Below are 56,518 nucleotides of genomic sequence, written 5' to 3' on the forward strand. Positions count from 1 at the left end.
GACGACGCCGAGAAACAAATGATCAGCACTGAAATCGGCCGCCATACCGATGACCCGGAACTGCAGCAATGGCTGGATGATGAAGTCGCCCGGCCGCTGGATCCCGCGGATGTGGCGCAATCGGCGACGGACCCGGCGATTGCGGCGGAAATGTACCTGGCCAGCGTGATGTTGGTGGACGATCAGCAAGACGCCGAGCGCAACTATCTGGATGAACTGGCGGCGGCGTTGCAGATAGATCCGGATTTGCAGGTGCATCTGGAGCAGCAGGCCAAGGGTGGCGCGGTTTGACTGATAGCTTTTTGTAGGAGCCAGGCTTGCCGGCGAAGGCGTACTCACAGGCCCCTTCGCCGGAAAGCCTGGCTCCTACAGGGGCTGCGGTGATTTCGGAATCAGAAACGTAACCCCGTGCGCTTCGGCAATTTCCAGGATTCGCGGCAAATCCTCCGGAACCCTCAGCCGGTCCACCGCCGTAAAAAACTGACCGCCGCGTGGATCGGACACCACGCCAATCATCCTCGCGGTCGCGCTGATGTTCTTGTAGGCATGGATCGACCCACCAGGAATATGCACGTAGCCGCCGGCAGAAACGGTGGTGGACTTGCCCTCGACCGTCACTTCGACCTGCCCGTCGGTAACGTAGAAAGCCTCGTCCCACGGATGGAAATGCAGCGGCGGCCCGCCCCCTTGCACGCCTTCCTGAATGTGCATTTCAAAGGGTTTGCTCAGATCGCCGCCGGCGAGAACCGTGATCGCCTCACCCACCACATTGACCGGCCCCGGGGTTTTTTCGGGGGTGATGACGTGAACCGTTCGCATGATTGCTCTCCGGAGGATGTGTCCACTCCCGCTGAGTATATTCACTTGCCGGCGTGCCCAGTGCCCGGCCATCTGTCCGTCTGTCAGGGCAGTTTCAACCCCGATTGAATTTTTCTCCCGGGGTATCGCTCTGCTGCTCAGGCAATCACTGCCGAGATGCGGCGGCGGGTGGGAATCAAGACGTAGCAGGATCTAAAGCCTGACGCTGACAGAGCGCCTGCGTCGTGGCGGCGAGCAAGACTCGCCGCCACGACGATTATTACTTGCTGACAGCCGCCGCCAGCAGCGGCCCAGCCTGCTCATCGGTGAGTGCCGCATGAACCTCCATGCTCATCAGGTCACTCCATTGCAGCACCCATTTTTGAATCTGTACGGCATCGTCGGTTTCCGCGATGCCAAAACCGCTCGAGCCACCGACGGCATGCCAGCGCCCGAGCATCTTGACGCCGGGGGGCGGGGCACCTTGGGTCTCGAGAAAGCGCTTGATCGCGCTGTTGCGGTTTTGCGGACTGATTGACCAACTGACCATGAATAACATCTGCCACCTCCTGATAGGGATTGGCACCTGTTGCTCTTCGCGCACCTGGCTGGCGCCGGGACCACGGTCACGCCTGTTTCCCGCTTCGTCCTGACGGGCTTGAATGTCTTTCTCCCTTTGAGAAGGCATAGCAGCGCGCCGGGATTTGCGTACGACCGCTGATCCTCTTTCGTGGCATTCGGGAGTGTTGGGGGGCATTCAGCCGTCAAGCGTCGCGCAGCAGGTCGTTGGCGTTGAGCAGTTCGTAGGCGATTTCCGGCCGTTTTTCCAGCCCGCGACGAATCGCGGCCGGGATAGCCTGGCGGGTTTTGCGGCACAGCCCCGGCAATTCGCCGATGGAGATGGCGATGCCGCGCATGGTGCGGACTTCGTTGAAGCCGGGGGCGATTTCGACCCGGATGCCCAGTTGTTCGAACATCCGCTGTTGCAGCCGTTCGAGGTCGCTCAGGCTCTGGAGGTTTTCCAGGCGGTCGAGCAGGCGTTTTTCCTCGGTGCGGGTCAGGAACAGGATGCGCAGGTCCGCGCCCGCTTTTTCCAGCAGCGGTTCACGCTCGCAGTTGCAGGCACCGGGCGGGCAGGGTTGGCGGATCGGCATCGACGTGGTCATAGGGGTCAATCATAGAGCGCCCTTTGTGTGTTTGCCCATATGCCCCGACTCTTGCGGATGTACCCGGTCCCTGTAGGAGCTGGCTTGCCGGCGATAGCGGTCTATCCGGCGACTATTTTCTTTCAGGTGTACATATCCATTTCTGCGGTTATGGCCGCTATTGGTTTCGCCCTTACGGCGAGTCACTTGGAAAAGCCCCAAGTAACCAAGGGCTCTTGCCCCTTTCGTTCGGTGCCTCGCTAATGCTCGGCATGCCCTCGCTCCGGTCCTGCTCCGTGGGCCCGCCGCCATCGGCCATCCATGGCCGGGGGCGGCTTACCCGGCATCCATGCCGGGTTGCCCACTGCGCAGAACCTGCGCTCGGCCTCTCGAGGGGGCGCTTAGATCAAAAGCTGAAGGCGAGCTAACGCTCGACCTGATGAGTGGTGAAAATCAAAAGCGTACGTGCCCCCTGTAGGAGCCGGCTTGCTGGCGATGGCGTCTGCCCAGCCAATACATACGTTGACTGATCCACCGCTATCGCCAGCAAGCCGGCTCCTACAGGGGAAATGCGTGTGTATTCGGAACGCATACATTCAACAGTGGGAGCGAGCTTGCTTGCGAAAATCGTCTGGGCGACGCGTTCCTTCAGACAGCCCGCGTTATCGTTGACGTCCATCGCCGGCAAGCCGGCTCCTACAGGGGAATGCGTACGAACAAAGAAACAGGTCGGCTGGCAGGCCGCCTCGCTTTTGCTTTTGATCTTGATCTGCCTCGTCGGGAGGCCGAGTGGAGGTTCTGCGTAGTGGGCAACCCGGCATGGATGCCGGGTTAGCCGCCCCCGGCCAGGGATGGCCGATGGCGGCGGGCCCACGGAGCAGGACCGGAGCGAGGGCATGGCGAGCCTTAGCGAGCCACCGTACGTCAGGGGCGCAGGCGCTTGGTTACTTGGCGCTTTTCCAAGTAACCCGCTGTAAAAGCGGAACCAATAGCGGCCGTTACCACAACAACGGATATGTACACCCCCCCCCCAAAAAAAAGTCACCGGCCTCAAGCAAGCATCGACATCAACCCCCCCTGACGATCAAGTTTGGCCAGCTCGTCAAACCCTCCAACATGCACATCACCGATAAAAATCTGCGGCACGCTACGGCGACCACTGCGGCCGAGCATCTCCTCAAATTTCCCAGGTTCCGATTGAACGTTTATTTCCTGTGCCGCAATGCCACGGCTCGCCAGCAAAATCTTGGCGTTGTGGCAATAAGGGCAAGTGTCAGTGGTATAGAGCGTCACGGTGTTCATCAGCGGTTCTCCCGAATAGACAGTCGTTCAAGCATCGATGGCCGGAAAATCAATCTCGGTCAGGGCGACGTTGTTGAGGTAATTGGTCAAGGTCTGCGAGGCCACGTGAGCGATCACTTCGACGATCTTGCTGTCGTTGATCCCGGCTGCCCGTGCCGCTGCGATCTGCTCGCTGCCCAGGTGGCCACGGCTTTCGGTGATCTGCCGGGCAAGGGTGGCAAAGGCATTGAGCTGGCCGCTGCGTGCGCTGAGGATGTCTTGCGCCGATAACCCGGCCTTGCCGGCAAACAATGTGTGGGCCGCGAGGCAGTAGTCGCACCCATTCACCTGGGACGTGGCGAGGAAGATCGCTTCTTTCTCGGTAGCGCTCAGTGACGTTTTACCGAGGGTCGCAGACTGTTGCAGATAAGAGGACAGCACGGCAGGTGCATGCGCCAGCGTCTTGAAGACATTGGGCAAAAAACCGATTTTTTTCTGCACGCCTTCCAGCAGCGGGCGAGTGGTGTCGGTGGCGTGTTCGAGGCTCAGGGTGTTGATGCGGCTCATGGTGGATCTCCGTAGATGACGGCGCGGTGTGCGCTGGGTACGGGGTCCATGCTAATGACGAGTGCTGGTCTATTGGCTGCAAATCGTCGAGGATATGCGACTGATCGTCCAAATATGCCGCCAGGAGCCTGTCCATGGATCGCTTGTCCACCTTGCTCAGCCATTTCGGCGTCAGCGCCGGTACCTTCCACAGCGGGACCTTTTGCGGCACCACCGGTTTTGACGGTGATCAGGCCTGCGGGCACCTCCATCTGCTGCAATCCGGCGAGCTGACCCTGAAACTGGCCGATGAGCGCGCGATTGAGCTCAATACACCCACCTTGATTTTCTTCCCTCGGCCTTACCGTCACCGATTGATTGCCGCTGACACGTCCGACACACAACTGGTGTGCGCCTCGCTGACGTTCGATGGCGGTGCGGGGAATGCGCTCGCGGCGGCGTTGCCCGATTACCTGGTGCTTGATCTCGATGAAGTGCCGACCATGGCCGGTACGCTGGATTGGCTGTTCAACGAAGCCTTCGGTGGCATTTGCGGTCGCGAAGCGATGATGGACCGCTTGTTCGAAGTGCTGGTGATCCAGTTGCTGCGGCACATTCTGACCAATCGCGAACAAAGCCCCGGCATGATGGCCGGTCTCGCCGACCCACGCCTGGCACGCTCGTTAAGCCTGATGCACGACACGCCCGGCAAGTCCTGGACTGTGGCTGAGTTGTCGACGGCGGCCAACATGTCCCGGGCCAGTTTTGCCGAACACTTTCGTCAGGTGGTGGGGCAGACCCCGGTGGATTACCTGGTGAGCTGGCGCATCAGCCTGGCCCAGAAACGCTTGCGTGAAGGCAAGTCCATTGCCCTGATTGCCGATGAAGTGGGGTATGAAAGCCCTTCGGCGCTCGCCCGGGCATTTCGGCGCAAGACCGGCGTCAGTCCACGAGAGTGGATGCACGGCGGCCAGCGTCGATAGTTTTTTGTCGCCGGTGTTTCGGCAGGGGAAAAGCAAAGCATTCAGGCCCGTTTTCGGCAGGGCTGATGCCCATGTTTGAGTCGTTTCAAGGAGATAGAGCCCCTTGTTATGATGAGGACTAATTGTCGATTTATTGACGCCATTCTGCCTTGATTTTTATTTTAATTTATTGTTGTGACAGACCATTGACGTGCTGGCTATGTGCTTATAGGCTCCAATCAGCTGGGTAACTAATCCTTCATTCGATATCAGGAAAACCCTGTGTGCAGGGAGGCGGGCTTCAATGCGTTCATCACTGGTTCTCAAATCCGTTTTGTTCTGCGTGCTCTTTAATGGTGCGGCCATTGCCACCGCACAAACGGCCAATTTGACCCGTGAAATTAACCGCATGGGCGATGCTTGCCAAGCGTATGGTCCAAAAGCGGGCATGACCGCCGCCGAGCAGGGTGGTGCCCCTTCAACCGTTGCAAACGGTCCTGGTGCGGCAGCTTCGGCCAGCGATACCAGCTTCGCTGATACAGCAAAAAATCAACTCAACAGCCTTATAGAGTCCGCCACCAAGGTGGGCGCTACCGTCAATAGTTCTTCCTGTGACGGATTAATGGCGCAACTTGCCGTTGACAAGTTAACGGCAGATTCAGGTACGCAAAGTAAAGTTTTGAGTGGCGGGGATGATGCCCTCAGCAATCAATCGAATGCAGTTCCGTTAGCAGCTGCCGCCTGGTTGTTTTCATCCGCGTTATTCGGTTTTGTCATGGTTGCCAACCGGCGGAAGGTGTAGCTAGCTTTTTGTTTTTGCTGGCGATTGTGTGGCGCATTGACACTAGTGATTGATATCAATTTGATCTGCTAGTGGGTTTGGCGATGTATTAGCTGAATGACGGGCTCTATTAAACAGAGTGCTATTAATTTGGCAGGCAGACATCGAGGTCGATATGTTTAACGACAACTTATTGTTAAATAAAAAACTTCCTTCGCCAGCTGTTTCCCGGCAGGCAATAGAGGCGTCAGGCCGACGAAAACCGGACGGCGTCGAACGCAAAAAACAGCCCCTTGATCGTTTCCTTGACCTAAAAATGAGCAAGAGTGATTTACCCCGGATTTTATGCAAGACTCTTGGCAAGGCTACTTAGGCGGAGGGATCCCGATGTCGCGTTTCTGGTTACCTTTGGTCTGCGCGCTGGCAGTTATGCCCAGCATTTCCAATGCCGTCGCAAACGATGCTGCATACCGGTTGAGTCCGGGTGACAAGCTTGCCGTTTCCGTTTGGGGCGAAGACAAGCTCAAGCAGGACGTGATCGTTCTTCCCAACGGAAGCATTACCTTCCCGCTGGCAGGGCAAGTCGATGTGGCAGGTCTCGATACCACCGCAGTCGAAGAGAAAATTGCTGCCAAGCTTGTAAAGTACATACCCGATCCGCAGGTGAGCGTTGTCGTCACCAGCACGGATGGCAATCTCGTGTACGTGCAGGGCAAAGTGTTGAAGCCAGGCAGTGTCCATTTATCAGGTCAAACGTCAGTGCTGCAGGTGTTGAGCGTGGCGGGCGGGCTCGACAAGTTTGCCGACAAGGATGAAATCAAGGTCGTGCGACTCAACGGGACCAAGCAACAGATCCTGCCAGTCAATTACAGCGATCTGATGTCCGGGCGTGACATGTCCACCAATATTCTCCTCCAGGCCGGCGATACGCTGGTCGTGCCTTAGACTTGCGCGATGCATTAAGGATTAACTTGCTTGCTCTTCGAACTACCGGGGTTGCCACTGCAACCCTGATTCTGTCGTGTTCCGGTGTGGCCCATGCGGCGACCTGGCAATCATCAATCGCGGTGCCTTCGACTGTCGAGTACGACAGCAATCCACTGTTGCTCACGAGTGGCGAGCAGGGTGTGACCCGCACCATCATCGCTCCCGAGTACGGCCTTGTCGGTACTTCCGGTCGGGATGAGTTTCAATTCGGTCTCGGTGTATACGTCGTGCGTTCTTCCGATACCGACATCGTGACGGATCGTGAAGACCCCCGATTGAAACTGGGGTGGCAGCGGGAAACCGAAACGGGCGGTTTTGGACTCACGGCCAAGTATGAAGAGAGTTCAACGCTCTCTACTGCCGTACAGGAAACCGGCGTGGTAGCAACCGACGGCACGCAAAAGCTGTATACCCTGGGCGGCAACTGGCATACGGCTCTCAGCGAGCGAAGTACGTTGCTCAACGAGACTGACTACACTCATGTCACTTACGACATTCCGACCCTGATCAACTACGACGAACTGGCCACCCGCTTGACGTGGAGCTACGCGTGGAGCGAGCAGACCGAGGTGTTCACCCGTTTGGGCGTCAGGCGCTATGAGCCTGAGAAGGGCTCTGCAGTGGCGTCCTCCTCAAACAGCTATACACCCACGGTCGGCGTGAACTTCCAGCTCTCCGAGCAGTTCAAGGGGACGGTATACGCGGGCGTCAATCAGGTTTCCGGCTCGGGTGACGGCCCCAAGGGGCAGGGCGGATTGACCTTGCAATACACCGGCGAGCGGTTTGATGCAATCGTCGACGCCGGTCGCAGTACGGTCGCCAGCGGTGACGGCGGGTTCGTCGAGGCGGATAACCTGAAGGGAACATTCAGTTACGCCATCGATGAGATCCGACGCACCGGTTTTGATGCCTCCTGGCAGGACACCAAAGGCCAGACGCCGAACACTTTGCTTAATTACAGTGCCTGGATCAGTCAAGAACTCTCGCCTTTTTGGATTGCGCGCCTATCCTTCACGTACAAGGAGCGTCAGCAGGACGGCTTGCCGGATGCCAGCGCAAATATTGTCGGGATGACACTGATTTACAGTTACCCCGGTCTCTGAAATTCAGTTGTGTGAGAAATATGGCCTCTGAATACGAAATGTCGGTCAACGACTACATCGCCATCGTCAAACACCACGCCGTGCTGTTGATCGTGAGTTGCGCAGCCATACTTGGCGTGAGCATCGCGGTCGCGATGTCGCTGCCGCCCACGTTCGAGTCCTCTGGCACGATCCTGATCGAGTCGCAGCAGATCTCGCCTGAACTGGTCGCGACAAACAACGGCACCTTTGCCGATGAGCGCATCGAAGTCATTCGCCAGCGTGTGATGACCCGGGAGAATCTTTTAGCGATCATCGACAAATACAACTTGTTCTCTTCTCAAGGCCGGCAGTTGAGCGTTTCCGAGAAAATCGATGAAATGCGCAATACGATCGGGGTCACCCTGGTCAGCGCCGCGGTCAAGGGTCGCGGGGAAGTGACGATTGCGTTTCGTCTTTCCTTTGAGCACCGCCAACCAGAGATTGCCAACAAAGTGGCCAACGAGCTGGTGACGCTGTTCCTGAATGAAAACATCCGGCAGCGCACCGAGCGCGCCAATGAAAACACAGAGTTCGCAAAGCAGGAGGCGGACAAGCTCGAGGTTGCCCTGAATGCCCAGGACAGTCGCGTGGCGAAATACAAGGAGGAGCACAGCAAATCGCTGCCCGAGAATCGGGAATTGCTCACGAACATGTTGACCCGCGCCGAAAACGACCTCAAGGAAGTCGATCGTGACTACAAGGCTGCCCGTGAGGATTTGCGCTTCAATGAGTTGGAGCTTGTCGCCGCCAATGCCGGCGTAGCGACCAAGCCTGGCGTGGCGGGTGCAGCCGCTGACAAACCGCAGGATCTGGGCAGCCTCAAGGCGGAATACGTCCGTTTGCTGACGCTGTATACCGAAGCCCACCCCGATGTGCGTGCCGTGAAACGCAAGATTGCGGCACTTGAGGCGAACAAGTCGGTGGCGGGGAGTTCGGTAGTGTCCGTCAGTATGGATGTAGCGAAGGCTCAGGCGCGGATCGCGGCCACCGACGCACGTATCAAGTCGCTGGCCGATCAGAAGCAGCAGACGCAGCAGAAAATAGCCGAATACGAAGCGCAGATTATTGAAATGCCACAAGTCGAGCGCGGCCTGATCACGCTGATGCGTGACCATGACAACGCGAAAAAGAAATACGAGGAAATGCGCGCCAAGGAGATGAATGCGAGAATTTCCGAAAGCCTGGAACAGGAAAACAAAGCCGAGCGTTTTGTTCTCCTGGAGTCGCCGCTGATGCCTGAAAAACCGGTACGGCCGAACCGCAAGAAAGTGGTTGCCATGGGCTTCGTGCTTGCCCCTGTGGGCGCTGGCGCATTGGTGATGCTCCTGGAAATGCTGACTCAGCGTGTGCGCGGAGCTGAAGCCCTGGGTAGCGTGTTGGGGCGGCGTGTACTGGTTGCCATTCCCTACATTCACACCAAGGCGGAGCTGGCGAATCGCAAGAGGTGGCGAACGCGCTTGATCATCTGTGGGATAGTGGCATTCGTGATCTTTCTGGTGCTCGTGCACTTCCTCTACATGCCACTGGATCTTTTGATTTTTAAAGCTTTGGGCCGGTTTGCATAAGGAATACAGCCATGGAATTTAACAAGACCGATACCGAAGATGATGAAAAACAGTCGTCCTCGGCCCTCGTGGCCACGCCAAAAGCCATGACCGCAACCGGGCACTCTGCAGGTCTGAATGCGCTCAGTTATGTGCAAACCAAAGTTGTGCCTTTGCGCCCGGATCATCTCGAGCGTAACCGCATTGTGGCGTACAACAAGAACTCGAACATGGGCGGGGCGTTCGATCTGCTGCGCACGCAAGTTCTGAAAATCATGGAAGAAAACGGCTGGCGTACGCTTGCCATCACCTCGCCGACGCCGGAGGCAGGCAAGACGGTCCTGGCGATCAACCTGGCAATGAGCATCGCCCATCACACCACCAAGACTGCATTGCTGGTGGATTTTGACCTGCGCCGTCCGACAGTGGGTGCCTGCCTGGGTCTGCCGATGGATAAATCGCTCAATGAGTACCTGGCCGACGAAGCGGAACTGCAAGAGGTTCTGGTCAACCCGACCTTGCCGCGTTTTGTCGTCCTGCCGACCCGTAAGCCGATTCCTCTCTCCACCGAGGTGTTGTCATCGCCCGCAGTGACCCATTTGATCAGTGATCTGCGTGAACGCTACAACTCGCGTATCGTGATTTTCGACTTGCCGCCAATCCTCAGCTCGGACGATGTCATTACCGTCCTGCCGAAATTCGACTGCGTCCTGCTCGTGGTCGCCAACGGCATGAACAGCAAGAAAGAGATCGAGGAAAGCCTGCATCACCTGGGCTCAGCCAATCTGATTGGCACGGTGCTGAACAAAGCCGAACCACAAAACCGCTCTTACTACTAGCGCGTCACCCTTCGGCGCGTGGCGCGTTATGCGCCAGCGCCGACTGTCAGTGCCAAGGGTGCTTCTGCTCCCACTTCCAGGCGTGCGTCACGATCTCTTCAAGCGAGGCAAATTGAGTTTGCCAGCCCAGTATTGCGTTGGCCTTTCGAGGGTCGGCCACCAGCCGTGGCGGGTCGCCGGCACGGCGGGGCGCGTCACTGATGCAGAAGTCCTGGCCGGTGACGCGACGCACAGTGTCTATCACTTCCTGTACTGAAAACCCTTGGCCGTTACCGAGGTTGAACGCCGTGCTTGCGCCACCGGCCAGCAGATAATCCACGGCAAGTGCGTGAGCGGCAACGAGATCGACCACGTGGACGTAGTCGCGAATACAGGTGCCGTCCGGCGTGTCGTAATCCCGACCAAACACGGTGATGGATTCGCGTCGGCCCGAGGCCGCTTGCAGGATCAGTGGCAGCAGGTGGGTTTCCGGTTCATGGCGTTCACCCAGCTGTCCTTCAGGGTCGGCGCCGGCGGCATTGAAGTAGCGCAGGCACACCGATTTAAGACCGTAGGCGCGGTCGAAGTCTTCCAGTATCTGCTCCACCATCCACTTGCTGCGGCCATAAGGGTTGATGGCGGCCTTGGGATGTTCTTCGTCGATGGGCACGTATACCGGGTCACCATAGACGGCGGCGGTCGAGGAAAAAACCAAGTGTTTGACCTTCGCGCGCACCATGGCTTGTAGCAGCGTCAGCGTAGCGGCGAGGTTGTTCCGGTAATACTTGGCTGGCTCGGTGACGGATTCGCCGACCTGGATAAATGAAGCGAAGTGGAACACCGCATCAAAATGTTCAGCAGCAAAAACATCGTCCAGGGCTTGCGCGTCGGCGATGTCCAGTTCGACCAGCTTTCCGCCCGGCAAGGCGCTGCGGTAGCCGGTGGAAAAATTGTCTGCCACCACCAGCTCGTGACCCGCACGCAGCAATTGTTTCACCATGTGCGAGCCGATGTAGCCTGCGCCGCCAATCACCAAAAACTTCATCCTGACCTCCTGGAAACTGTTCCTGTGCAAGCGGATTGCAGCGTCAGCGAGTGGCGTTTTTTCTCAAAAACAACCAATTGGACGCCTGCAGGTCGTGGAACTTGATCGTATAGCGTCCATCCACATAGGTTGCGGGCAGTTTCTTCATTTGTGCGAGCGTGCCGTTAGTAAAGAGCGTCAGGCCAGGCGGCGCCTGGAGGCTCAGCGTGCCCTCCAGAGGCTCCACATAAAACGGTGTTTTGTCGTCTTCCTTGGGGATGGCGCGGGTGCCCAATGAAATCAGCAAATCCTTCGATTGTGCGACGGGTGCGTTGTCCAGACTCTGCACCACCACACTGGCATTCGCCGTTTTCACTTGCACCTTGATGTTGCCCAGGCTGATCGATTCGCCGCCGATCCAGCCGGTGACAGCCTGGGTACGGGGTGTATCGATGGTGTAGATGCCTTGTTTCCAGTTGCGCTTGAGCTCGCCCGTATCCGTCGTGGACTCGCTGGCATTGGCGTCCAGCAACGACTGGTCAGGGTCATGAAACACCTTGGCAGTGCTCGGGATAATGCTCGGCTGCAACCAGGCCAGTTCCGGCGTTTGTGGCATGGCGATTTGCAGCTTGCCTATCTCCATCGCCGTGCGCAGCAGTACAGAATTGGCCGGTGACACGGGTTTGTTGAACAGGGTGTCGGGCGTCGGTGCGAAGACGTACGTCGTGTTGGCTTCGCTGACGTCACCGCGACGATAGAGCAAGGCGGCGGCGGGCAGGGTGGCCAGCATGGCGGGGTCGTTGTAGGCGTGCCAGTTATCGGCCGTTACCCAGTCGCCGTCGAATGATTGCTGGCTGTAGGCATATTGCATCAGCGCGTCCCAGCCTTGGTGGCTGGCGGTGCCGGCGACATAGAGTGGCAACGAGTGGCGGTCGGGTGTCGGGAATGGTTCGTTGTTCCACTCGGTGACGGTCAGGGGTTTGCCTGTCACCTGGCCGGCGGCGATCCAGTCGATGATGCCGGCGGAGGTGAGCGGGTTTTTCTCCAGCTGGCCCGCGCCGCCGTAGCTGTGAACGTCGATGACATCACCGCTGGTCAAGGCCGGCAATGAGCTCAGGCCGTCACCTCCCCAACTGCTGGTGGTGGCAATGGGCACCTTCACGCCGAGGTCGCGCAGATGCTGAATCATCTCTACGTTGAAACGCTGTTCCAGATCGTTAAGGAACAGTTTGGAGGGGCCATGCTCCCACGAACGCCAGGTCAGTCCTTGCGATAGATTGTGCTGGCTGGCAAAGACATCGGCCTGGTTTTTGTAGAGCTTCCAGTGCTTGGGAACTCCCTTGTCTCGCAACAGGGCATTGCCGAAGTGTTGAGTGACGTCGTTTTCGTTGGTGATCAGGACGGCGGCGATTGCCGGCTCGTCTTTGTAGGCGAGGCCGGTAAAGGGATTTACGTGGGTCATGTAGGCTTCGGTGAAGCGTTTCATGGCCTGCTGAATGGTGATGTTTACATACGCGTAACCCTTGAGGCTGGCGTTGTTCTGCTCATTTTTTGGCAGCTCATCGAAGGCAAAAATGTTGTCCTTCGGCATAAGGGCTCGCTCGACGTGCATGTCGAGCCAGACATAAATGCCTTCGTCTTTCAGACACTTGATCCACCAGTCGATTTTTTTCAGCGACTGCGCGCTGAGTTGCTGAGTGTCATGCGTGAGGTCGCGCTCGCCAAAAATGTTCGGGTTGACCCAGGGTGAGTCATGGTGGTGCAGTCGCACGAGGTTGAAACCGAGTGCCGACAGGCGTTTGGCTTGCTGCTTGATTGCATCGTCGGACGTTTGGAACAGCGCGTAGGACGTGATGTTGGTGCCCCAGAAACGCGCCGGGGTGTTGTCGGCGAACATCAGCTGCTCGCCGGACGCTTTGACGAAACCGCGCTTGCCCGCAGGTTTTTCGCCAGCATTGAGAAACGACAGATCGACCGGTGAGGTTTTTATGTCGATGTTGTCGTTCGGCCAACGTGTCGGGTCCGTCAGGCCAAAGCGCTCGGTCAGGGTCGGGCCGAGTGTCACATCACCCGAGACGCTCAGGGTGGCTTTGATGTTTTGCTGGCCGGGCCTGATCGTGCTTTTGTAGAAAAAAGCGCGCACCTCGGATCGGTCGCCGGGTTCAAAATAGACACTCGCCAGTGCCGGCTCAAAACGCATCTCGATGCGTCGTCCTTGTGCGTTTCCCCAGGCCCAGCCGCTGTTGTCGGGGAGCAGCACCGGTTCGCCCATTTCTGCCGCGAACAGTGCCGGGTCAAACTTGAAGACGATGCCCCCGCCCATTACACCCGACTTCGTGCTGTGCGCATCGAGGGCAAAGTTCCAGGTCAGCTTTTGCTCGCCGTCCTTTTGAATCTGCGCCGTCAAGTCGAAGTCCAGGTCTTTGTTCTGGCCTTCCAGGGAGTAACTGTGGGGGGCGTTTGCCTTGAACCGGGACGCAAAATACAACCACTCCCAGTTGCTTCCCCAGAAGGTGAATGTCGATGCCAAGACGGGGCTGCCACCGCGTGTCAGCATCGGCAGGCCGCTGCGCTCATCCACGCTCGCGACCCAGTCCGACGCCCAGCTCCTGAACGGCCAGATGGCAACGCACAGGAGCGCGATGAGCAGCAGAGGTGTGCGGCGAAACAAGCTGGGCATTGGCATTACCGAAGTTGAGGATGGGCACTTACAGCGGTTGCAGGTGAGGTTTGCCTGAGCTTGCGAACCATCTGGACATAGGCAACGCCCAGCCCGGCCACCGACCAATACACCACGGGGATTACCGTGATGCTGCTGACGGTAACGATGGTCACCAATATGCCCGCCAGCGTCGCGAAGAGTGCACGCCCCAGTCGGCGCGTCTCATCGTCCTTGTCGGAGAAAGAACGCATTGCCTTGCGCAGACCGAAGAGCACCGTGGCGAAAAAAGCCACGAACAGTGTCAGCCCGATCAACCCGACCTGCAGCGCCACGTTGATGTAGGTGTTCACGATATCGATGATGCCCTGGCCCTGAATCATGGACTGCATTTCCGGCGTGTTGCGGAAGTCGAAAGCGCCGAACAAGGGGTTGCGCTGGATCACGATCATTGCGTTATCGATCAAGCGTTGCCGGTACGTGATGTTCTCTACTTCGATCGTGCCTAAGAACGGTAGCAGGTCCAGCACTTTTTGCCCGCCAGGCACGACCGCCAGCAAGGACAGGGCGAGCACGCCGACCAACGCCAGCAGAATCAGGCGTTTGAAAGCGCTGCGGCCGGTGGCGATGAAGGTTGCGATCATGACGGCGGCCCCGATCCACGGGCCGCGCGACAGCGGTGCAAACAACCCGCCGGCCAGCAACAGTGCGCCGAGGCGGCGCTGGAACTTGCTGCGCACGTTTTCCTGCAGATACATATAAAAGCCGATGGCTGTGCTGATCACGAAGCCCAGCGCAATCGCCTGGCCGGTCGTGGCGCTGGCGCGCAATGAACCGCCACGGTTCAGGTATCCGGACATTTCCCATTGTATGCCCAAGGCATCGATCAACGCGCTGTACAGCAGCCAGCTGCGGGCAAATTCGAACAGGCCAATAATCGACAACACCATGGAGGCGAGGACAAAGGCCAACAGTGCGTCCTTGAAGTCGCTGAGGTTTTTCAGTGCCCGGCTGGCCACGTAGTACGGCAGAAAAACTTCGATGAACATGTAGAGCGCTTGGCGCAAGGTGTCGGTGGGCGTGGTTTCGCGCAGCAACAGCAGGCTCGCCAGCAGGATGTTGGCGGCCAACAGTTTGTCAGGCCAGGTCCGCCCGAATGCCAGCGTGTCTGCACGCTGGCGCAGCACAAAAAACGCCGGCAGCAAAACGCACAAGGACAGCAGGCGAATATGGTTGAGATCGAAAAAGTAGTTGATCACGCCCAAGCCTGGAATCTGCGCCGAGGCCGGCGGGACCAGAAACAGCAGAAAGAAGAACAGCGCGATGGGGTTGCGCTCGCGTTTTCCCGCGACGGTCATGATGACGGCGGCAACGGCTGCATACACCCAGAAGCTGTGCGAGACGAAGACCAGGAGCGTCAACACGAACCACAGATTGCGGCGACGCGTGAAGTCGCTGTAGGGGATAAGGTCCGCTGCAGCCCGGCGTGAAAGGGTAAAAACGATGCCGGCCAGAACCAGAATGACGGTTAACGCGCGTAAGTGCTCAGGCATGAGTTTTTAAACTTATTGAGTGGTGAGCGAAGCATAGTGGATTGCCTGATTGCGGCTATAGTAACGTTCGTGCCACAGAGTCCGGGATTGATGTTATGCCTTCAGTTGATATATCGCCATCGTTGAGCCTGCGCAAGCGAGCGATATTCGCCGGAGCATGGAATCTCGGAGCACTTGTCACCTCTCAAGCCGTGCGCCTGGGCGGCAACCTGATCATGGCTCGCCTGCTGATGCCGGAGATGTTCGGCATCATGATTATCGCTACCACCGTTTCGGTCGTTATCCATTTGCTTTCCGATGTGGGCTTGCGCCAGAACATCATCCAGAGCCCGCGTGGTGACGATCCGGTATTTCTCAATACCGTCTGGACCGTGCAGATCGTGCGCGGTTTTATCCTTTTTGCCTCGACGCTTCTGATTGCAGGCCTGGCCTGGTTCGCGCAGGTCATCAATCTGTGGTCGCCTGGATCCACCTATGCCGCACCGGAGTTGCCGCTGGTGTTGGCCATTACTGGCTTGTCCGCGCTCATCTATGGTTTTCAGTCGACAAAGGTCGACGTGGCCGTTCGTGCATTCCAGCAAAAGAAAGTCGTGCTCGCCGAGTTTGCGTCCCAGATTTCCGGCCTGCTGGTGATGCTGGTTATCGGCTACTTCACCCGGTCTATCTGGTCACTGGTGGGGGCGGGGCTGGTTTCCGCCCTGGTCAGTCTGCTTCTGGGGCATTTCTGGTTTAAGGGCCCGCATAACCGTCTGCAGTGGGATCGCAGTGCGCTCCAGGAGCTGGTCGTCTTCGGGCGCTGGATATTGTTGTCGTCGGCAGTGGGCGTATTGGCCATGAATGGCGATCGCATCTGGTTCGGCGGCAGCATGTCGGCCGCCGAACTGGGCGTCTACTCCATTGCCGTGCTGATTCTGGGGGCTATTACTCTCGGCGCGCAGAGGCTGGTTGGCGCCGTGGCGTTGCCAGCTTTCAGCGAGGCGGCAAGAAGCAATGACACCGTACGGCTGCGCGCTTTGTATGACCGCTTCAGACTGATTATCGACATCGCCTTGCTGTTTATTTGCGGGCTGTTGTGGGTCATCAGCCCTCTCATCATTCACTGGTTATACGATGAGCGTTATGCCGAGGCCGGCAACATGATGTCCGTGCTCTCACTGTCTTTCTTCATCTTGCGCTATGGCGTGGCGCATCAAGCCTGGCTTGCCTTGGGGCTCACGAAGTACCAGGCCATGGATAACATTATTCGCGCCATCTCGTTATGGGTGTTACTGCCGCTGCTGCTGGCCGTTGGCGGCGTGAAATATGCAATTTGGGGTGTCGCGCTGCATACGTTTCCTACACTTGTGCTAATTGTTTATGTGAACCGTCGTGTGGGGCTGTTCAATCTCAAACGAGAGCTGGCTGTACTGCCAATGGTGCTGGTAGGCGTCGGGTTTGGGGAGTTAGTGTTGGGCCTTGCCAATTGGCTTTGACTTGATTCAAGTCTTTTGCAGTCTTCAATTTCAATGTCGGGGAGCTTGAAGCATGAGTGAACTTGATTTGAATATCTCCGCGATGGGGCGCAGAGAACTCCTCCAGGCGTTCGCTCTATTAAGTCTGGGGGGGATGACATTTGGACTGTCCTCGCTCCTTGCTTCGCCTTCTTCTGAAAAAAGCGGGTTTGTCGTCGTCAACGGCTGGGTGTTGCCGGCCCAGTATTTTCGGCAAACGCGAACATGATCAAAGATTACCAATCGCAGAAAGAACTCCGCGATCATTATGACTTCTGCATCATCGGGGCCGGGCCGGCGGGCATCACGCTGGCGTTGCGCCTGGCCGGGAATGGTCGGCACGTGTTGCTGATCGAGGGCGGGGGGCACGAGTATTCGCAGCCCTCGCAAACCCTTTATGACTGCCCCTCGACAGGCCTGGATGTCTACGCACATGAAACACGCCTGCGCTTTCTCGGCGGCACGTCCAACCACTGGGCGGGGCGTTGCCGTCCCTTCGAGAAGTCAGACTTCGAAATGGCTCCTCCGGTCAAACTGCCCGGCTGGCCCATCGCGTTTTCCGAGATCGAGCGTTATCTGCCAGCGGCCATGGCTATTGTGGATCTTCCGACGGATTCCGGATTCAAGGCCATTAATGCGTCCATGGATGGCAACGACTTTGACGCGGATCGTTTCCTGCTGAGCCCGCCGACACGATTTGCACAAAAATACGCCAAGGAACTTCAAGAGACCGAGGGGCTTGATGTCTTCATCAATTGCAACTGTGTCGATCTTGAGTTCGATGCCAGGACCGGCCGCATAGCCACCATCGTTGTGTCCGATTACGAGAAGCACCGGGAACGAGTGAAGGCAAAGCAATTCATTCTGGCGACGGGCGCCATCGAGAATGCCCGGCAGCTGATGAACAGCGAGTCCCTGGTATCCGCCGGCATTGTCAGCAAGGACGGTTTCGTCGGCAGATGTTTCATGGAACACCTGAACCTCGAGCTGGGCACCTTCATTCTGGGGGAGGGGCAGAGTACCGAGCCTCGGCAGTATTTCACCACCGATGCGTTTGTCGCGCACTTTCAGTCAGGTAAAGGGAACGTTTCTGCTGCGTTGCTGGCGGAGGTCAAAGCCTATGGGCGAACAGCGGCCATCAAGGGTTTTCTGGAGACCCTCGTCTGCGACGTCGGAATGGGGCACAAGATCGATTTCATTACGAATTTCAATTGCCCTGGCGACGGGGTGATTACCACCCTCATCGAACAATTTCCCAACCTTAACAGCCGCGTCAATTTGCTCGAGGCGCGAGATGCCTTGGGGATGCGCAAGGTCAACATCAACTGGGAGCTGGTCCTCGAAGACAGGCATACCATCAAATCGATAGGGCTGGAGGTGGCGAAGTGTTTTGCCGAAACGGGGTTGGGCTTCGTCAAGCTGCATGAGTACGTGTATGACGTCTCTGTGCCACTGAAAGTGACGCCCCATGCTCATCATATGGGGACTACACGGATGGCCTCGGGGCCTGAGTCCGGTGTGGTCGACGAGAACTGCAAAGTGTTCGGCACCGAGAATCTTTACGTGGCGGGCAGCAGTGTCTTTCCTACAGCCGGTGCGAGCAATCCGACCATGCCGCTTTTACAGCTTACCCTGAGGCTGGCAGATCATCTCAATCATCAAGAGGGCCCGGCGGGCAGATATTCCTGATACTACAATCAAAAAAACCGGGGTGTACTTGGCTCTGGCACGGATGAACATCGCAGAATTTGTGAGGCTGACAGGATGATAGGGCTGGCAAGACGTGCTGTAAGTTATTACGTCAACAAAACGGGGCGGGGACGCTGGCTCTTTAAACGGTTTTGTAATCCTGACGGGTTCGAGTGGGCTCGATATCTGGCGCGCTGGGGATCGCTGCATTCCGTCGGCAGCAATGTGTGGATCAATGTCGGGTGCAATATCGCTGACCCTTCGCTGGTGCGCCTCGGCAACAACATCGCTTTAGCGGATTGCACGCTGTTCTGCCACGATGGTGCCGTTTTCTTCTCCACTATCTACAACGTAAAACTCGATGCTGTCGGACCTGTCGACATCCGTGACAACTGCTTTGTCGGGCATGCTGCGATCATCATGCCGTGTGTGACCGTAGGTCCGGGTTCAATTGTCGCCGCAGGTGCTGTTGTCAGGAAAGATGTTCCGCCTGGTGTCGTGGTCGCGGGCAATCCAGCGAGGGTCATTTGTACCGTTGACGAGCTGATGAAAAAATTCGAGACGCGCTGCAACGACTATCCGTGGATGGACCTGATCAGAGAACGCAGCGGTGCCTATGATCCAGGCGTGGAGCCGGCGCTGATGGCCATGCGAGTGCAGTACTTTTTTGGCGAGTCACCCAAATGATCAATACGCCCCTTGATGTGCTGGTCGTCAACTACAACACAGCGAAGCTGTTGCAGCCGATGTTTGATGCATTGCGCCAGTCAAACAGTGCGGATCTGACGCGCTACTTGATGGTGGACAATGCCTCTGCCGACAATTCGCTGGAGTGTCTGGCCTCCATTTGCCCGGAGGCGTTGCTGCTGGCCAATGACAAAAATGTGGGCTTTGGCCGTGCCAACAATCAGTTGGTTGAACACTTGCAGGGCAAGTACGCGTTACTCCTCAATACCGACGCTTTTGTTGCCGCCGACACCCTGAACAAAACCCTCGAATACATGGAGGCTCATCCTGATTGCGGCGTGCTTGGCGTTCGGCTGGTCGGACGCGAAGGCGACTTGCAACCCTCCTGCCGCTATTTCCCCACACCGTTGAATGTCTTCCTTTCCCGTGCAGGGCTTGAGCGCTTTTTCCCGGTGGTGAAGCGGGTCGACGACATGGAATGGGATCACGACTCGGTCCGTGAATGCGACTGGGTGCCCGGCTGCTATTACCTGATTCGCCGGGAAGTCATCGACCAGGTGGGCCTGTTCGACCCGCGCTACTTCCTTTACTACGAGGAAGTTGACCACTGCAAACGCGTCAAACAGGCCGGTTGGAAGGTGGTTTTTTACCCGCATACCACGGTGGTGCATATCGGTGGTGAAAGCGCCAAAACGGTGGTTGAACTCAACGCGGTCAGTCGGCAAATACCCAGGATGCAAATCGAAAGCGAGCTGTTGTACTTCCGCAAGCACCACGGCCTGCTGGGGTTGGGCTGGCATATGTTCCTGGTTTGCCTGGGGGATCTGATTCTGGCGCTCAAGGCGCTGCTCAAAGGTCGTGGCCGAGCCGCCATCGCAGCGTGCTGGCAGCATACGCGTGCCACTTGGGCGCTGCTGCGTGAAACCCGACTCGCTACCCAACCCACACGGTAGGTCAATCAATGTTCGAGAATATACGGGCGGACTTGCGTGCCTATGGTGGTGATTGGGGCGCTCAGGGATTCTGGGTCATGCTGGTTTATCGCTTCGGGCGCTGGCGCTACGGTGTGCGCCCGGCACTGCTGCGTAAACTGCTCTCCTTTATCTATAAAGTGCTCTTCAAACTGGTGCAGATCATGACGGGCATCGAGTTGCCGTGTGAAGTCGTGGTCGGGCGCAACTTCGTCATCGATCATTTCGGCGGGATTGTGATCAGTGGCTATGCGCAGTTTGGTGATGATTGCCGGATCCGCAATGGCGTCGTCGTGGGCCTGAAAAATGTGAACGAGCCGATTGCCCCGGTGATTGGCAATAATGTGGATATCGGCACCGGGGCCAAGGTATTGGGCAACATCCGCATTGGTAACAATGTCGTGATCGGCGCCAACGCCGTGGTACTGACCGACGTACCCGACGACTCGGTGGCCGTGGGTGTGCCCGCGACCATCAAGAAAAGGAAGTCAGTAGAAACAGAGGAATACTCATGAGTTATCCGAAGGCCTGTTTCGATGGCGGCGCTGAGTGAGCGTCATGACTACCGGCATGGGTGTCGTTGTGATCGGTCGTAATGAAGGACTGCGGTTGCAGCGTTGCCTGGCGTCGCTGGTTGATGCCGCGCAGCAGGTCGTTTATGTCGACTCCGGCTCAACCGATGGTTCGGTGCCAATGGCGCAGGCGCTTGGCGTCGAAGTGGTCGAGCTGGATATGAGCATCCCCTTTACCGCTGCACGCGCGCGCAATGAAGGATTTGCCTGCGTGCAACGCGTGTTGCCTTCGCTGCGTCATGTGCAGTTCGTCGATGGTGATTGCGAGGTCGTCGGCGGCTGGCTGTCAAAGGCGCAAGCCTTTCTGGATGCGCACCCTGAGGTGGCGGTGGTGTGTGGGCGGCGCCGTGAACGCTTTCCTCAGCATTCGATTTACAACCTGTTGTGCGATCTCGAATGGGACACGCCGATAGGCGAGGCCAAGGCCTGCGGGGGCGATGCGTTGATGCGGGCTGACGCCTTCGCCGATGTGTCGGGGTTTCGCCCGGATCTGATTGCCGGGGAAGAGCCCGAGTTGTGTGTGCGGCTGCGTGCCAAGGGCTGGAAAGTCTGGCGGCTGCCTGAGGAAATGACCCTGCACGATGCGACCATGACCCGGTTCGGCCAATGGTGGAAGCGAACCCTGCGCGGCGGCTACGCTTTTGCCGAAGGTGCTTATTTGCATGGGGCGGCCCCCGAGCAGCATTGGTTGCGTGAGTCACGCCGCGCCTGGTTCTGGGGCCTGGGCATTCCGCTGGCAACTGTTCTCGCCAGCCTGGTGCTGGGAGGGGCTGGCCTGCTGTTGTTGCTGGTCTACCCATTGCAGGTCGTGCGCCTGGCCCGTCGGGGTTCGGGATCCGCGCGGGAAAACTGGTTGCAGGCATTCTTTCTGGTGCTGGGAAAATTTCCCGAGATGCTGGGGCAATTGAAGTTTCTTTTGAACAGGTTCGGCGCTCGCAAGTCCGCGTTGATCGAATACAAGTGAGACTTAAATGAATAACTGGCAACTGCTGAAAAACGCGTTTTCTTTACACGCTGGTTATTCATTGAGAGCCGTGAAAAACAAGCTCGAATTAATGATTTTAGTGGCGAAGAACTGGGCTGACCTCAAGCTGTTCACCGGGCGCATGTCGAACGCTTTGGGAAGTGCCGGTTTTGCGAAGTTGGGCGGGGATTGTATGGGGGTCGTTCATTGGCCCTACATCAGCAAAAGCTGGAACCCTCAGGACCGACTGAGTGTGTTGGCCTCGCACTATGAAGTGGTGACGAAAAGCTGTCCGCAGCTATTGCTGTTTGGTCGAAGTGAAAGTCTGGTGTTGAGTGACTTGTCGGCCTTCGCTGCCGATTGTTCCCTGGTGCTGGATCGACCCATTTGGTTTATGCGCGAAGGCGAGCTGGTGTTGAACCTGTTTCAGGGTGATTTACGCATTGCATCGATTGCGTTCACCTTGTGTTGCACTGAGGGTGAGCTGTGTATTTTCATCGGTGCCGTGCAAGGGATTCACAAAGGGGTAGAGAGCGAACGCTCCCTGGACATTTACCGGGAGCTGACAAAAAGTTTCGAAGGTCTTCGGCCACGAAGCTTTCTGATTGAAGTCATCAAATACATCGCGACCCGGATTGGCGTTGAAAAGATCTACGCAGTAAGCGATGGGTTTCGTCATCACCGACACGCCTATTTTGGTGCTGAAAAAACCCAGGACCTGGCGGCCAATTACGATGTGATCTGGCTGGAACATGGCGCGACGCCGTCAGCGCGGGAAGACTTCTTTGAAATCCCCATGGCCCCGTCGAGCAAACCGCTTGAGAGTATCGCGTCGAAAAAACGCGCCATGTACCGCAGGCGTTATGAGTTGCTGGAGGACACGTTCAAAAAGATAGACGGCGTGTTGATTGGCAGTTATAGCCACCCGCGTGGGGCTGATTGAGGTTCCAGGCCACTGAACTACCGTGGGATGCCCCGCTGTAATCATTCACCGCAACGACAGCCAGGCTTGGTGCTTATGCGTATCGCTTACTTCATCAATCAATACCCCAAAGTCAGCCATAGCTTCATTCGTCGCGAGATTCTGGCATTGGAACGTCAGGGCTTTGAAGTGCAGCGCATTGCCCTGCGCGGCTGGGATGCGCAGTTGGTGGATGCCGAGGACGTGTCCGAACAAGCCCAGACCCACTATGTGTTGCAGGGCGGAGTCAAAGCGCTGGCAGGGCCGGTGCTGCAAGTGCTGCGCGCTCAGCCTCGACGCTTTTTTTCGACGCTGTGGCTGGCGTTGCGCATGGGCCTGCGTGCCGATCGGCCGTGGCCGTATCATGTGATCTATTTGTTCGAGGCGTGCCGGTTGTTGTCCTGGTTGCAAGTGTTCGGCGCCAGGCATGTGCATGCGCATTTCGGCACCAATTCAACCGAGGTGGTGATGTTGGCCCGTGCGCTCGGCGGGCCTGCGTACAGCTTTACCGTGCACGGCCCGGAAGAGTTCGACAAACCACAATTTATCCATCTGGGCGAGAAAGTCCGGCGCGCGGCGTTTGTCGCAGCGATCAGTTCCTATGGGCGCAGCCAGTTGTTTCGCTGGGTGGAGCATGCGCATTGGGAAAAGGTCAAGGTGGTTCACTGCGGCCTGGAGCGGGCGTTTCATGAGGTGCCGGCTGTCGCTGTGCCGTCTGTGCCACGGTTGGTGTGCGTGGGGCGCTTGTGCGAGCAGAAGGGGCAACTGTTGTTGCTTGAGGCGGCGCGAAAACTGGCGGCGCAAGGCGTGGTGTTCGAGATCGTACTGGCCGGCGACGGGGAAATGCGCGCAGAGATCGAAACCCTGATTGCACGGCATGGCTTGCAGGCGCAGGTGCGCATTACCGGCTGGATCAGCAGCGATCAGGTGCGGGCGCAAATCCTGGCGGCGCGGGCCCTGGTGTTGCCGAGCTTCGCCGAGGGCTTGCCGGTGGTCATCATGGAAGCCATGGCCTTGCGCCGGCCCGTGCTGACGACCTACGTGGCGGGCATTCCCGAACTGGTGCGTCAGGGCGAGAACGGCTGGTTGTTTCCCGCGGGCGCCGTGGATGAGTTGGCGGTGGCGCTGGCCGACTGCCTCGCGCAACCTGTCGAGGTGTTGCAGCGGATGGGCGATGCCGCGTATCAGCGGGTGCTGGAGCGGCACGATATCGATACCGAAGCAGCCAAGCTGGCTGAATTGTTTAAGGCGCACGCATGATCACGTTACTGGGTTGGCTGTTCAGTGCACTGCTGATACTCATCATCCTGCCGGTGTGGGTGTTGTTCGTGCAGGTGCTGCTGGCCAGCCTGCCGGTGCGATCGCTTGCACCGGCGCAAGGATCGCGACCGAGGGTGGCGGTGCTGGTGCCGGCTCACAATGAGTCCTCGCTGATCGTCGCGACGTTAAACAGCATTCTGCCGCAACTGCTGGCGGGCGATCGCCTGGTGGTTGTCGCGGACAACTGTACTGACGACACGGCCGCGCTGGCCCGCGCCGCGGGTGCCGAGGTGGTGGAACGCAGCAATGCTCAGCAGCGAGGCAAGGGGTATGCACTGGATTTCGGGGTGCGTTACCTGGCCAGCGATGCACCGGACGTGATGATTGTTGTCGATGCCGATTCGCGGGTGGGTGAAGGCTCGATTGAGCGTTTGGCACTGTGCTGCATCGACTCCGGGCGTCCAGCACAGGCCCTGTACTTGATGCATGCGCCTGCAGGCTCCGGGTTGAAAGTGCAAATTGCCGAATTCGCCTGGTGCGTGAAGAATCAGGTGCGAGCGCAGGGATGGGCCCGACTGGGGTTGCCTTGTTCGTTGATGGGCTCGGGAATGGCGTTCGCCTGGCGGGATCTGGCGTTGATCGAATTAGCCAGTGGCCACATCGTCGAAGATTTGAAGATGGGCCTGGATTTCTGCCGAAGCGGCAAACCTCCCCTGTTTTGCCCCGATGCGTTGGTCAGCAGTGATTTTCCGCGCAGCGACGAAGGCCTGAGCATCCAGCGCACACGCTGGGAGCATGGTCATCTCGGGGTCATCCTCAGTGATGCGCCAAGGTTGCTGTTAGAGGCTATCCGCAAAGGCAACTTGAACCTTCTGGCAATGACCGCGGATTTACTGGTCCCGCCGCTGGCCTTGCTGACGTTGCTGCTGGTGGTCGCCTTCAGCCTCTCATGGCTGGTGGTGTTGCTCGGCGGCGCGTTGACGCCAGCCTTGATCGCGTCTTTCGGGCTCGCACTGTTGGGCGTGACTGTCTTGCTGGCATGGAGTCGGTTCGGTCGCGGGATCATCGCGTTTTCAGCCTTGTTGTATGCGCCGTTCTACGCGTTGAAGAAAATCCCGCTGTACATTGGTTTTGTGCTCAAGCGCCAGGTCGACTGGGTGCGTTCGAAGCGAGATGACACCTGATGAGCCCCTTATCCTGGCAGCACAACTGGCAAACCATCCTGCGCAAACTCAGGGTGGTTCGCGATGCTGGCGACGAACAACAATTGATTGATGCATTGTCCCGGTCCGAGGGGACGACAGTGCTTGGATTCGTCAATGCCCATGCCATGAACCTGGTGACGGCCAACCCCGCTTATTACGACGCGCTGTCGGCGGCTGACGTGTTGTTACGGGATGGCTCCGGCATGGCCATCCTGTATCGCCGACTCGGTCTCGAACCGGGGCTGAATATGAACGGCACCGATTTCATCCCCAAATTACTGGCCGCCTACAAGGGCCGGCGCGTGGCGTTCTGGGGGACTGAAGAGACCTTTCTGGCCAACGCGGTGCGGCATTGCGAAGCGGTGTTTGCGGTCAATGTCGTCTCTGCTCACCATGGTTTTGCAGGGGTGGATGATTACGTCAACCTTGCCCGTCAGTCACTGCCGGAACTGGTGGTGCTGGGGATGGGTATGCCCAAGCAGGAAGTCGTTGCCGCGAGACTGGCCGCCAGTGGCGTGCCATGCCTGGTGGTATGCGGTGGGGCGATCCTGGATTTTCTCGGCGGCAAGGTGACGCGAGCTCCGCAATGGGTGCGTCGCCTCGGTTGTGAGTGGGTGTTCCGGCTGCTCAGTGAGCCAAAGCGATTATTCACTCGCTATATCGTGGGTAACCCCAAGTTTTTGTTACGCACACTCATCTGTCGAAGTTCCTGACGTAACAGGAATTTGACGTCAGTTTTAATATTCGGGCTGCCTGAAAAGCACGTCTGAAATATCTTGCAAAACTCTGCGCCAGCATCTTTACTCACCCTTGTATTACCGACTCGGTGGATGAGTTGGAGCGTTTTTTTGTTAAGGTTGGAGACGAATAAATGACGTCAGAAAATCTTGATTACAGAGAGTGAATGGCGAGTTTCTCGCAAGAAAGACAGCTGGACGTACATTCAAAAAACAGCGCACATCATATTGGTAGTTATGGTTTGCCGCATATTTTGAAAAGCGTGGTGAGCTATCGACTCTCATTTCGAGTGTTTGATCTATTGGTTTGAAAACTCAAATGAACGCTTCTTGATGTGTGCTAATAAGCAAATGAACGCATATATATCAAAACTGATACACAAGTTAATGTCGCCTTCCATGCGATTTGAGCTAAGAAAAGCGCTCGCCTGGTTACGTGATATAGCCGCGCGCGCCTGTGTTTGGCGCTGGGAAATCGCCAGGTTCAAACTGCGGGAAGACAGCCGCTACGACATTCTTTACGTGGGCAGAAAATCCCAGCGGGAATTTGTGAAGGTGCTCCTGGGGGCTGAGCCTCAGGGGGTTGATAACCTGTCGAAATCAGACCGCACGGTCGTTGTCAGTGACATGCCGAGCTGGGGTGCATTGTATGTGCCGCAATACCTGAGTGCTGTCGTGCCACTGCGCAGATCCATTGATGAGATTACGGCGCGATACAACACTGAGTTACGTCGCAATCTACGCAAGAACCGGTTGCGCTACGGCATGAAGCAAGCATTGAACGATGATGAGATTGAAACGGCGGATCGGGAAATGCTTCAACCCTACGCCAGGGCTCGTCATGGCGCAGCCGCCTCGCAAATTGCATCACATGAAGTTCAGCGGGTGGCTAAAAGAGCCGGACGCCTCGATCTGGTGGTGTTGGAAGACCAGGTTGTTGCCTGCCATCTGGGGTGCGTCGTCACTCGCGCGGGCAAGCGCTATTGGAGCACCGTGCGTTTTGGCTACCCTGACGAGGTGTTTTCAGATGCCAGGAAATTACGTGAAGTCAATTCCATCACCACGTTCATGGCGCTCGAGTGGGCAATAGAAAACGGATTTGATTACTACGATATCGGGACGTGTCTGGCACGTCCGGACGACGGGCTTCTTGAGTGGAAAAGAAGGCGCGGCGGTGATGTCGATACGCTGGGAAACCATGGCTACGTGTTTGTTCGGCTGCCCAGGACCGGCGCTGCGCAGTTTCTGTGGGAGACACCACTTTTTGCTGTTGAAGGCAAACATCTGACACTTCATCTTGGAATACCCGACGGGCCAAGTGATGAAGAAGTTGCAAATCGATATCGTGAAATGGGCTTTGGGGGGCTATCCAAACTGTATCTCCATTGTTCCAGGGAGCCGGACACCGCGCTGCTCGATAACTTGCGTAGTCGCTATGCTCATTTGAAGTCGCCGCCCATTCTGCAAACTATTCTCTGCACTTGAGATATTGAAAAATAGTTGGCTGTAAATACTGTGTAATCATATTGCGCCGGGGGTGTCTATGTCGGAATTCAGCGCGTTGGCAAGTAGCGGCCCGGCGAAGTGGAGCCTGGCGGCTTATAAACACCTCTTTAAAACACGCCTTGCCCGGAAACCAGCATTAACGCTGCAAAGTATGGCAGTGAAAACCTGGGATATTGCGCCGGGTGAAGTCGCGTTTGCTCAACCCGCCTTCTTTCTTCCCAATCAACTTGAACGTGTGACGGGATGGGAAGAGCAACTTTTTTATCCCCATGAACATCCTCGTCGCACAATGGAAGGCATCGGTCGTGTTGAACATGGACCGACCCGGGGTTATTTGCTCAAAGATGTCTGGATGATCGATGGCGCGCTCTACAAAGGAAGCGCCAAATCCTGGTTGACGCCTGGCGTTGGCCGGCTGCCGGGGGTTCGCGTCGAAAACGAAATCGAGCGCGGCGCGTTGTATTGCACGGCGGGGGGCAACAAGTGGTTTGGCAGTTGGCTGACGGACGATTGCCTGACCTATTCACTGGCCTGCAACGAAGGCGTTCCAGTGACCACGGCTCCCTCCGTCAACATTGTTTCCACCACCAGGAACGGCATCCTTCACACCCCCGGTTATGAGGACTGGCTTGGCATGAAGCCGGTTCGTTTACGTAATGCGTTTTTTCGTGAACTCGTGATCTTTGACGACATAAGTCAAAATCGCCACAAGCATCTGCGCTTCCGTGCAATGGGCGAAAAGTTGCTGTCCCACGTCAACACGAGCGCTCATCCAGGCGTGTTTATCCTGAGAGGTGGTCGCGGCGATTTACGCTTGTTGCGTAACGAAATGGAGTTGGCTGAGCGTCTGCGTGATCGTCGGGGTTTTCGCATTCTCGACCCGGCGCTGTGCGATGTTGCGACCATTGTCGCGACCTGTGCCGGTGCAAGAACCGTGATAGGGGTCGAGGGCAGTCAATTGATCCATGGGGTTAATGTATTGCCGCCGGGTGGTTCGCTGCTGGTGTTGCAACCTCCTGAGCGTTTCATCTGCTATTTCAAGTACCTGACCGATCGTGACCATCAACACTTTGGTTTTGTCGTCGGTACTCCCGCGGGCAATGGTTTTACTATCGACCCCGACGAGGTCGAGCGCACGCTGGACCTGTTTCCGTCATCGTGTGGCGAAGTGTAGGAGCGAGCCTGCTCGCGATGGTCGTTAACGATAGCGCGTGTTAACTGGTTAAACGCGGTGGTCGGTCGTCCATCGCGAGCAGTCGAGCGTCGACCGGCTGCTCCTACAGTTTCACCACGCACTAATAGGCCTGTTTGCCGGAGAAGGCAGATACCGTCCGTAAAAGAATGATGAAGTCGAGCCAGAGCGACCAGTTGTTGATGTACTCGATGTCTGAGTCAACCCGGCGAATCATTTGTTCTACATCTTTCGTTTCACCACGAAGACCCCGCACCTGCGCCAGCCCGGTGATACCCGGTTTAATGTTATGTCGCGCAAAGTAGCCCGAGACATCGGGCGAGTACTGCACGTCGTGTTGAATCGCGTGCGGGCGAGGCCCCACCAGCGACATTTCGCCCATCAACACGTTGAACAATTGCGGCAGCTCATCGAGGCTGGTTTTGCGAATAAAGGCGCCCACCCTGGTCACGCGTGGATCATTCTTTTGTGCCTGCTTGACGGTGCCGTCCGACGGCTGATGGACCACCATGCTTCTGAACTTCCAGATACTGAAAACTTCGCCGCTCCACCCCATGCGTTGCTGACGAAAGAACACGGGACCGGGGCTATCGATCTTGATCGCAAGGGCAACTAACGCCAGCACTGGCGCCGCAAAAAGCAGGATCAGAAAAGCGCCGACCTTGTCTTCGAGATTCTTCAGGAACAGTCGCATCCCCATCAGCGGAGTTTCGGACAAGGTCAGCACGGGAATGCCGGCAATCTCGCGAACGCTGTGGTTGATCAACTTCAAGGCGAAAATGTCAGGCACCCAGTTAACCCTGACGTGTTTGTCGAACAGGCTTAAATAAACCTTCTGGATAACTTCGGAGCCGCCCACAGGGGTCACAAAATAGACGGTACGAATGGCGTGTTTGACAACCAACTCATCAAGATCAGAGATATTGCCCAGTATCGACAGGCGTGGTGCGCCTTCCACGCCTTCCTTTGCCCAGTCATCGTCCGCGCCAATCAACACACAGCCAACGATGCGTTCACCGAGCCAGGGGTTGTTACTGATTTTCTTGTGGAGGTAGCTCGCCAACTCGCCCGAGCCAATGATCAGCGAGTTTTCCAGTTGCGTCGGGTGGGCCAGGAATTTCTTCTGCATTTCCCGTGAGGCGAGGTGCAAAAACAACTGGGCGAAATAGCCAAGAACAAATAACTCCCCAACCAATAGCCGCGAATACCGTTCGCTGGTTTTGGTCAGGAAAGCCATGGCAACGAGAAAACCAAAGGTCGCGGTCCATGCCTTCAGAAGCTTGAAGGCTTTGACAGTGAACCCGACATTGCTGCGGTAAATGGCATAGTGGTCGTACACGACGGCCAGCGCGCCAAGCAGCAGCAGGAGCATGATGACGTAGTCTTGCGAGATGAAGCCTATGTGATAATTGATCAAGAACCACGCAACACCGGTTACCGCAACGCAATCGAGACCGGCCTGAACAACGATACTGGTACTGCTTCTTCGCTGGAGAACGGAACGGGTACTGTTAGGCTCAAATATCATCTTTAGACCTCATTTGCTTTCCCTTGCGCTCGGTAATGACGAGATTCAGGTCAACACAGCCCTCATTTGAGAGCCTCAGCGTCACCGACAAGCTGCTCATACTTGTGACAGGTTTGCACCCTCAAATGCGTAAATCCGGTGAGACGAAGACAGGTGCTGTCACTTTAGCACCACTGTGCACACATTCATTCTATAGCTACGGATTCAGACAACATCCATATATAAAAATGCACTCGGACACAAGGTGCCGGGCAAACCACGGAGAGACGCCTGCACGGCGTTTGCCGCAAGGTCGTCTTGTTATCGCAGAGGAGAGTTGGCGTCGCGGAAGGGCGGGGGAACGGGCCCCCGTTTTTGCAATGACGGCTTTGGTTCAAGCCGTTGTCAGTTGTTCATCCCGTCTTCAATTGCGATGCCTTGCGCACGCATTTGCTGGATCAGGCCGGCGCGGGTGCCGGGGAGGTTGAGCATGGTTTCTGCGCGCAGTGCCGCCACTTCGTCGGCGCTGTAAGGCTGATAGTCGGCTGGCGTGCTTTTGCCTGCCATCCCGTCGGCACGGATCAACCAGTTGAGCAGGTCGGCCAGTTGCGCGTTGTCCAGCGCGGACTGCGACATGCCCGGCACGCGCACGAGAAACTCGCGGCCGCCCGGCACTTTCAGAAAGTTGCCGACAAACCCCGCCATCCGGGGCGTGTCATTCGCGGCAGAACCCATGCCATTGCCCAAGTGGCAACCGGCGCATTGCAGTTGGTAGTTCACGCCAACGCTGTAACCGGCCTGGGCAATCGGTTTTTGCAGGGCTTCATTGCCCGGCGCATGCCGTTGCGCCGGGTCCGGGATGGCCCTGGCATGAACGAGCGGGGCGGTCATGGCGCAGACAAGACCGAGGATGAGCAACCTACCCATAAGCAGCACCTCCACTTGTACAGGTAAACATCGGACCTGTAGGAGCCGGCTTGCTGGCGATGGCGTTCTTGAAAACGCTATCGTCGGAACGCCGCCCGCAGCAAGCCGGCTCCTACAAAAAGCCATCGTTTGCGTGAGCAGCCGACGGTAAATGCGCGTTAAACCGCGACGCCACGAATGATCGAAACGGTGCAGTGGTAGATGTGCGATTTGGCGGCCAGGCACCAGTTCACATCGTTGTTGTTGAACGGGCGATAGGCCGGTTCTTCACTGTCGTTACGGGTGCAGGCGCACTGCGCACAGCTCTGCTTACCGCAGCAGTCGTTGTACGAAATGATGTAATCCTTGCCATCGGCCGGGTTGCGGCAGGTGCCGATCCAGGTCACTTGCGACACTTCCGTGCCCGGCGGACAGGACGTCACCGACCCTCCGCAGCAGCTGCACAAAAAGCCATCGATGGAGCAGTAGCGCCAGTAGTCGCAGGTGTTCGGATCACCCGGGTCACCGGCTTTCGGGTTATCGGCGGCCAGGGCTTTGCTGGTGCGATCCAGCGGCAACAGCAGCGGCAACGCGGCGCCGGCAACCATCAGAGAACCCATGCGCGACAGCAGTTTGCGTCGTGAGGTTGTGTCGGCAACACGACGAGTCGAACGCTCAAACAACAGATCCAGCAGTTTCATGAAGGTCTCCTGCCTTATCAGTGGCTATGGCCGTGGCTGTGGTCGTGTGCATGCGGCTGGCTGTTGAGGTATTCCTGCAGCGTCGCGCTTTTCAGGTGCTCGACTTCGAACAGGCTGTCCAGGTGCTCGCGGGAATTGACCAGGCCTTTGGCGCGCAGGGTGCCGCTCTTGTCGATCAGCGCGGCGTACGGCAGCTTGCCGATCTGGTAGGTCATGCCCACTTCAGGCCCGACCACATAAGTGGCGTCTTCCAGTTTGTGTTCGGTGATCAGCTTTTGCTGGGCGTCCATGTCGCCGTCACTGATGAACACCACGTCGAGGCGATCGGCCTGTTCCTTGGCGATGGATTTGATCGCCGGCAGCAGCGACTTGCAGATCGGGCAGGTTGGCGAGAGGAAGAACAGCAGTTGCGATTTCTCGCCGGCATAGCCGAAGTTCACCGGGCGCCCTTTGCGGTCGGAGGCGGTGACCTGTGGCGCGGCTTCGTTGACCGCCACGCCTTTGTCCATCATCAACGCACCGGCCGGGGCCAGACGGCCGTGCAGCACACCAATCTGCCGGACCAGGCCCATGACGGCAAACGCCACGGCCACCAGCAGTACCCAGAGCAGAACGTTGGAAACGATTAAGCCTTCCATTGATCACCTACCAATCAGTTTGAGCAGAAGAGGGGAGTTCGCCAGCAAGCCATCGGCTGCGGCGTAAATCAGCAGCGCGACAGCGCTGGCGGCGACAGTCACGAAGCCGTCGAAAAAACCCAGGTCACGAACCACCGGCGAGACACTGGCCAGCAACGCCAGCGCCACCAGCGCGCTGTTGCGCAGCAGCAGAACCGGGCGCAGCGGTTGGGCCTGGTCCGGGCCGGCACAACCGCAGTCGATATCGCGACGGCCGCGCCACAGGTTGATGCCAATCGCCGCTGCATACAGTGCGATCAGGCTGGCGGCGCCCAACGCTGCCCAGGCACGGCTGACCGGTACCAGCAGCGCAAAGGCGATGGCCAGTTCAACCACCGGAATGACGCGTGCGACGGGGCGTACGGCCACGTCGGGCAGCAATTGGTAGTCCGCCAGTTGCCGGGCAAAACGTGCCGGCGCGCGCACCTTGTGGGTCGCGGCACTGGCCAGCAACACCGCGATGGCGAGGGCGCTGGCAATGATGAAGATCGGATCTAAGTGCATGGCCGAACCTCGGTTAGTAGCTCATGACCTGAGTCGCGGTTTTCGCGACTTTCGCCATGCTGCCGGTGAGCGTGTTGGTCTTCAGGTCGAAGATCTGCAAACCGCCTGCAACGTCGGCGCCCAGCAGCAGCGGCTTGTCGTCGCCGGTGGCCTGCATGCTCCACACCGGAACCGGTGCCTCCAGCGTGGCGACCTTCTTGTGGGTTTTCAGATCAAACGCCCAGATCAGCGGGCTTGGGTCTTCCCACTTCATCGGTTCGTGCGCGTCGTGCATCAGCACGTACAAGCGGTTCAGCTTCGGCGCGACAGCCATCAGCTGCCAGCCGCCCGGTGCCCAGCCGGCCTTCTTTTCCTCGTCGCTGGTCAGCGACCAGGACGGCAGGATTTTCGGTGCGTCGGCCGAGAAATCCACCGGGCGCACGGTGCCCGTGGTGGTGGTGAAGTAATAGGTGTCGCCGACGTTCACCGCGCGTTCCACCAGTTTTTCCGCGTTCGGGTCAAAGAACGGCGTGCGGCTGCGTGCGGTTTCCTGGCCCTGATCGTTCAGTGTGATCACTTGCAAACTGCCGTCGCCGCACAGCGAGGCGAAGCGGCGATTGCCGATCGGGTAGTTGAGCACGCAACCGGGAATCGCCAGTTCGGCGGTGACGGCTTTGGCCTGGGTGTCGACCACGGTCACCGAGGTCGACGGGGTGAAGTTGTAGACGTAGACAAAGCGGTCATCACCGCTGGTCTTCAAGCCGTAGCGCTGGGTCAGCGACTCGGCGCGCTTGGTAGGAATCAACAGCTCCCAGGCCGGCGACAGGGTGGAACTGTCCCAGGCGGTCAGCACGTCGGTGCGGGTGCCACGGGTGCCGCGCGAATAAAAGATGTCGGCGCTGTAGAGGGTTTTCTGATCGTGGCTGAGCGTCGAGGGCGCAGCAAAACCAGTCGGCACCATGCCGAGCACGCGCTTTTTATCGGGGTCGACCACGGTGACACGGCCCGCCACGAAACTTTCGAATTCGACGTCGACGATAAAGGCCCGATGAACTTCCGGCGGAAATGCCAGAACGGTCTGGCCGATCGTGTCAGCGGGCAGATCCGCGCTGGCATTGTTCAAACCCAGTACCAGCAGGCTGAGACTCAGCGCTGACTGTACGGTGATCCTGGTGGCTCGCATTAGGGGGAACTCCCTGAATTATTGTTCGTGCAAATCGCAAGTGCATTGGCAGATTTTTGCAGTTCGATTCTGCCTCGCTGGCAGAAGGGGGGAATTGCTGTGGCTGCCAAGCGTTTGTGTGTCTGTGCCAGTCTCGAAAAACCGGCTGCACACACCGCAATTGCAAGCCAAAACCACTGACCTGTAGGAGCCAGGCTTGCCGGCGAAGGCGTCCTTGAGTACGCCTTCGCCGGCAAGCCTGGCTCCTACAGGTTCGTGTTTTTAATTCAGGTTCTTCGGTGGTTTCAGGCGGGAGTTGCGAGGGGAAGGGTGAAGGTGAAAACAGCACCGCAGGGCTCAAGGTTTTGCGCCCAGATATCGCCGCGATGGCGGCCGATGATGTTTTTGCACAGCGCCAGGCCAATGCCGTTGCCGCTGACCTTGGAGGAGAAGAAACCGTCGAACAGCTTCTCTTGCGCCTGGGCCTGAATGCCGCGACCGCAGTCTTCGATGCGCACCAACGCCACGTCGTTTTCGCGGCTGGCGTGAATGCGCAGGACCCGTCGTTCAACAGGCAGATCGCTCATTTCTTCAATCGCGTTGAACGCCAGGTTAAGAATGACCTGACCGATCAGCACCTTCTCGCAGCTCACCCACAGCGGCGCGGGACTGGCGACAATCTCGACGCGGACCAGGCTCGGATCGGCGCGCAGGCTGATGAAATAGCGGGTTTCGCGCAGCAGTTCGTTGAGGTCGATCAGCTCTTCGGCCTGCTCCAGTTTGACCACGTAATCGCGCACGCTTTTGATGATCAGCGACGCATGTTCGATTTGCCGCACGGCGTTTTGCAAACCCCAGGCGACGCCCTGATCCGTGGCGGACTCCTTGCCCAGGCGAATCACCGCGCCTTCGATGAAGTTGCGGGTGGCGGCCAGCGGTTGGCTTAGCTCATGAGCAATGGCCACGGCCATTTCACCCATGGCGTTGTAGCGCGCCAGGTATTCGAGTTTCTGCTCGCTGACCCGCCGAGCTTCTTCGGCGCGCACTTGTTCGGTGACGTCGCGAAACAGCAGCAGGTGGCCGACCAGGTCGTCTTCGATCTCGATAAAACGACACGTCGCCTCATGCCAGCGCCATTCACCGTCGCGGCGTTGCAGGTGGTAGTGCACGCGGAACGGCGCATGTTCCGGGGTCTCGCTGGCCAGCTGTTGCAGCAGCCGGCGGCGCGAATCGTCGTCGCACCATGACAGGAAGTTTTCGCCGAACAGCGTGTGTTCTTCGCTGTTGAGCAGGTGCGCGCCGGAGTCGCTGATAAAGCGGATATCACCTTCAGGGCCGAGCACCGCGACACCTTCGGCGAGGTCCTGCATGAATGCCTTGAGCCGGCTTTCGAAACGCTTGAGGTCGCGCTTGACCTTGTCCTCCCTGGAGATGTCGCGGAACTGCACCATCAGCACATCGCGACCCTCCAGATGCACCAGCGTCGCGACCGCCTCGGAGAGGATTTCCACGCCTTGCTTGGAGCGATAACACCACTCGATGGCGCGCTGGCCCGTGCGCGCTGCGCCTTCCAGCCAGCGCAGGCCGACCGAACGCCGGTACTTGGGCGCGTCGCGGGTCATGTCCGGGGCTTTCAGCGGCGTCAGTTCTTCGAGGGTAAAACCCAGCGCGTCGAGGGCGGCGGTGTTGGCCCAGAGGATCTCCTTGCTCTGCGCATCGTGAAGAATGATGCACAGCGGCATGGCTTCGATGAGGGTGAAAAAGTCGTGCGGTTTTGGCAGGTACATCGCGCAGTCCTGAGGAACCGGTGAAGGGAAAGTATGGCTTTTTATACCCGCTTGCGCGTGGGGATGCGCTCAGAGGTAACCGGGGGCGGGCTAGGGGATTCCTTTAGTGAAGAGGCTGCACGCACCAATAGTGGCGACCCGACGCGGTTTTTACACTGGACCTCAATGCAAGGGCAGCCACGCATCTTCTCTGTAGGAGCGAGGCTTGCCCGCGAAGAACGATAACGCGGTCTGCCATTGAAACCGCGGTGCCTCGTTCGCGGGCAAGCCTTGCTCCTACAGGGATCGGTGTTGTCCAGCCTCGGCCCACTAACAATAAGTAAAACGGAGAGAAGCCCATGCTGCGTTCAGTTGTCGCGGAGAAAGACCCTCTGCCAGGCGTCGACGGCAACACCGTCCACCGCCAGGCCTTTGAGCAGGTGCTGGCGGAAGTGCGCCAGCGTCGCGATGAATTCGACGCCGGTTCCCACGTGCCACGGGACATGATCGAGCGCTTCAAGCACGTGGGCATCTACCGCGCCGCCACGCCGAAATGCTTCGGCGGTGACGCCCTGGCGCCGGCGCTGTTCCTGCAAATGATCGAGCGTATTTCCGAAGCCGACGGCTCTGCGGGCTGGGTCGCCAGCTTCGGCAGCGCCGGCGTCTACCTCGCCGCATTGCCGCCGGAAACCCTCGCCGAAATCTACACCCAAAGCCCGGACCTGGTGTTCGCCGGAGGCCTGTTCCCGCTGCAACCGGCTGAAGCTGTCGAGGGCGGCTGGCAGGTCAACGGCACCTGGAAATTCGCCAGCGGCTGCAAGGGCGCCGACTTGCTCGGCGTGGGGATTGGCGCGGCGGGTGGCAAGCCGCGCACTGCGGTGTTCCGTGCGGACCAGGTCGAGATCATCGAAAACTGGGACGTGGTCGGGCTCAAAGGCACCGGCAGTCACGACCTGCGCGTCAGCGACAAACGCGTCGACGAACGCTGGACCTTCATCCGTGGCGGTGCCGCGACCATCGACGAGCCGCTGTTCCGCTACCCGTCGATTGCCTACGCCGCGCAAGTGCTGGCCGTGGTCAACCTTGGCCTGGCCCGTGCCGCCCTCGACGAAGTCAGTCGCATGGCCGCCGGCAGCGGCATCACCGGCGCACCGAAAATGGCCGACCGCGCCTACGTGCGCATCGAGATCGCCAAGTCCGAAGCCCGACTGGCCGCCGCCCGTGGCTTCTTCTACAACGCCACCGAACAGGTGTGGAGTTCGATCCTGGCCGGCAACCCGGTCACCGCCGAGCAAACCAGCCTGTTGCGCTTGTCCGCGATTCACGTGTCCCAGGCGGGCGCCGCCGTGGTGCAGAGCGCGTACAGCCTCGCCGGCACCACCGCGATTTACCTGCGCCATCCGCTGCAGCGTTACCTGCGCGATTCGATGGTGGTCACCCAGCACGCGTTCCTCAGCGAAGGCCTGTACGACGGCGCCGGCTCGGTGTTCCTCGGCGTGCCGCCGTTCCCTGGCTACATCTGAACCCACTCTTCAAGGATCAAATTTCATGTCCCAGACCACCCAAGAACCGCTGCGCGTCGTCTTCTGCATCGGCATCACCCAGAACTTTTTCGACCTGCCCACCGGCGAAGGCCTGAGCGTCTGGAAAGGCTTCAGCCAGATGATGGGCTCGCTCGGCGCCATGCCCGGCATCACTGTGCTCGGTGCGATGGACGATGACCGGCTGATGGTCGGCCCGTCCACCACCTCGCCGTGGACCGTCTACATCATGGCCGACGTCGACTGCCACCAGTCGGTGATCGATGCCTGCAATCTGTTCCGCACCACGCCGGTGAACGAGTACAGCCTGTGGCGCTACGCCAAGGTTGAAGCGCGCATCGGTCGTCCACTGACCATCCCTGATGCCGCCAGGGTGTAAGCCATGAACGAGGCCTTGTTGCAGCGTCTGGCGACGCTCGAAGGGGAGAGCCAGGTGCGCCGCTTGATGGCGCGCTACATGGACCTGTGCGACGTGCCGAGGGCGATCACCCACGTCAGCGAGCTGGCGCAATTGTTCTGCATCGACGCCGTGTGGGAAGGCGTCGGCAGCGTCACCGCGCAGACCTTCGGCCAGCATCGCGGGCGTGAGGCGATTGCGGCGTTCGTCGGCGGTTACTTGCCGCCCTCGGAGCACTTTCGCCTGAACCTGCATTACCTCACCAGCGAGTCGATCCTGGTCGACGGCAGCACCGCGCAGGGGCAGTGGATCATGCAGCAGGTGTCGACCTACGCCGATGGGCGCAGCGAGTTGTTCGGCACGCGCTTGAACATCGATTTTCGCTGTGTCGAGGGTGTCTGGCTGATCGCGCATTTCCGCACGCAACGCTTGTTCAATTCGGACCTCTTCACCTCGGAGTCGGGCGCATGAGCACGTTTATCAGCGAATTTTTACTCGGTGGCGACGGCAAGCGGGTCGCGATCAAGGACTCGATCGACATCGCCGGCCATCCGACCCGCTCGGGCAGTCGTGCGTTTGCCGATGCGGAACCGGCGCTGCGCAACGCCGACGTGGTGGACGCGATCCTCGACGCAGGCTGGCAAATCGTTGGCAAAACCAATATGCACGAGTTGGCGTTTGGCGTGACCGGGATCAACGACTGGACCGGCACGCCGATCAACCCGCAAGCACCGGACCGCGTGCCGGGCGGCTCTTCCAGCGGTTCGGCGGCAGCGGTTGCCGCCGGTCTGGCGGACATCGCCATCGGCACTGACACCGGCGGCTCGGTTCGCGTACCGGCGGCGTGCTGCGGCATTGCCGGGTTGAAACCGACTTATGGGCGGGTCAGTCGGGTCGGTGCGCATCCGTTGGCGTCCAGCCTCGATTGTGTCGGGCCGTTTGCCGCCGACATGGCGGATCTGATCGCGGCGATGCAAGTGATTTGCCCAGGCTTCCAGGTGCAGGGTTTGCCCTCTGGCAACGCGTCGGTGGGTTTTCTTGAAGTCGACTGCGAACCGCATCTGCAAGCATGCCTCGGCGCCGCCGCCGACCTAGCAGGCTGGCGTCGTAGTCAGCTGCACCTGAGCGATTTCGAAGCCGCATTCGCCGCAGGCCTCACCGTGATCAATTTTGAAAACTGGGCCGCGTTCGGCCACCTCACGGGTAAAGGCCTGATTGGCGCGGATGTCGAGCAACGCCTGCTGGCCGCGAGTCGCACCAGCGCGGCGGACCTGGCACAAGCGGAGAAAGTCCGCGCGCGCTTCAGCCAGCAAGTGGACGCCGCGCTGGAAGAATTTGCGGTGCTGCTGTTGCCGACGATGCCCAGCCTGCCACCGACGCTGATCGAAGCCCGCAGCGCCAGCAAAGCGGTGGCCGGCATGACCCCGTTGGTGCGGCCGTTCAACCTCAGCGGCCATCCGGCGCTGACGGTGCCGGTGGAACTGGAGGGCAGCGGATTGAAAGTCGGCCTGCAGATTGTCGGTCGTAAAGGTCAGGACGAGCTGGTCTGCGCCTTCGGTGCGCAGTTGCAACAGAGCATGGCCGGCGAACGGTCGACCCCTAACAAGAAATCATAAAAAGCCATGAGGAGAACCGCATGAGCACTCATGAATACCGGCTGATCGCATCATCGAAAAGCCCGGACGAACTGGTCAGCCACGACCGCGTAGACGTCTCGCTGTACAACGATCCGGCGCTGTTCGAAGCCGAGCTGGAAAAGATTTTCTACCGCACCTGGGTGTGGGTTGCCCACGAAAGCGAAGTGCGCAACAGCGGCGACTTCAAGACCGCGACCATCGGCCGTCGCCCGGTGATTGTGGTGCGCGACAAGAAGGGCAACATCAACGTCCTGGAAAACCGCTGCCGGCACCGTGGCGCCACGGTGTGTGAAAAACACAAAGGCAACGCCACCGGTTTCACTTGCCCGTATCACAGCTGGTCGTACGGTCTGGACGGCAAGCTCCGTGCGCTGCCGTATCCGGACGGCTACGAAGGCATTCTGGAAAAGTCCGAATTGCCGCTGACCAGCCTGCGCGTGGAAAGCTACGCCGGCATGGTTTTCGCCAGCTACAACGACGACATTGAACCGCTGGAAGACTTCCTCGGCGGCGCCAAACACTGGATGGACCTGTTCATGAAGCAGGGCGCCGGTTTCCCGATCAAGACCCAGGGCGAACACAAGTTCAGCTTCAAGGGCAACTGGAAGATCCAGCTGGAAAACACCACCGACGGTTATCACTTCCCGATCGTGCACAAGTCGTTCATGTCGTCGGTGGATGAGGAAACCTCGGAAATGCTCTCGTTCATGACCGACGAACAAGCGGTCACCCATTCGCTGGGCAACGGCCATAGCGTGATGGTGATGGTGCCGGAACACGTCGATCTGGATCATGACGACGGCACCGAACAGTTGCAGGAGCGCTTCGCTCACGTCACTGAAGAGCTGTCGAAAACCATGGAGCCTGCGCAAGTCCGTCGCATAGTGCGCTCGCTGCACGGCGCCGGTTTCAACCTGAACCTGTTCCCTAACGTCGCGATGTCGATGTCGTTCTTCCGCGTGCTGCGCCCGGTGTCTGTGACCGAAACCGAGATCCGCCACGTTGCCCTCGGCATGGACGGCGGCCCGGAAATCGCCAACCGCGAACGCATGCGCATTCATGAACACTTCCAGGGCCCGTTCGGTTTCGGCAGCCCGGACGATGCCGAGGCCTGGGATCGTGTGCAGCGCGGTTCGTACGCCGGCGTCGACGCGCCGATCCTGGTCAACCGTGGCCTCAATCGCGAAATCACTGCCGAGAACGGCGACAAAGTCAGCCACGCCACCGACGAAGGCGGCATGCGCGGTGCCTACGACATGTGGAAAAGGATGATGAGCCAATGAGCAATCACGACACCCTGAACGGTTTTTCCGGCCCGTTGGCCCAGGCCATCGAATTCATCTGGCGCGAAGCCGAGTTGCTTGATCACAAGAATTACGCCGAATGGGCGACCCTGTGGAGCGACAGCGGCAAGTACATCGTGCCGATCGACCCGGACACCGAGGACTTCGAAGCGAACCTCAACTACGCCTACGACGATGCGCGCATGCGTGACTTGCGCATCGAACGCCTGACCGCCGGCTACTCGCCGTCGGCGGTGGACGCGGCGAAAACCATCCGCTCCGTCTCGCGTTTCCGCCTGGTCGAAGCCGCCGGCGACATCGTCGAAGTCAACTCGGCGCAGTTGCTGTACGCCTACAAACGCGGCGTGCACACGCCGTTTGTGGCCGACCTGAACCACCGTATCCGTTTCACGGATGGCGTGCCGACCCTGGAGCGCAAAGTGGTGCGGCTGATCAACTCCACCGACAGCCTGAGCGCGCTCGGCTTCCTTCTGTGAGGGCAACATCATGAGTCGAGTAGCCCTTGTAACAGGTGCCTCGCGCGGACTGGGCGAGTGCATCGCCCGCCGTCTGCACGGGGCGGGTTATCGCGTCGCCCTGGCGGACGTGCGTCTCGAGGGCGTGCGGCGATTGGCTGCCGAGCTGGATGCCAGCGGTGCCAGTGCTGTCGCCATTGAGCTGGATGTGCGCAGCAAGGCCGACTTCCAGCATGCCCGCGACGTGCTGGTCGAGCATTGGGGCGGCTGCGACATCCTGGTGAACAACGCCGGCGTGTCGAAAGTCGCCGCGTTGATGGACATCACCCCCGAGGAGTTCGACGAGTCGATGGCAATCAACCTGCGCGGCACTTTTGTCGCGTGCCAGGTGTTCGGCGCGCACTTTGCCGAGCGTGGTTTTGGCCGCATCGTCAACATCGCCTCGCTCGCCGGGCAGAACGGCGGCACCGCCACCGGCGCGCATTACGCAGCGGCCAAGGGCGGCGTGGCGACGCTGACCAAGGTCTTCGCCCGTGAACTGGCCCCGCAAGGCGTGACGGTCAACAGTATTTCGCCGGGGCCGCTGGACTTGCCGGTGGTGCGCGAAACCGTGGCCCCGGAGCGTCTGGAACAGATCCTGAAAATGATCCCGGCCGGCACCCTCGGTGATCCCGGATACATCGCCGACAGCGTGTTGCTGCTGATCGCCGACCACGCCGCCTCCGTAACCGGCGCGTGCTGGGACATCAACGGCGGTCTGTTCATGCGCTAAGCAAGGCTTCACACACAACCCTTGTAGGAGGCGGCTTGCCGGCGATGACGCCCTCATCGGCGATACAAATCTGTAGGAGCCGGCTTGCTGCGGGCGGCGTTCCGACGATGACGCCCTCATTGGCGATGCAAGTCTCAAGGCCGCCATCGCCAGCAAGCCGGCTCCTACAAGGTGTTTTACACCAGACAAACGCAGGTGCCCGCAGGTGCCGTAAAAACAAAATCAACCGTATTTCAGGTGATGCAATGATGAAAGTGAAGATCGAAAGGATCGTCGACGAAGCGCTGGATATCCGTTCCTTTCGCCTCGTGCGCAGTGACGGCCAGCCGCTCGACGCCTATGAACCGGGTGCCCACGTCGACCTGACCGGGCCGACCGGAGTGACCCGCCAGTATTCGCTGTGCAGCCCGCCGCAGGACCGCCGCGCGTACCTGGTGGCGGTGAAGAAAGAGGCGCAGTCCCGTGGCGGTTCAGCGGCGCTGCACGAGGTGGAAGAGGGCATGGAGCTGGAAATGGGCGCGCCGCGCAACCTGTTCCGCCTCGACCCGACGGCCAGCGAACATGTGTTGTGCGCCGCCGGTATCGGCGTCACGCCGCTGCTGAGCATGGCTTATCGGCTGAGCGAAAACGGCCAGCCGTGGCGCCTGCATTATTTCGCCCGTTCGCCGCAATACGCCGCGTTCGCCGAGTTGTTGGCGAGTACGTTCGCCGGGCATGTGCAGTTCCACTACGGCATCGAGCCGGATGACATGGATGCCACGTTGAGTGAATGCCTTGACCACGCAGGTAGTACCGCACACGTGTACACCTGCGGCCCGGCGCCGTTCATGAACAAAGTGGTGGAAGTGGCGGCGCGCAGCCGCTGCGACGATGCGATCCACCTTGAGCACTTCCAGGCCGATCCCGCAGCGAATGCCGGTCCGAGTGGCGGTTTTGAAGTGGAGCTGGCCAGTTCCGGCGTGGTGCTTCAGGTGCCGGCCAACGCGAGTCTGGTCGATGTGTTGCAGGCTCACGGTTGTGACATCGACACTGAATGCCGCGAAGGCATCTGCGGCACCTGCATCGTCGAGGTGCTGGACGGTGTGCCGGAGCACCGCGACAACTGTTTGTCGAACAAGGAAAAGGCGTCCAACAAACAGATTTGCGCCTGCGTTTCCCGGGCCGTTTCCGCTCGTCTGGTATTGGACATCTAACGCAAGGGAAGGCTGGCAAGCCAGCGTCGGAGCCTGTTGAATAGGGCCCGGCGGCCGTCGAAGGAGGAGACAGCCAAGGTAAGTAACATTTGCCGAACCGCTCGACGAAGCGGTCGAAAAATAACAATAAAATGCGTGAGGCTTTGCAGTGATGATGACTTCTTCGGCGGTTCGCAACGAGGCGTTCGAAAGCTGGCTGAGCCAGGTCAACCAGGCATGCGGGCGTTTCGATGCCCGGGCCCTGGATACGGATTTCTACGGTGAGCTGGCGGAATATCGCAGCGGCGCGATCAACCTCAGTGTCGTCGACATGGCGCACGTGCACCTGTATCGCACCAGCAAGGACGTCAGTGTCAGCAGCGACGGCCACTATTACGCGGTGTTCCAGATGCGTGGCAGTTCCCGGCTGGAGCAGGGCGACAACCGCGCTCAACTGGGCACGGGCGACATCGCCCTGATCGACGCCTGCCGCCCGAGTGACATGACCTACAACGAGGATTCCCGACAGTTGTCGCTGATCCTGCCGCGTCAGGTGGTCGAGCGCGGTTCGCATTTCAATGCAGTCAACTGCGCCACACGCATCGCGGCCAGTACACCACTGGCGGCGATGGCCAACCGCTTGGTGCTGGATACCCGGCAGCAGGAAGGCCTGGACATGCAGGAAAGCGAAGCGGTGCTGGATGCGTTGGTCAGCCTGTTGTTGCCCGGGATCAGTGCCCGCGACAGCGGCGCAGATGCCCACGAGCGGCAGTTTCGCAAGATCATCGCCTACATCGACGAACACATCAGCGCCGAAGACCTGTGCCCCGAGCTGATTGCCCGTGAGGTAGGGATTTCGGTGCGCGGGTTGTACCGGATGTTCTCCAAGCGCGGCCTGGTGGTGGCGCAATACATCAAGCACCGACGCCTGGATTTCTGCGCGGAAAACCTGCGCCGCTCACCTGACGAGCAGAAGCTCTCGGCGCTGTGTTACGCCTGGGGTTTTTCCGATTCCAGCTACTTCTCATCGGCGTTCAAATCCCGCTTCGGCGTCTCGCCGGGCGCTTATCGCAAGCGCTACAGCCACAACTGACCTCTCCTGCAGGAGCCGGCTTGCTGGCGATCGCGGGGCATCAGACGCCATTGATGTTGAATGTGCCGGCCTCATCGCGAGCAGGCTCACTCCTACAGGGGATCATCGCTGCGCACATTCCCTGCGTTCGCTGGAGATCCAATGCAGGAGCCGGCTTGCCGGCGATGGCGGCCTCATGACCGCCACAGATCCCTCAATGCCGCGACGGCTCATCCACCGGTAAATGCAGCACTTCGCGCACCAGCATGGCAATGCTGGTCACGCCCATCTTTTCCTTGATCTTGGTCCGGTGCACATCAACGGTTTTCACGCTGATGTTCAGCTCCCGGGCGATGACCTTGCTGGCCTTGCCATCGATCACCAGCATCAACACCTCCCGTTCACGGCTGGTCAGCAGGGCGAGTTTGCCTTGCAGGTGCTGGCGTTGCTGCTGATCGGCCTGGGCATGCACGGCGGTCTTCAGCGCCGCTTGTATGCGGTCGATCATCTGCTGCGGGTTGTAGGGTTTCTCGACGAAATCCAGCGCACCGTTCTTCATCGCGGTCACCGACATCGGAATGTCGCCATGGGCGGACACGAAGATCGTCGGCAGGGTGCTGCCACGCTGGTTGAGGATTTCCTGCAGCTGAAAGCCGCTGGTTTCCGGCATGCGCACGTCCAGCACCAGGCACGCCGGTTGCTTGGGGTCGTACTGGCTCAGGAACTCTTCAGCGCCGGCAAAGCATTGCGCCTGGACACTGACCGACTCCAACAACCAGGCCAGCGAGGTGCGCAGGTCTTTGTCATCATCAACGATATAAACAATCGGTTTGCGGGTTTCCATCAGGGGTTGCCACGAGAATTTCTAATTATTGTTTTCGCACGCGTGCACGCTGCGGCGGACGTCGGCACCTATGTTGGTGCATTCCAGCAGAATACCCACTGCGACGGGCCCTGACGATAAAGAAACCACCTAGTCGACTAGCGGAAAGCCTACCTCGGCATGGGGATCGTCAGAATGGTTGCGCGCCACGCCGGGCTTTAGTCTTGTTCCATCACCCACGGGCCGCGAACACGCGGTCCTCCTGAAGGAAGGGGCACCGACATGGCCAACCTGAGCCAGCAGCAAATCGACTTTCGCAACGCCATGGCGCAACTGCCGGCGGCGGTGAACATCATCACCACCAACGGCCCGGGCGGTCGCTGCGGTATCACCGCCAGCGCCGTGTGCTCGGTGACGGATTCGCCACCGACCGTGCTGGTGTGCGTCAACCGCAACAGCGCCACCCACGATGTGTTTCGCACCAACGGCCGGCTGTGCGTCAACGTGCTGTGCGGCGAACAGGAAGAACTGGCCCGACACTTCGCCGGCATGACCCAAGTGCCGATGGCCGAGCGGTTTGCCTGGGACTTGTGGGACGGCGGCGACACAGGCGTGCCGGTGCTGCGTGATGCACTGGTGCAGCTGGAAGGGCGGATCAGCGAGTGCAAGGAAGTCGGGTCGCATTCGGTGATGTTTGTGGAATTGTCGAAGGTGGGCGTGCGCGGGGAGGGCGATAGCCTGGTGTATTTCAACCGGTTGTTTCATCGGATTGAGCATGCTGTGGCGGCTTGCTGAAACACAGCGTTATCGTTCATCGCGGGCAAGCCCGCGATAGCGGTATGTCTTGTAAAAGACACGTTGAAAGAATGTATTAAATTAGGTGTTTTGATGATTTTTGTACCATTTATAGTTGCTGGGGAAATCGCTGGTTTATTGGGGTTACGGTCACTGCCGGGCTAAGAAAGTCAATGTGGTAGCCGGAAGATCCATCACCAATGGCTAAATGAACCCCGCTGATGCCTTCATTCATTTGTGAGTTGATTTTGTAATCTATGTTTTGAGCTATAGCCTCGTTTACGCCGATGGCGAACTCAGTCAGCTTGAGCCCCCGAGGGCCGGCCGCTAGATCCAAAAGCTTTATGTGGTCCTCGTCTTTTATTTTTAGAGACGTCACGGTGTTGTCTTCAATTGATAAGAATGTATCTTCCTCCGAAATACGATCACTCAACCATTTGAGTGAGGTTTTCAAACCCTCAGGGAGTGTCGAGTTAGGCTTTCTCAGTACGGTCAGTATTCCTGCGACTTTTAACGTGCCGCTAAATGAAAATGGACATGGCTCTTGCGGGTGCATGTGAGCGTAATGGACTTCAAAGAACTCTGCCACGGACTGAACAAAATTGTGTGATACGTCTTCGGCGAGTAGTGCATAGGGTTGGGCGTGCGGGAAAACTGTGACGCGTGCATCGGCGTCGTTGCCAGTCAGAAAAAAAGATTCATTTGAATTCAGCATGTTTAACACAGACCGTTGTGTACATAAGGCATTTTCAAAATTGCTGCTCAGTAAAAGCTTCAGGCTATAGAGCGCGCTGGCTACAGTTGGCTCGAACACTTGAGTCGCGCAGAAAACGCTCTTCTTGTTTTTCGTGTTTTTTGCCAGTTCAAAAGTCATTTTTGCAGCATCGTTACTAAACGAAAAGACAATACTGTTTTTTGGCAGGTTTGCCAGATCTGAAATATTGGCCGTATTGAACCCTAAATGTTTGCACTCTCTGAGGAAGTCTTCTGAGTCTGCAATAATTGATGGTTTTTCGTGGCCGAAAAGTGTCGACATCATATTCGGTAGTGACATAAAACCCTCCTTGTTTTCCAATGCGCGGTAATAATGATTGCCGCGCATTGGTATCAGTTACTCTTCAGTATAAGCCCACGCCAACGGTGCCCATCCAAAGTTATCCGGTCCCGAAGTGATCCGGTTTAGGTTTTCCTTAACGATCTCGGTATTTTTCATTTGGTCTTCCTTTTTCATTTTTGGATTTTTGCTCCCGAAACTGCTTGGGAGAGAATTAATTAATACAGATTTTTTTGATGTATTAAATGGTTTGTTGGGTGTTTTTTAGAATAGTTTTGATGGTTTTTGTTCTTGGATGCTGCAGGCAGTTATTTATGTAGGGTAGATCTGTAGTCCTGTTCTGAAAATTTTATGTTTTCCATATTTTGGTTGCAGCTGATGATCTTGTGTCGTTAGGTTTATTTATGGGTTTTATTTTTTTGCCCAATGTTCAAGTGCCGATTGAGGGTTTATATAGTGCATGCGTCAAAGAAATATCTGACAGACTTGTCAGTCCATCAGGCTCTGTTATTGGTGGACCTGACCGAAACTAACGATCCAGACCACGCCGTCCGATTACTTCTGAAAGAGATCCTTCAGGGACTTACTGAAAAAGGCTGGCCTCAAGCACAGTTACTAACAGGGCCGCGCATTGTGTCCGCTGAAGAAAATTACGGTTTGTTGGGTTATGACCCGGAAGAAGTCACGCTTGGTAGTGAACACACCCGGTGGGTCGACGAGTATTCGCTGCTGCGAACGCAAACTACCAGCCAGATTCCGACAGCACTTCAGCGTGCTGCTGATGCACGGCAAGCAGGCGAGACAATATTGCTGGCCGCACCAGGTATCACTTTTCGCCGCGATAGTCGGGATCGTTGGCACTGCGCAGAACCTCATCAAATGGATATCTGGGTGTTGGGTGATCCGCAGCTTTCGACGCATGAGCATTTGTTGCGCCTGGTCAGCGATATCCTGAAGTCTGCCGTTCCTGAAAAGCCATGGGTCTATAGCGACAGTCCACACCACTACACCGAGGGTGGAATCGAAGTGAATGTGTTAAATGAAGGCGCTCCCGTCGAGGTGCTGGAGTGCGGTCGCATTGCGAAGTCTTTGCTGGAGCGCTTGAAGATAGATCCGCTGCGCCATGGAGGGCTGGCGCTCGGAATGGGGCTGGATCGCCTGACCATGCTACGCAAGGGCATTCCGGATATTCGCTTGCTGCGTGATCAGAACGTACGAGTGCAGGCGCAGATGCATGATTTGCATCCATGGAGTCCTGTATCACGGTTACCTTCGATTGCTCGGGATATCTCGTTGGCCGTGGCGCCAGGGCTGAGCGAGGAAGTTTTGACCGAAAGAATGTTGCAGGCGGCCGGTGATTGCTCTGATTGGATCGAAGAGATGCAGATCAAGGGGCGTTGGGCGTTCACGGATTTACCTGTGCAGGCAATTGAGCGCTTGGGGCTGCTGCCGGGTCAGGAAAATGTGCTTCTGCGTGTGGTACTGCGTGATTGTTCGCGTTCAATCACAACCGCCGAGGCAAATGCCTTGTATGGAAACATCCAGGCAGCGTTGCATGAAGGAGTGCCGGGTGCGGGGTACAAGATGGATCTTGCAAAGGGTTGAAGCCACCATTGTCGGGCTGTCCAGGCCATTACTGAGGAACCGCGTTATCGTTCATCGCGGGCAAGCCTCGCTCCTACAGGTGACCGGGGTGCCCGGACGGACGCGGTCACTGTAGGAGCAGCCGGGCGGCGTTCCGTTTGCTCGCGATAGCGGTAGATCAGGCACCGCTGCCTTCAGATGCGAAAACTCCCGACCAACTGATTCAGCCGCCCAGCCTCGCGTTCCAGCTCGGTACATGCCTGCAACGTCGATTGCAGGTTCTCCACTCCTTGCTGGTTCAGCGTGTTGATCTCGGTGATGTCCACGTTCAACGCCTCGACCACCGAGGTTTGCTCTTCAGTGGCTGCGGCGACCGATTGGTTGACGTTGTCGATCTCGCCAATGCGTTGCGTCACGCTGCCCAGTCGCGTGCCGGCGAGGTTGGCGATGCTGACGCTTTCCTCGCTGTGCTGCTGGCTCTCGGTCATGGTTGTCACCGACTCACGCGCACCGACTTGCAGTGCTTCAATCATCTGCTGAATCTCTGCCGCCGAGGTCTGTGTGCGTCCGGCCAGGCTGCGCACTTCGTCGGCGACCACGGCAAAGCCGCGGCCCGCTTCACCCGCCCGTGCTGCTTCGATGGCAGCGTTGAGGGCGAGGAGGTTGGTCTGCTGGGAGATGCCTTTGATCACTTCGAGGATTTGCCCGATGTTCACGGTTTTGCTGTTCAGCGCTTCGATGTTGACGCACGACGCGCTGATTTTTCCGGACAGTTCGTTCATCACCTCAATCGTGCGCTCGACCACCTGACGCCCGTCTTCGGCCTGTTGGCGCGCGGCGGAGGCTTGCTGCGAGGCATCGGAGGCATTGTTCGCAATTTCCTGGGCAGCGGCGCCCAGTTCGTTGATCGCAGCGGCGACGCTGTTGGTGCGGGTCGATTGTTCATCGAAATTGCTCAGCGATGCGTTGGACGCCAACAGCACACGCTTGGCGCCTTCGTTGACGCCGAGCGCCGCCGAAGACACCTCGCGAATGGAATGGTGAATACGTTCGACAAAGCGGTTGAACGCCGTCGCCAGTTGGCCGATTTCATCCCTTGATTGCACGGCCAGGCGTCGGGTCAGATCGCCTTCGCCCCGGGAAATATCCTCCATGACCCGCGTCAGCAGTTGCAGCGGCCGGGTGATGCGATACGCCGCGTACCAGATCAACACCAGGCCAAGCAGCGCCGAGCCGCCGCCCAGCAACAGCTCAAGCGCGGTGCTTCGCACGGCTTGCGCATCGAGTTCCTGTTGCAGCGTGGTGACCGGGGCGAGCAGCACGTTCTGCGGCACGCCAACCAGCACGCCCCACGGCGCTGCACCGACAATCGGTGCCAGCGGCTCAAGCACTTTGATCTGCTGTTGATCGACGAACACTTTCGGCTGGCCCTGACGCAAGGTGTCCATCACCTCTACATTGTCCAGCGGTTGCCCGAGGCGACTGACGTCCTGGCTGTTGGCGGAAATCACCCCGCGCGGGCTGACGATGCTGATCTGCCCGTTGCCATCGAACAGTTGGAGCGCGCTGGCTTCGCTGTTCTTTTGCAGGGCGGCGAGGTTGATGTCGAGGCCGACCACGGCGATGACCTTGTCATGGTCCAGCAGCGGGAACGCGATGCTGGTCACCAGTTTGCGGCTGCCGGAGGCCTCGTCGAAATACGGCTCCAGCACGCAGGCTTTGCGGGTGTCGCGGGCACAGGTGTAGAAGGCGTTGTAGGGCGCGCCGCTGGGGCCGGGCGAGGTGTTGGCGAGCAGCGCTTCGTCACCGATCACCGCTTGCAGTTCGCCGGGTTTGCTTTGCACCCAATACAGCGAAAAGCGCCCGGTTTCGTTGCTGCCCATGGCCGCCTGATCGACGAAACCAGCGTCGGCGCCGTCCAGGGCATCGGGTTCGAAAATGACATAAAGCCCGAGCAGGTCGGGCTTGTCGATCAGGGCCTGGTGCAGCTGGGTGCTCAGCTCCTGGCGCAGTTGTGGACGGGTAAGGTTGCCCTGATGTTGCAACTGCCTCAGGTAGAGCAAATAGCGCGACAACCCTTGGCCATATTCGTGCGTCTGCATGAAGGTGCGTTGCACCTGCATCGCTTGCACTTTGCCCAGCGCCTGCATGTGTTCCTTGGCGGCGTTGGCGAGCATTTCGCTGCTGGCCTCGGCCACTTGCTGGCTGCTCCGATGGGTTTGATACAGCGACAAACCCATCAGCAAACCCACCACCAACAGCAGGCAGAGGCCGGCGAGCAGGGCGATCTTGCTCTGAATCGTCAGGAATTTTTTGTGCATTGGAAAGGCCTTTTTCCTTGAAGAGCAACGCAATCCCTGTAGCGACTGGCGAAGCCTGTGGGAGCGGGCTTGCTCGCGAAAGCGGTGTGCCAGTCGACATCAATGCTGAATGTCAGGCCACATTCGCGAGCAAGCCCGCTCCCACAGGCTTCGCCAGCTACTAAAAGGATCGCGTTGCGGTTAAGTCTTAGAACGTAGTGGCGAAAATCACCTGGCTGTAGAGGTTCTTGTCGTTGCTGCCCAGCTGCGTGCCACCTTCGTCGGCGCTTTTGTCCGGCTGATAGAGGCCGATCAGCGGCATCACCGTCAGGTGCTCGTTGACGTGCCATTCGGCATACAGATCGACTTCGTGGCCATCGGTATTGCCGAGGTTGCGGTCGATGGTGTCGAAGTTGAAATACATCGCACCGACCGTCAGGTTCTCCAGCGGCGAGACGGTGAACTTGACCTGCTGGATACGCGAGTTGGTGTTGAACGGGCCGGCGTAGTTGCCGGCAACCTCACCCTGGAACCAGGTGCCGAAGCCACGGCTGAAACCATAGAACAGCGTGTCATAACCTTCCGAAAAACGGCTGTAGCGGTAGCTGGCATTTGGCGTCCAGGCCACGTCGGCGAAGGTCCAGCCGGCTTCCAGGTACCAGGCGTCTTCGGTGCTGGTGTGGGGTTTGTCCTGCTTGGCGTATTCGCCGGAGAGGAACAGGTTTTGCACCCCGGCATTGCCGGCTGCGCGCAGGCTGTAGGTTTTCATGCCGCCGCGTTCAAGCTGCGAAGGGGAGGCGAATTCTTCGTCGACATCGGTGGTGTCGATGTAGGTCAAGCCGACCGTGCCTGCTTCGGCGACATGCTCAAGCGTGCCGACGTACATTTCTGTTTTCGCTTGTGCGCGGTTATCGGACTTCAACCACATCAAGTCGCCACGCCAGCCTTCCTTGCCTCCCAGACGCAACACCGCGGTCTCGTCGAAGGCTTTGCGCGCCGCCAGCCAGTACGCGCCTCCGCGGTTGAACTCACCGTCGGCCAGACCTTTGCCCAAGTTGAGCGCGTCGCCATTAATCAGGAAACCATCACCGACCACGATGTTCTGACGACCGAAGGACAGGTCGACGCCGTCCTCGCCGAGCACGTCGAACAGCTTGCCCGAACGCCAGCCGAGGTAGGCGTCTTCGAATTTGGTGGTGCGTTCCGAACCGTCGCTGAAGCCTGCGGCATCGCCGTCGCCCCAGGTGCCGGAGCTGAGCAGGTTCGCCGCGCCGTACGCGGTGCCGACACCGGCCAGGCCCTTGTCGAAGCTCAGGCCATATTTGATGTAGCCCTCGCGCCACGACGAAGAACCCGGGTCGAGGCGACCGGACAGCGCGTAGTTTTCCTGGCTGTGGAAGATGCCGAAGACCGCTTCCAGCGTGGCGTTCAGGTGACTGTCGTCATCGGCGTAGAGTTCGTACGCGCCGGCATGGCCGGCGCTGATCATCAGGGCAAGTGTAGAGAGACGCAGCAAGGGGGACTTGAGCATGTGTGGCATCCGTTCTTGTTCTTGAGCGCAGGTTTGCGGTCTTTTTCGATACTAAGGCGCGGAACTTTTCCGGCCTTTTGTGTGGTTGCCAAAGAGTTGGCTGTGCTTGCCAAAATGCCCGGTTTGGCAGCCTCGCCAATACGACTGGCACGCAGGGCAAAACCTGCGCATCACTGACCATCGACAATCCCTATCAACCCTGTCGATGCACCGCTGCGTCGGCGCTCCCGTGTTGCCGCTCAATGGATGAGCGCGGATTTTCAAGGTCGTTTTCCTATGTTCACCTCGCTGCGATTGCCCCTCATCGGTCTGCTCTCACTCACCCTCGCGCACACCGCGCTGGCCGCTGACTGCGCGCCCGACCAAGGGCATGGGGCTCAGGTCTTCGCCAATGAATGCGCGGTCTGCCATTCGGTGACCAAGGGCATGACGGGAATGATGGGGCCGAACCTGGCGGGTGTGGTCGGGCGCAAATCCGGCTCGCTGGAAGGCTTCAACTATTCCCAGGCCATGCGCAGCAAAGACATCAACTGGCAGGCCGAGAACATCGCGCAACTCATCACCCAACCCCAGGCCTTCGTGCCGGGGACCTACATGCCCTACATGGGCCTGGCCTCCGCGGACGATCGCCAGGCGGTCGTGTGTTTCCTCAAAGAACAACAGTAATCAGCCCGTTATCCGGCTGAACAACACGTCTGAACCAAAGGTGATTTATGAGCAACGTTGAAATCCTGCCGCAGGTTGCTGCATTCCTTGACCGCCGCCACGGCTGCTTTATCGATGGCCAATGGGTGTTCGCCGAAGGGCCGCGTATTGCCGTGGTCAACCCGGCCACCGGAAAAACCCTGTGCGAAACCCTCGACGCGCCGCTGGATGTGGTCGAGCAAGCCGTGCAGTCGTCGCATAAAGCCTTCAAGTCCGGCGTATGGTCGGGCCTGCGCCCGGCGGACCGCGAACGCATCCTGCTGAACTTCACTGCGCTGGTAGAAGCGCATGCCGAAGAGCTGGCGCAGCTGGAAACCCTGAGCCAGGGCAAGTCGATCAACATGGCGCGCGCACTGGACCTGAACGCCACCGTGGAGTTCATGCGCTACATGTCCGGCTGGGCGACCAAGATCGAAGGGCAGACCTTTGACGTGTCGATTCCGCTGCCGCCGGGGGCGAAATTCACCGCGTTCACCAAGCGTGAACCGGTGGGCGTGGTGGTCGGGATCGTGCCGTGGAATTTCCCGCTGCTGATCGCGGCGTGGAAGCTGATGCCAGCCCTGGCCACCGGTTGCACGGTGATCATCAAACCGGCGATGGAAACGCCGCTGACCGCCATGCGCCTGGCTGAACTGGCGCTGGAAGCGGGGATTCCAGCGGGCGTGTTCAACGTCGTCACCGGTGGCGGTGCCAATGTCGGCGGTGTGCTGACGGCGCATCCACTGGTGAGCAAAGTGTCCTTCACCGGTTCCACGGCGGTGGGCAAAAGCGTCGGCGTGGCGTGCATGGAAAACATGACGCGGTTCTCGCTGGAGCTGGGTGGCAAAAACCCGATGATCGTGTTGGCCGATGCCGACATCGAAAAAGCCGTGCAGGGCGCAATCCTCGGCGGTCTGCTGAACAACGGTCAGGTGTGTGCGGCGGCTTCGCGCTTCTACGTGCATCGCTCGATCCACGATCAATTCGTTGAAGCACTCGCCGCCGCCGTTTCGGCGATGCCTATCGGCGCAGGCATGAACGGCGAAGCGGCGATCAACCCGCTGGTCTCGCGCAAGCAGCAGCAAAGCGTGCTCAAGCACATCGAGCTGGCGCGTCGCGAAGGCGCACGAGTAGTGTCCGGGGGCGAGCTGGTGGAAGGCGAGGGCTTCTATGTGCAGCCGACCATTCTGGCCGACATCGATCACAGCATGGCGGTGGCCCGCGAAGAGGTGTTCGGCCCAGTACTGGGGGTGATGCCGTTTGACGATGAAGACGCCGTGATCGCCCTGGCCAACGACAACCGCTACGGCCTGGCCGCGAGCCTGTGGACCAATGACCTCGGCAAAGCGATGAACCTGGTGCCGCGCATCGAGGCCGGCACCGTGTGGGTCAACGCCCACGTGCTGCTCGACCCGGCCATGCCGTTTGGTGGCGTCAAGCAGTCCGGCATGGGGCGCGAGTTCGGGCGTGCGGTGATCGAGGCCTACACCGAGCTGAAATCAGTGTGCATCGCCCACTGATTCACACCGTGGGTGCCGGCTTCGCCAACTCGATACCGGCGTCACTCAGGCGCTTGAGGATTTCAAACAGCAGGTCGCTCTTGGTCACGCCGACGATTCTCGGGCTGCCGACATAGCCGGTGACCGTCAGCGTGATGCCTTCGGGGGTCAGTTTGCTGAAGCGCACCATCGGCGCCGGTTTGTCGAGAATGGTCTCGTGCTCGCGGTAGGTGTTGTAGAGCAGGTCTTTCACCTGTTCGGGGTCGATGTCCAGGGGGAAGGTCAGTTCGAGTGACGCCACCCCTTGGGCGCTGCCGCCCAGGGTTACGTTGCGCAGGTTTTGCGAGATCAGCTGCGAATTGGGCACGATGACAATCGAGCGGTCACTGAGCTGGATTTCGGTGGCCCGCACGTTGATCCGGCGGATGTCGCCCTCGACCCCGCTGATGCTGATCAGGTCGCCGACTTTCACCGGGCGCTCGGTCAGCAGGATCAGGCCTGAGACGAAATTCTTGACGATCTCCTGCAAGCCAAAACCAATCCCCACCGACAACGCACTGACGATCCAGGCCAGGTTCGTCCATTGCACGCCCAACGATGACAGTGTCAGCAGAATGACCAACGCATAGCCGATGTTGGCAAACAGCGTGGTCAGCGAAGCGCGCATGCCAGGGTCCATCTCGGTTTTCGGCAGGAGCTCCTTGTCCAGCCAGCGGCCCAGCGTGCGAATCAGGTAGATGCCGATCAGCAAGGCCAGTGCGGCATTGAGCAGGTGCCCGGGGATGATGTTCAGTTTGCGCAGCCCGGCGCCGCCGAGAATGGAAAAGACGTTGGTGAGCAGTTGCCCGAGCGTCGTGCCGACCCCGCCGACGAACAGGGTGACCAGCGCCAGCAGCAAGAGTCCGGCCCGCCCGACCCCTGAAAGAACGATCGAGATCTGTTCCAGGCGCCGGTCTTCAATGCCGAGCAACTGCTTGAGCGCCTTGCCGCTGGGGCTTTTGATTGAAAAAAAGTATTCGCAGGCATCTTTGAAGCACTGCATCAGCAAATAGAAACCGGAGAGGATGAGAAAGCCCCAGACCAGTTCATAGGTGACGAACCTTGCCAGGGACACGTAACCGGTCAGGAGGGATACCAGGCAGATCACCATCGCAAGACTGGCGAGGGTGTAAAGCACGCCCGCGAACGTCCTGCCGGCTTCATAGGCTTCGCCAGACGCCACGACGGCTCTGCGGACTTTGCCGGTGCGCCACAATAAATCCACCAGAACGCACGTAACAACCAGTGCGACGACCCCTCGACCGGCGATCACGATGCCACTGCTCATGCCTGTTGCGTTGGTAATCTGGATCATTGTCACCAGAACCAGCAGCACGCCTGCCAGAACCCGCGGATAAGGCTTGAGTGACAGCGCCACCTGATCGGCAAGCGCCGGCAGCCGCCACGACGGGTGCTTCGTGGACAACAGGGCGCGGCTCAACGCGGTGATCAGCACGCAGGTGTAGGCGACTTTTTCGAACTCCTGGGAGAACGTCGTCAGTGTCGGCGTCAGCGGAGCCTGGCGTGTGAAGACATAAAACAGCAGTTGCAGGGACAGGCCGACTGTCAGCACCGTGGCCAATACGGAAGCCAGCGCGAGGGAGCTGCGGCGCAGGCGTCCTTCTGGCATCCGGTGAATGCAAAGCCACGTCAGTCCTCGTTCCGCAAGACTGCGGCCCAGCGTCCAGATAAGCAGGGCCAGCAGCAACAGTACGCTGGTGTAGAGGCGTTGGCCCGGTTGCCAGGCCAGTTTGACGACCTCACTTGCCTGACCGAGGAACGATGCGAAGCGCTGTCGATCGTCCATCGAGGGGCTCAGGATCGGTGACCAGAACTCGGGGTTCAGGACACTTCGGGTGCTCAGGGTCAGTTCGCTTTCCAGCAGGTTGCGACGGATGCCGGCAATCTGGGTGATGAGGTCGGTGGCGCTTGTTTTCAGGGTGGCCAGGGTTTTCAGGGTGGCGTCGATTTTGTTTTTTTGCTCGGTGAGCGCGACCCTTTGCGCGGTGATATCGGGCTGCTCGGCCGCGGCGTCATCGCGCGGGACAGGCCCCAGCACACCCAGTTGCGCGCGCAGTTGAGTCTGCAGGGGAAGCAGCGAGGTCGAGAGGCGATCGACATCCAGCATGAACATCTGGACGAGGTCCTGCGGGGCCTCCAGCTGGCTGTAGTTATCAACCAGCGAGATCTGTTGTTTGAGG

At 58.7% G+C, this 56,518-nt stretch carries 54 protein-coding genes and 1 pseudogene (2 of these 55 running past the window's edge); 34 read left to right on the forward strand and 21 right to left on the reverse strand.

Going from position 1 to position 56,518, the window contains the following annotated elements; translation table 11 throughout:
- Nucleotides 1-291, forward strand: partial view of a tellurite resistance TerB family protein gene (locus IB245_RS25340; RefSeq protein WP_192229033.1) — the 3' end only. Its footprint begins 423 nt before the window's first position; the window shows 291 of its 714 coding nt (coding positions 424-714); its start codon lies off the left edge, out of view; its stop codon occupies nt 289-291.
- 75 nt (nt 292-366) lie between these two features.
- Here IB245_RS25340 and IB245_RS25345 read toward each other — a convergent pair whose 3' ends face one another.
- The 5 genes from IB245_RS25345 to IB245_RS25365 form a co-directional block, all read right to left on the reverse strand.
- Nucleotides 367-819 carry a cupin domain-containing protein gene (locus tag IB245_RS25345; protein WP_008034751.1) on the reverse strand — a complete coding sequence of 151 codons (453 nt, stop codon included), beginning with the start codon at nt 817-819 and terminating at the stop codon, nt 367-369.
- Between the two features lie 259 nt (nt 820-1,078).
- Nucleotides 1,079-1,357, reverse strand: coding sequence for a DUF3303 domain-containing protein (locus IB245_RS25350; RefSeq protein ID WP_008043696.1), 279 nt, complete (start codon nt 1,355-1,357; stop codon nt 1,079-1,081).
- 205 nt (nt 1,358-1,562) lie between these two features.
- Nucleotides 1,563-1,964: a hypothetical protein gene (locus IB245_RS25355; protein ID WP_032829188.1), complete on the reverse strand. Its 402-nt coding sequence runs from the start codon at nt 1,962-1,964 to the stop codon at nt 1,563-1,565.
- 1,029 nt (nt 1,965-2,993) lie between these two features.
- Entirely contained in the window at nt 2,994-3,245 is a 252-nt protein-coding gene (grxC, locus tag IB245_RS25360) for a glutaredoxin 3 (protein WP_192229034.1), read from the reverse strand.
- Between the two features lie 27 nt (nt 3,246-3,272).
- Entirely contained in the window at nt 3,273-3,791 is a 519-nt protein-coding gene (locus IB245_RS25365; protein ID WP_008041063.1) for a carboxymuconolactone decarboxylase family protein, read from the reverse strand.
- A gap of 134 nt (nt 3,792-3,925) precedes the next feature.
- On the opposite strand from IB245_RS25365, the gene IB245_RS25370 reads away from it, so the two are divergent.
- The 7 genes from IB245_RS25370 (at nt 3,926) to IB245_RS25400 (ending at nt 10,007) form a co-directional block, all read left to right on the forward strand.
- Nucleotides 3,926-4,753 carry an AraC family transcriptional regulator gene (locus tag IB245_RS25370; RefSeq protein WP_008033956.1) on the forward strand — a complete coding sequence of 276 codons (828 nt, stop codon included), beginning with the start codon at nt 3,926-3,928 and terminating at the stop codon, nt 4,751-4,753.
- A 283-nt stretch (nt 4,754-5,036) separates the two neighbouring features.
- The gene (locus tag IB245_RS25375) at nt 5,037-5,534 is read left to right on the forward strand and encodes a hypothetical protein (protein ID WP_192229035.1); all 498 of its coding nucleotides are present in this window, start codon (nt 5,037-5,039) and stop codon (nt 5,532-5,534) included.
- A 154-nt stretch (nt 5,535-5,688) separates the two neighbouring features.
- Nucleotides 5,689-5,886, forward strand: a complete 198-nt coding sequence (locus IB245_RS25380; RefSeq protein ID WP_192229036.1) for a hypothetical protein — start codon at nt 5,689-5,691, stop codon at nt 5,884-5,886.
- A 14-nt stretch (nt 5,887-5,900) separates the two neighbouring features.
- Nucleotides 5,901-6,458 carry a polysaccharide biosynthesis/export family protein gene (locus IB245_RS25385; protein ID WP_192229037.1) on the forward strand — a complete coding sequence of 186 codons (558 nt, stop codon included), beginning with the start codon at nt 5,901-5,903 and terminating at the stop codon, nt 6,456-6,458.
- Between the two features lie 26 nt (nt 6,459-6,484).
- Nucleotides 6,485-7,603 (forward strand): hypothetical protein, encoded by a 1,119-nt coding sequence (locus tag IB245_RS25390; protein ID WP_192229038.1) that lies wholly within the window; start codon nt 6,485-6,487, stop codon nt 7,601-7,603.
- A gap of 20 nt (nt 7,604-7,623) precedes the next feature.
- Nucleotides 7,624-9,189: a GumC family protein gene (locus IB245_RS25395; protein ID WP_008041067.1), complete on the forward strand. Its 1,566-nt coding sequence runs from the start codon at nt 7,624-7,626 to the stop codon at nt 9,187-9,189.
- Nucleotides 9,190-9,275: 86 nt separating this feature from the next.
- Complete coding sequence (locus IB245_RS25400; protein WP_223437084.1) at nt 9,276-10,007, forward strand: CpsD/CapB family tyrosine-protein kinase; 732 nt, start codon at nt 9,276-9,278, stop codon at nt 10,005-10,007.
- A gap of 46 nt (nt 10,008-10,053) precedes the next feature.
- Here the strand turns inward: IB245_RS25400 and galE are convergent, their stop codons facing one another.
- Genes galE through IB245_RS25415 form a run of 3 tightly spaced genes read right to left on the reverse strand, consistent with a single transcriptional unit; the run spans nt 10,054 to nt 15,222 of the window.
- Nucleotides 10,054-11,031 (reverse strand): UDP-glucose 4-epimerase GalE, encoded by a 978-nt coding sequence (galE, locus tag IB245_RS25405; protein ID WP_192229039.1) that lies wholly within the window; start codon nt 11,029-11,031, stop codon nt 10,054-10,056.
- A gap of 43 nt (nt 11,032-11,074) precedes the next feature.
- A complete protein-coding gene (locus IB245_RS25410; RefSeq protein WP_192229040.1) occupies nt 11,075-13,690 on the reverse strand; it encodes a cellulase family glycosylhydrolase in 2,616 nt (871 codons plus the stop codon).
- Nucleotides 13,691-13,695: 5 nt separating this feature from the next.
- Nucleotides 13,696-15,222 (reverse strand): O-antigen ligase family protein, encoded by a 1,527-nt coding sequence (locus tag IB245_RS25415; protein ID WP_192229041.1) that lies wholly within the window; start codon nt 15,220-15,222, stop codon nt 13,696-13,698.
- A gap of 95 nt (nt 15,223-15,317) precedes the next feature.
- Here IB245_RS25415 and IB245_RS25420 point away from each other — a divergent pair, with 95 nt between their 5' ends.
- The 13 genes from IB245_RS25420 to IB245_RS25480 all read left to right on the forward strand — a co-directional run bounded on the left by IB245_RS25420 (nt 15,318) and on the right by IB245_RS25480 (nt 28,438).
- Nucleotides 15,318-16,694 (forward strand): oligosaccharide flippase family protein, encoded by a 1,377-nt coding sequence (locus IB245_RS25420; protein WP_192229042.1) that lies wholly within the window; start codon nt 15,318-15,320, stop codon nt 16,692-16,694.
- A 52-nt stretch (nt 16,695-16,746) separates the two neighbouring features.
- Nucleotides 16,747-16,941: a hypothetical protein gene (locus IB245_RS25425; protein WP_192229043.1), complete on the forward strand. Its 195-nt coding sequence runs from the start codon at nt 16,747-16,749 to the stop codon at nt 16,939-16,941.
- Nucleotides 16,938-18,401, forward strand: coding sequence for a GMC oxidoreductase (locus IB245_RS25430; protein WP_192229044.1), 1,464 nt, complete (start codon nt 16,938-16,940; stop codon nt 18,399-18,401). Before IB245_RS25425 ends, IB245_RS25430 begins: the two co-directional genes overlap by 4 nt.
- A 75-nt stretch (nt 18,402-18,476) precedes the next feature.
- Nucleotides 18,477-19,088, forward strand: coding sequence for an acyltransferase (locus IB245_RS25435; protein WP_192229045.1), 612 nt, complete (start codon nt 18,477-18,479; stop codon nt 19,086-19,088).
- Nucleotides 19,085-20,041, forward strand: coding sequence for a glycosyltransferase family 2 protein (locus IB245_RS25440; RefSeq protein ID WP_008041076.1), 957 nt, complete (start codon nt 19,085-19,087; stop codon nt 20,039-20,041). The genes IB245_RS25435 and IB245_RS25440 overlap by 4 nt, the downstream gene beginning before the upstream one ends.
- Before the next feature lie 8 nt (nt 20,042-20,049).
- Nucleotides 20,050-20,574, forward strand: coding sequence for a serine O-acetyltransferase (locus IB245_RS25445; RefSeq protein WP_008033928.1), 525 nt, complete (start codon nt 20,050-20,052; stop codon nt 20,572-20,574).
- Nucleotides 20,575-20,617: 43 nt separating this feature from the next.
- The gene (locus tag IB245_RS25450; protein ID WP_192229090.1) at nt 20,618-21,595 is read left to right on the forward strand and encodes a glycosyltransferase family 2 protein; all 978 of its coding nucleotides are present in this window, start codon (nt 20,618-20,620) and stop codon (nt 21,593-21,595) included.
- A 7-nt stretch (nt 21,596-21,602) separates the two neighbouring features.
- Nucleotides 21,603-22,538 (forward strand): DUF535 family protein, encoded by a 936-nt coding sequence (locus tag IB245_RS25455; RefSeq protein ID WP_192229046.1) that lies wholly within the window; start codon nt 21,603-21,605, stop codon nt 22,536-22,538.
- A 75-nt stretch (nt 22,539-22,613) separates the two neighbouring features.
- On the forward strand, nt 22,614-23,816 hold the full coding sequence (locus IB245_RS25460; protein ID WP_192229047.1) for a glycosyltransferase: 1,203 nt from the start codon (nt 22,614-22,616) through the stop codon (nt 23,814-23,816).
- Entirely contained in the window at nt 23,813-25,000 is a 1,188-nt protein-coding gene (locus IB245_RS25465) for a glycosyltransferase family 2 protein (protein WP_192229048.1), read from the forward strand. The genes IB245_RS25460 and IB245_RS25465 overlap by 4 nt, the downstream gene beginning before the upstream one ends.
- A complete protein-coding gene (locus IB245_RS25470) occupies nt 25,000-25,734 on the forward strand; it encodes a WecB/TagA/CpsF family glycosyltransferase (protein WP_192229049.1) in 735 nt (244 codons plus the stop codon). Before IB245_RS25465 ends, IB245_RS25470 begins: the two co-directional genes overlap by 1 nt.
- Before the next feature lie 423 nt (nt 25,735-26,157).
- Nucleotides 26,158-27,243, forward strand: a complete 1,086-nt coding sequence (locus tag IB245_RS25475) for a hypothetical protein (protein WP_412548047.1) — start codon at nt 26,158-26,160, stop codon at nt 27,241-27,243.
- Nucleotides 27,244-27,301: 58 nt separating this feature from the next.
- Nucleotides 27,302-28,438, forward strand: coding sequence for a glycosyltransferase 61 family protein (locus IB245_RS25480; RefSeq protein WP_192229050.1), 1,137 nt, complete (start codon nt 27,302-27,304; stop codon nt 28,436-28,438).
- A 121-nt stretch (nt 28,439-28,559) separates the two neighbouring features.
- Here IB245_RS25480 and IB245_RS25485 read toward each other — a convergent pair whose 3' ends face one another.
- The 7 genes from IB245_RS25485 to IB245_RS25515 form a co-directional block, all read right to left on the reverse strand.
- Nucleotides 28,560-29,984, reverse strand: coding sequence for an undecaprenyl-phosphate glucose phosphotransferase (locus tag IB245_RS25485; protein WP_008041091.1), 1,425 nt, complete (start codon nt 29,982-29,984; stop codon nt 28,560-28,562).
- A 384-nt stretch (nt 29,985-30,368) separates the two neighbouring features.
- Complete coding sequence (locus tag IB245_RS25490; RefSeq protein WP_008041092.1) at nt 30,369-30,890, reverse strand: hypothetical protein; 522 nt, start codon at nt 30,888-30,890, stop codon at nt 30,369-30,371.
- Between the two features lie 158 nt (nt 30,891-31,048).
- A complete protein-coding gene (locus IB245_RS25495) occupies nt 31,049-31,570 on the reverse strand; it encodes a methylamine dehydrogenase light chain (protein WP_008033908.1) in 522 nt (173 codons plus the stop codon).
- A 17-nt stretch (nt 31,571-31,587) separates the two neighbouring features.
- Nucleotides 31,588-32,208 carry a methylamine dehydrogenase accessory protein MauD gene (mauD, locus tag IB245_RS25500; RefSeq protein WP_008041094.1) on the reverse strand — a complete coding sequence of 207 codons (621 nt, stop codon included), beginning with the start codon at nt 32,206-32,208 and terminating at the stop codon, nt 31,588-31,590.
- Nucleotides 32,209-32,211: 3 nt separating this feature from the next.
- Complete coding sequence (locus IB245_RS25505) at nt 32,212-32,751, reverse strand: MauE/DoxX family redox-associated membrane protein (RefSeq protein ID WP_192229051.1); 540 nt, start codon at nt 32,749-32,751, stop codon at nt 32,212-32,214.
- A 13-nt stretch (nt 32,752-32,764) separates the two neighbouring features.
- Complete coding sequence (locus IB245_RS25510; protein WP_192229052.1) at nt 32,765-33,913, reverse strand: amine dehydrogenase large subunit; 1,149 nt, start codon at nt 33,911-33,913, stop codon at nt 32,765-32,767.
- A 284-nt stretch (nt 33,914-34,197) separates the two neighbouring features.
- Nucleotides 34,198-35,679: a sensor histidine kinase gene (locus IB245_RS25515; protein WP_192229053.1), complete on the reverse strand. Its 1,482-nt coding sequence runs from the start codon at nt 35,677-35,679 to the stop codon at nt 34,198-34,200.
- 338 nt (nt 35,680-36,017) lie between these two features.
- On the opposite strand from IB245_RS25515, the gene IB245_RS25520 reads away from it, so the two are divergent.
- The 9 genes from IB245_RS25520 to feaR all read left to right on the forward strand — a co-directional run bounded on the left by IB245_RS25520 (nt 36,018) and on the right by feaR (nt 44,029).
- Nucleotides 36,018-37,181, forward strand: coding sequence for an acyl-CoA dehydrogenase family protein (locus IB245_RS25520; protein ID WP_192229054.1), 1,164 nt, complete (start codon nt 36,018-36,020; stop codon nt 37,179-37,181).
- 25 nt (nt 37,182-37,206) lie between these two features.
- Nucleotides 37,207-37,578 (forward strand): hypothetical protein, encoded by a 372-nt coding sequence (locus tag IB245_RS25525; protein WP_008033901.1) that lies wholly within the window; start codon nt 37,207-37,209, stop codon nt 37,576-37,578.
- Between the two features lie 3 nt (nt 37,579-37,581).
- Nucleotides 37,582-38,067, forward strand: coding sequence for a nuclear transport factor 2 family protein (locus tag IB245_RS25530; protein ID WP_192229055.1), 486 nt, complete (start codon nt 37,582-37,584; stop codon nt 38,065-38,067).
- The gene (locus IB245_RS25535; RefSeq protein ID WP_192229056.1) at nt 38,064-39,212 is read left to right on the forward strand and encodes an amidase; all 1,149 of its coding nucleotides are present in this window, start codon (nt 38,064-38,066) and stop codon (nt 39,210-39,212) included. The genes IB245_RS25530 and IB245_RS25535 overlap by 4 nt, the downstream gene beginning before the upstream one ends.
- Before the next feature lie 20 nt (nt 39,213-39,232).
- A complete protein-coding gene (locus tag IB245_RS25540) occupies nt 39,233-40,516 on the forward strand; it encodes an aromatic ring-hydroxylating oxygenase subunit alpha (protein ID WP_192229057.1) in 1,284 nt (427 codons plus the stop codon).
- On the forward strand, nt 40,513-41,013 hold the full coding sequence (locus IB245_RS25545; RefSeq protein ID WP_192229058.1) for an aromatic-ring-hydroxylating dioxygenase subunit beta: 501 nt from the start codon (nt 40,513-40,515) through the stop codon (nt 41,011-41,013). The genes IB245_RS25540 and IB245_RS25545 overlap by 4 nt, the downstream gene beginning before the upstream one ends.
- A 10-nt stretch (nt 41,014-41,023) precedes the next feature.
- Nucleotides 41,024-41,764 carry an SDR family NAD(P)-dependent oxidoreductase gene (locus IB245_RS25550; RefSeq protein WP_192229059.1) on the forward strand — a complete coding sequence of 247 codons (741 nt, stop codon included), beginning with the start codon at nt 41,024-41,026 and terminating at the stop codon, nt 41,762-41,764.
- Between the two features lie 245 nt (nt 41,765-42,009).
- Nucleotides 42,010-42,957 carry a PDR/VanB family oxidoreductase gene (locus IB245_RS25555; RefSeq protein ID WP_192229060.1) on the forward strand — a complete coding sequence of 316 codons (948 nt, stop codon included), beginning with the start codon at nt 42,010-42,012 and terminating at the stop codon, nt 42,955-42,957.
- Nucleotides 42,958-43,108: 151 nt separating this feature from the next.
- Entirely contained in the window at nt 43,109-44,029 is a 921-nt protein-coding gene (feaR, locus tag IB245_RS25560) for a transcriptional regulator FeaR (protein ID WP_192229061.1), read from the forward strand.
- A gap of 193 nt (nt 44,030-44,222) precedes the next feature.
- Here the strand turns inward: feaR and IB245_RS25565 are convergent, their stop codons facing one another.
- A complete protein-coding gene (locus IB245_RS25565) occupies nt 44,223-44,852 on the reverse strand; it encodes a response regulator transcription factor (protein ID WP_008033885.1) in 630 nt (209 codons plus the stop codon).
- Nucleotides 44,853-45,113: 261 nt separating this feature from the next.
- On the opposite strand from IB245_RS25565, the gene hpaC reads away from it, so the two are divergent.
- A complete protein-coding gene (gene hpaC, locus IB245_RS25570) occupies nt 45,114-45,626 on the forward strand; it encodes a 4-hydroxyphenylacetate 3-monooxygenase, reductase component (RefSeq protein WP_008033884.1) in 513 nt (170 codons plus the stop codon).
- A gap of 109 nt (nt 45,627-45,735) precedes the next feature.
- On the opposite strand, the gene IB245_RS25575 is transcribed toward hpaC, so the two are convergent.
- The gene (locus IB245_RS25575; protein ID WP_192229062.1) at nt 45,736-46,680 is read right to left on the reverse strand and encodes a hypothetical protein; all 945 of its coding nucleotides are present in this window, start codon (nt 46,678-46,680) and stop codon (nt 45,736-45,738) included.
- 456 nt (nt 46,681-47,136) lie between these two features.
- Between IB245_RS25575 and IB245_RS25580 the strand changes: the two genes are divergently transcribed.
- Nucleotides 47,137-48,285, forward strand: a complete 1,149-nt coding sequence (locus tag IB245_RS25580; protein ID WP_192229063.1) for a hypothetical protein — start codon at nt 47,137-47,139, stop codon at nt 48,283-48,285.
- A 173-nt stretch (nt 48,286-48,458) separates the two neighbouring features.
- On the opposite strand, the gene IB245_RS29460 is transcribed toward IB245_RS25580, so the two are convergent.
- The 3 genes and pseudogenes from IB245_RS29460 to IB245_RS25590 form a co-directional block, all read right to left on the reverse strand.
- Nucleotides 48,459-49,289 (reverse strand): methyl-accepting chemotaxis protein, encoded by an 831-nt coding sequence (locus IB245_RS29460; RefSeq protein WP_411740552.1) that lies wholly within the window; start codon nt 49,287-49,289, stop codon nt 48,459-48,461.
- A gap of 27 nt (nt 49,290-49,316) precedes the next feature.
- Nucleotides 49,317-50,585 (reverse strand): annotated as a pseudogene (locus IB245_RS29465) (HAMP domain-containing protein); the annotation flags it as partial.
- 187 nt (nt 50,586-50,772) lie between these two features.
- Nucleotides 50,773-52,095: a hypothetical protein gene (locus IB245_RS25590; protein WP_192229065.1), complete on the reverse strand. Its 1,323-nt coding sequence runs from the start codon at nt 52,093-52,095 to the stop codon at nt 50,773-50,775.
- Between the two features lie 276 nt (nt 52,096-52,371).
- On the opposite strand from IB245_RS25590, the gene IB245_RS25595 reads away from it, so the two are divergent.
- On the forward strand, nt 52,372-52,761 hold the full coding sequence (locus IB245_RS25595) for a c-type cytochrome (RefSeq protein ID WP_008033873.1): 390 nt from the start codon (nt 52,372-52,374) through the stop codon (nt 52,759-52,761).
- Between the two features lie 47 nt (nt 52,762-52,808).
- Entirely contained in the window at nt 52,809-54,299 is a 1,491-nt protein-coding gene (locus tag IB245_RS25600; RefSeq protein WP_192229066.1) for an aldehyde dehydrogenase family protein, read from the forward strand.
- Nucleotide 54,300: 1 nt separating this feature from the next.
- On the opposite strand, the gene IB245_RS25605 is transcribed toward IB245_RS25600, so the two are convergent.
- Nucleotides 54,301-56,518: the 3' portion of a DUF3772 domain-containing protein gene (locus IB245_RS25605; protein ID WP_192229067.1), read on the reverse strand. 170 nt of this gene lie beyond the right edge of the window; the window shows 2,218 of its 2,388 coding nt (coding positions 171-2,388); its start codon lies beyond the right edge, outside the window; it ends in the stop codon at nt 54,301-54,303.

This window comes from Pseudomonas sp. PDM02 (genome assembly GCF_014852285.1).
Classification (GTDB): domain Bacteria; phylum Pseudomonadota; class Gammaproteobacteria; order Pseudomonadales; family Pseudomonadaceae; genus Aquipseudomonas; species Aquipseudomonas migulae.

Coding starts and splice junctions, on each gene's coding strand:
- IB245_RS25345 (WP_008034751.1), bottom strand. CDS start 819: ATGCGAACGGTTCACGTCATCACCCCCGAAAAAACCCCGGGGCCGGTC.
- IB245_RS25350 (WP_008043696.1), bottom strand. CDS start 1,357: ATGTTATTCATGGTCAGTTGGTCAATCAGTCCGCAAAACCGCAACAGC.
- IB245_RS25355 (WP_032829188.1), bottom strand. CDS start 1,964: ATGACCACGTCGATGCCGATCCGCCAACCCTGCCCGCCCGGTGCCTGC.
- grxC (WP_192229034.1), bottom strand. CDS start 3,245: ATGAACACCGTGACGCTCTATACCACTGACACTTGCCCTTATTGCCAC.
- IB245_RS25365 (WP_008041063.1), bottom strand. CDS start 3,791: ATGAGCCGCATCAACACCCTGAGCCTCGAACACGCCACCGACACCACT.
- IB245_RS25370 (WP_008033956.1), top strand. CDS start 3,926: ATGGATCGCTTGTCCACCTTGCTCAGCCATTTCGGCGTCAGCGCCGGT.
- IB245_RS25375 (WP_192229035.1), top strand. CDS start 5,037: ATGCGTTCATCACTGGTTCTCAAATCCGTTTTGTTCTGCGTGCTCTTT.
- IB245_RS25380 (WP_192229036.1), top strand. CDS start 5,689: ATGTTTAACGACAACTTATTGTTAAATAAAAAACTTCCTTCGCCAGCT.
- IB245_RS25385 (WP_192229037.1), top strand. CDS start 5,901: ATGTCGCGTTTCTGGTTACCTTTGGTCTGCGCGCTGGCAGTTATGCCC.
- IB245_RS25395 (WP_008041067.1), top strand. CDS start 7,624: ATGGCCTCTGAATACGAAATGTCGGTCAACGACTACATCGCCATCGTC.
- IB245_RS25400 (WP_223437084.1), top strand. CDS start 9,276: ATGACCGCAACCGGGCACTCTGCAGGTCTGAATGCGCTCAGTTATGTG.
- galE (WP_192229039.1), bottom strand. CDS start 11,031: ATGAAGTTTTTGGTGATTGGCGGCGCAGGCTACATCGGCTCGCACATG.
- IB245_RS25410 (WP_192229040.1), bottom strand. CDS start 13,690: ATGCCCAGCTTGTTTCGCCGCACACCTCTGCTGCTCATCGCGCTCCTG.
- IB245_RS25415 (WP_192229041.1), bottom strand. CDS start 15,222: ATGCCTGAGCACTTACGCGCGTTAACCGTCATTCTGGTTCTGGCCGGC.
- IB245_RS25420 (WP_192229042.1), top strand. CDS start 15,318: ATGCCTTCAGTTGATATATCGCCATCGTTGAGCCTGCGCAAGCGAGCG.
- IB245_RS25425 (WP_192229043.1), top strand. CDS start 16,747: ATGAGTGAACTTGATTTGAATATCTCCGCGATGGGGCGCAGAGAACTC.
- IB245_RS25430 (WP_192229044.1), top strand. CDS start 16,938: ATGATCAAAGATTACCAATCGCAGAAAGAACTCCGCGATCATTATGAC.
- IB245_RS25435 (WP_192229045.1), top strand. CDS start 18,477: ATGATAGGGCTGGCAAGACGTGCTGTAAGTTATTACGTCAACAAAACG.
- IB245_RS25440 (WP_008041076.1), top strand. CDS start 19,085: ATGATCAATACGCCCCTTGATGTGCTGGTCGTCAACTACAACACAGCG.
- IB245_RS25445 (WP_008033928.1), top strand. CDS start 20,050: ATGTTCGAGAATATACGGGCGGACTTGCGTGCCTATGGTGGTGATTGG.
- IB245_RS25450 (WP_192229090.1), top strand. CDS start 20,618: ATGACTACCGGCATGGGTGTCGTTGTGATCGGTCGTAATGAAGGACTG.
- IB245_RS25455 (WP_192229046.1), top strand. CDS start 21,603: ATGAATAACTGGCAACTGCTGAAAAACGCGTTTTCTTTACACGCTGGT.
- IB245_RS25460 (WP_192229047.1), top strand. CDS start 22,614: ATGCGTATCGCTTACTTCATCAATCAATACCCCAAAGTCAGCCATAGC.
- IB245_RS25465 (WP_192229048.1), top strand. CDS start 23,813: ATGATCACGTTACTGGGTTGGCTGTTCAGTGCACTGCTGATACTCATC.
- IB245_RS25470 (WP_192229049.1), top strand. CDS start 25,000: ATGAGCCCCTTATCCTGGCAGCACAACTGGCAAACCATCCTGCGCAAA.
- IB245_RS25475 (WP_412548047.1), top strand. CDS start 26,158: ATGCGATTTGAGCTAAGAAAAGCGCTCGCCTGGTTACGTGATATAGCC.
- IB245_RS25480 (WP_192229050.1), top strand. CDS start 27,302: ATGTCGGAATTCAGCGCGTTGGCAAGTAGCGGCCCGGCGAAGTGGAGC.
- IB245_RS25485 (WP_008041091.1), bottom strand. CDS start 29,984: ATGATATTTGAGCCTAACAGTACCCGTTCCGTTCTCCAGCGAAGAAGC.
- IB245_RS25490 (WP_008041092.1), bottom strand. CDS start 30,890: ATGGGTAGGTTGCTCATCCTCGGTCTTGTCTGCGCCATGACCGCCCCG.
- IB245_RS25495 (WP_008033908.1), bottom strand. CDS start 31,570: ATGAAACTGCTGGATCTGTTGTTTGAGCGTTCGACTCGTCGTGTTGCC.
- mauD (WP_008041094.1), bottom strand. CDS start 32,208: ATGGAAGGCTTAATCGTTTCCAACGTTCTGCTCTGGGTACTGCTGGTG.
- IB245_RS25505 (WP_192229051.1), bottom strand. CDS start 32,751: ATGCACTTAGATCCGATCTTCATCATTGCCAGCGCCCTCGCCATCGCG.
- IB245_RS25510 (WP_192229052.1), bottom strand. CDS start 33,913: ATGCGAGCCACCAGGATCACCGTACAGTCAGCGCTGAGTCTCAGCCTG.
- IB245_RS25515 (WP_192229053.1), bottom strand. CDS start 35,679: ATGTACCTGCCAAAACCGCACGACTTTTTCACCCTCATCGAAGCCATG.
- IB245_RS25520 (WP_192229054.1), top strand. CDS start 36,018: ATGCTGCGTTCAGTTGTCGCGGAGAAAGACCCTCTGCCAGGCGTCGAC.
- IB245_RS25525 (WP_008033901.1), top strand. CDS start 37,207: ATGTCCCAGACCACCCAAGAACCGCTGCGCGTCGTCTTCTGCATCGGC.
- IB245_RS25530 (WP_192229055.1), top strand. CDS start 37,582: ATGAACGAGGCCTTGTTGCAGCGTCTGGCGACGCTCGAAGGGGAGAGC.
- IB245_RS25535 (WP_192229056.1), top strand. CDS start 38,064: ATGAGCACGTTTATCAGCGAATTTTTACTCGGTGGCGACGGCAAGCGG.
- IB245_RS25540 (WP_192229057.1), top strand. CDS start 39,233: ATGAGCACTCATGAATACCGGCTGATCGCATCATCGAAAAGCCCGGAC.
- IB245_RS25545 (WP_192229058.1), top strand. CDS start 40,513: ATGAGCAATCACGACACCCTGAACGGTTTTTCCGGCCCGTTGGCCCAG.
- IB245_RS25550 (WP_192229059.1), top strand. CDS start 41,024: ATGAGTCGAGTAGCCCTTGTAACAGGTGCCTCGCGCGGACTGGGCGAG.
- IB245_RS25555 (WP_192229060.1), top strand. CDS start 42,010: ATGATGAAAGTGAAGATCGAAAGGATCGTCGACGAAGCGCTGGATATC.
- feaR (WP_192229061.1), top strand. CDS start 43,109: ATGATGACTTCTTCGGCGGTTCGCAACGAGGCGTTCGAAAGCTGGCTG.
- IB245_RS25565 (WP_008033885.1), bottom strand. CDS start 44,852: ATGGAAACCCGCAAACCGATTGTTTATATCGTTGATGATGACAAAGAC.
- hpaC (WP_008033884.1), top strand. CDS start 45,114: ATGGCCAACCTGAGCCAGCAGCAAATCGACTTTCGCAACGCCATGGCG.
- IB245_RS25575 (WP_192229062.1), bottom strand. CDS start 46,680: ATGTCACTACCGAATATGATGTCGACACTTTTCGGCCACGAAAAACCA.
- IB245_RS25590 (WP_192229065.1), bottom strand. CDS start 52,095: ATGCTCAAGTCCCCCTTGCTGCGTCTCTCTACACTTGCCCTGATGATC.
- IB245_RS25595 (WP_008033873.1), top strand. CDS start 52,372: ATGTTCACCTCGCTGCGATTGCCCCTCATCGGTCTGCTCTCACTCACC.
- IB245_RS25600 (WP_192229066.1), top strand. CDS start 52,809: ATGAGCAACGTTGAAATCCTGCCGCAGGTTGCTGCATTCCTTGACCGC.